At 49.4% G+C, this 57671-nt stretch carries 51 protein-coding genes and 1 tRNA gene (1 of these 52 running past the window's edge); 26 read left to right on the top strand and 26 right to left on the bottom strand.

The features are described from left to right. From ACXAGC_RS16210 to ACXAGC_RS16190, 5 genes are all read left to right on the top strand, one after another. Positions 1 to 546 carry the 3' portion of a restriction endonuclease gene (locus ACXAGC_RS16210; protein ID WP_474845455.1) on the top strand. It extends 360 nt beyond the left edge of the window, so 546 of the gene's 906 nt are visible here — the last part of the coding sequence; its start codon lies beyond the left edge, outside the window; its stop codon occupies positions 544 to 546. A 138-nt stretch (positions 547 to 684) separates the two neighbouring features. Beyond that, entirely contained in the window at positions 685 to 1455 is a 771-nt protein-coding gene (locus ACXAGC_RS16205) for an endonuclease/exonuclease/phosphatase family protein (RefSeq protein ID WP_474845453.1), read from the top strand. Positions 1456 to 1716: 261 nt separating this feature from the next. After that, positions 1717 to 3399 (top strand): DNA repair protein RecN, encoded by a 1683-nt coding sequence (recN, locus tag ACXAGC_RS16200; RefSeq protein WP_474845451.1) that lies wholly within the window; start codon positions 1717 to 1719, stop codon positions 3397 to 3399. A 137-nt stretch (positions 3400 to 3536) separates the two neighbouring features. Continuing rightward, positions 3537 to 3893: an outer membrane protein assembly factor BamE gene (locus ACXAGC_RS16195; protein WP_119500908.1), complete on the top strand. Its 357-nt coding sequence runs from the start codon at positions 3537 to 3539 to the stop codon at positions 3891 to 3893. 259 nt (positions 3894 to 4152) lie between these two features. Continuing rightward, positions 4153 to 4833, top strand: coding sequence for a DUF4097 family beta strand repeat-containing protein (locus ACXAGC_RS16190; protein WP_474845449.1), 681 nt, complete (start codon positions 4153 to 4155; stop codon positions 4831 to 4833). Positions 4834 to 4876: 43 nt separating this feature from the next. Here the strand turns inward: ACXAGC_RS16190 and ACXAGC_RS16185 are convergent, their stop codons facing one another. The 3 genes from ACXAGC_RS16185 to dkgB all read right to left on the bottom strand — a co-directional run bounded on the left by ACXAGC_RS16185 (position 4877) and on the right by dkgB (position 9460). Next, positions 4877 to 7087 (bottom strand): P1 family peptidase, encoded by a 2211-nt coding sequence (locus ACXAGC_RS16185; RefSeq protein WP_474845955.1) that lies wholly within the window; start codon positions 7085 to 7087, stop codon positions 4877 to 4879. 135 nt (positions 7088 to 7222) lie between these two features. Next, positions 7223 to 8518 (bottom strand): DUF445 domain-containing protein, encoded by a 1296-nt coding sequence (locus tag ACXAGC_RS16180; protein ID WP_474845447.1) that lies wholly within the window; start codon positions 8516 to 8518, stop codon positions 7223 to 7225. A gap of 138 nt (positions 8519 to 8656) precedes the next feature. Further along, entirely contained in the window at positions 8657 to 9460 is an 804-nt protein-coding gene (gene dkgB, locus ACXAGC_RS16175; protein WP_474845445.1) for a 2,5-didehydrogluconate reductase DkgB, read from the bottom strand. A 176-nt stretch (positions 9461 to 9636) separates the two neighbouring features. Here dkgB and ACXAGC_RS16170 point away from each other — a divergent pair, with 176 nt between their 5' ends. Beyond that, on the top strand, positions 9637 to 10419 hold the full coding sequence (locus ACXAGC_RS16170) for a type 2 periplasmic-binding domain-containing protein (protein ID WP_474845443.1): 783 nt from the start codon (positions 9637 to 9639) through the stop codon (positions 10417 to 10419). Here the strand turns inward: ACXAGC_RS16170 and rluB are convergent. Genes rluB through ACXAGC_RS16145 form a run of 5 tightly spaced genes read right to left on the bottom strand, consistent with a single transcriptional unit; the run spans position 10398 to position 14238 of the window. Next, positions 10398 to 11279, bottom strand: a complete 882-nt coding sequence (gene rluB, locus ACXAGC_RS16165; protein ID WP_474845441.1) for a 23S rRNA pseudouridine(2605) synthase RluB — start codon at positions 11277 to 11279, stop codon at positions 10398 to 10400. The genes ACXAGC_RS16170 and rluB overlap by 22 nt on opposite strands. Next, complete coding sequence (gene scpB / locus ACXAGC_RS16160; protein ID WP_119500901.1) at positions 11272 to 11907, bottom strand: SMC-Scp complex subunit ScpB; 636 nt, start codon at positions 11905 to 11907, stop codon at positions 11272 to 11274. The genes rluB and scpB overlap by 8 nt, the downstream gene beginning before the upstream one ends. After that, entirely contained in the window at positions 11894 to 12727 is an 834-nt protein-coding gene (locus ACXAGC_RS16155; RefSeq protein ID WP_303574621.1) for a segregation and condensation protein A, read from the bottom strand. The genes scpB and ACXAGC_RS16155 overlap by 14 nt, the downstream gene beginning before the upstream one ends. Before the next feature lie 32 nt (positions 12728 to 12759). Further along, positions 12760 to 13380 carry an L-threonylcarbamoyladenylate synthase gene (locus ACXAGC_RS16150; RefSeq protein ID WP_303574622.1) on the bottom strand — a complete coding sequence of 207 codons (621 nt, stop codon included), beginning with the start codon at positions 13378 to 13380 and terminating at the stop codon, positions 12760 to 12762. 12 nt (positions 13381 to 13392) lie between these two features. Then, positions 13393 to 14238: a PHP domain-containing protein gene (locus ACXAGC_RS16145; protein ID WP_474845953.1), complete on the bottom strand. Its 846-nt coding sequence runs from the start codon at positions 14236 to 14238 to the stop codon at positions 13393 to 13395. A 267-nt stretch (positions 14239 to 14505) separates the two neighbouring features. Between ACXAGC_RS16145 and ACXAGC_RS16140 the strand changes: the two genes are divergently transcribed. From ACXAGC_RS16140 to ACXAGC_RS16090, 11 genes are all read left to right on the top strand, one after another. Next, a complete protein-coding gene (locus tag ACXAGC_RS16140) occupies positions 14506 to 16095 on the top strand; it encodes an anthranilate synthase component 1 (RefSeq protein ID WP_474845438.1) in 1590 nt (529 codons plus the stop codon). Positions 16096 to 16097: 2 nt separating this feature from the next. Next, positions 16098 to 16712: an aminodeoxychorismate/anthranilate synthase component II gene (locus tag ACXAGC_RS16135; protein ID WP_119500897.1), complete on the top strand. Its 615-nt coding sequence runs from the start codon at positions 16098 to 16100 to the stop codon at positions 16710 to 16712. After that, positions 16705 to 17739: an anthranilate phosphoribosyltransferase gene (trpD, locus tag ACXAGC_RS16130; protein ID WP_119500896.1), complete on the top strand. Its 1035-nt coding sequence runs from the start codon at positions 16705 to 16707 to the stop codon at positions 17737 to 17739. Before ACXAGC_RS16135 ends, trpD begins: the two co-directional genes overlap by 8 nt. Further along, the gene (gene trpCF / locus ACXAGC_RS16125; RefSeq protein WP_474845435.1) at positions 17732 to 19129 is read left to right on the top strand and encodes a bifunctional indole-3-glycerol-phosphate synthase TrpC/phosphoribosylanthranilate isomerase TrpF; all 1398 of its coding nucleotides are present in this window, start codon (positions 17732 to 17734) and stop codon (positions 19127 to 19129) included. Before trpD ends, trpCF begins: the two co-directional genes overlap by 8 nt. Positions 19130 to 19151: 22 nt before the next feature. Continuing rightward, the gene (trpB, locus tag ACXAGC_RS16120; protein WP_119500894.1) at positions 19152 to 20345 is read left to right on the top strand and encodes a tryptophan synthase subunit beta; all 1194 of its coding nucleotides are present in this window, start codon (positions 19152 to 19154) and stop codon (positions 20343 to 20345) included. Further along, complete coding sequence (gene trpA, locus ACXAGC_RS16115) at positions 20332 to 21138, top strand: tryptophan synthase subunit alpha (protein ID WP_474845433.1); 807 nt, start codon at positions 20332 to 20334, stop codon at positions 21136 to 21138. Before trpB ends, trpA begins: the two co-directional genes overlap by 14 nt. A 13-nt stretch (positions 21139 to 21151) precedes the next feature. Beyond that, entirely contained in the window at positions 21152 to 21451 is a 300-nt protein-coding gene (locus tag ACXAGC_RS16110) for a YciI family protein (protein ID WP_474845431.1), read from the top strand. Positions 21452 to 21647: 196 nt separating this feature from the next. After that, positions 21648 to 21920 (top strand): PepSY domain-containing protein, encoded by a 273-nt coding sequence (locus ACXAGC_RS16105; protein WP_303574632.1) that lies wholly within the window; start codon positions 21648 to 21650, stop codon positions 21918 to 21920. Between the two features lie 5 nt (positions 21921 to 21925). After that, entirely contained in the window at positions 21926 to 22600 is a 675-nt protein-coding gene (locus tag ACXAGC_RS16100; protein ID WP_303574633.1) for a response regulator transcription factor, read from the top strand. Beyond that, a complete protein-coding gene (locus tag ACXAGC_RS16095; RefSeq protein WP_474845428.1) occupies positions 22597 to 23922 on the top strand; it encodes an ATP-binding protein in 1326 nt (441 codons plus the stop codon). The genes ACXAGC_RS16100 and ACXAGC_RS16095 overlap by 4 nt, the downstream gene beginning before the upstream one ends. A gap of 376 nt (positions 23923 to 24298) precedes the next feature. Next, the gene (locus ACXAGC_RS16090) at positions 24299 to 27109 is read left to right on the top strand and encodes a bifunctional aconitate hydratase 2/2-methylisocitrate dehydratase (RefSeq protein WP_474845426.1); all 2811 of its coding nucleotides are present in this window, start codon (positions 24299 to 24301) and stop codon (positions 27107 to 27109) included. A 119-nt stretch (positions 27110 to 27228) separates the two neighbouring features. Here the strand turns inward: ACXAGC_RS16090 and ACXAGC_RS16085 are convergent, their stop codons facing one another. The 5 genes from ACXAGC_RS16085 to ACXAGC_RS16065 all read right to left on the bottom strand — a co-directional run bounded on the left by ACXAGC_RS16085 (position 27229) and on the right by ACXAGC_RS16065 (position 32116). Then, on the bottom strand, positions 27229 to 28380 hold the full coding sequence (locus ACXAGC_RS16085; protein ID WP_474845424.1) for a HupE/UreJ family protein: 1152 nt from the start codon (positions 28378 to 28380) through the stop codon (positions 27229 to 27231). Between the two features lie 11 nt (positions 28381 to 28391). Beyond that, positions 28392 to 29444 carry a hypothetical protein gene (locus ACXAGC_RS16080; protein WP_474845422.1) on the bottom strand — a complete coding sequence of 351 codons (1053 nt, stop codon included), beginning with the start codon at positions 29442 to 29444 and terminating at the stop codon, positions 28392 to 28394. A gap of 43 nt (positions 29445 to 29487) precedes the next feature. After that, positions 29488 to 29970, bottom strand: coding sequence for an Ig-like domain-containing protein (locus ACXAGC_RS16075; protein ID WP_474845420.1), 483 nt, complete (start codon positions 29968 to 29970; stop codon positions 29488 to 29490). A gap of 7 nt (positions 29971 to 29977) precedes the next feature. Next, positions 29978 to 31570 carry a DUF4331 domain-containing protein gene (locus ACXAGC_RS16070; protein WP_474845418.1) on the bottom strand — a complete coding sequence of 531 codons (1593 nt, stop codon included), beginning with the start codon at positions 31568 to 31570 and terminating at the stop codon, positions 29978 to 29980. Positions 31571 to 31786: 216 nt separating this feature from the next. Beyond that, positions 31787 to 32116 carry an MliC family protein gene (locus ACXAGC_RS16065; protein ID WP_474845416.1) on the bottom strand — a complete coding sequence of 110 codons (330 nt, stop codon included), beginning with the start codon at positions 32114 to 32116 and terminating at the stop codon, positions 31787 to 31789. A 170-nt stretch (positions 32117 to 32286) separates the two neighbouring features. Here ACXAGC_RS16065 and fdhD point away from each other — a divergent pair, with 170 nt between their 5' ends. Both fdhD and ACXAGC_RS16055 read left to right on the top strand, forming a co-directional pair. Further along, on the top strand, positions 32287 to 33066 hold the full coding sequence (fdhD, locus tag ACXAGC_RS16060; RefSeq protein WP_474845414.1) for a formate dehydrogenase accessory sulfurtransferase FdhD: 780 nt from the start codon (positions 32287 to 32289) through the stop codon (positions 33064 to 33066). After that, entirely contained in the window at positions 33056 to 35329 is a 2274-nt protein-coding gene (locus ACXAGC_RS16055; protein WP_474845412.1) for an FdhF/YdeP family oxidoreductase, read from the top strand. The genes fdhD and ACXAGC_RS16055 overlap by 11 nt, the downstream gene beginning before the upstream one ends. A 15-nt stretch (positions 35330 to 35344) precedes the next feature. Here ACXAGC_RS16055 and ACXAGC_RS16050 read toward each other — a convergent pair whose 3' ends face one another. Continuing rightward, complete coding sequence (locus ACXAGC_RS16050; RefSeq protein ID WP_303574643.1) at positions 35345 to 36385, bottom strand: AI-2E family transporter; 1041 nt, start codon at positions 36383 to 36385, stop codon at positions 35345 to 35347. 82 nt (positions 36386 to 36467) lie between these two features. On the opposite strand from ACXAGC_RS16050, the gene folX reads away from it, so the two are divergent. The 3 genes from folX to ACXAGC_RS16035 all read left to right on the top strand — a co-directional run bounded on the left by folX (position 36468) and on the right by ACXAGC_RS16035 (position 39102). Next, entirely contained in the window at positions 36468 to 36833 is a 366-nt protein-coding gene (gene folX, locus ACXAGC_RS16045) for a dihydroneopterin triphosphate 2'-epimerase (protein ID WP_119500882.1), read from the top strand. A 10-nt stretch (positions 36834 to 36843) separates the two neighbouring features. Continuing rightward, on the top strand, positions 36844 to 37740 hold the full coding sequence (locus tag ACXAGC_RS16040; protein ID WP_474845409.1) for a TIGR01777 family oxidoreductase: 897 nt from the start codon (positions 36844 to 36846) through the stop codon (positions 37738 to 37740). Between the two features lie 171 nt (positions 37741 to 37911). After that, entirely contained in the window at positions 37912 to 39102 is a 1191-nt protein-coding gene (locus ACXAGC_RS16035; protein WP_474845407.1) for a DUF547 domain-containing protein, read from the top strand. A 35-nt stretch (positions 39103 to 39137) separates the two neighbouring features. Here ACXAGC_RS16035 and ACXAGC_RS16030 read toward each other — a convergent pair whose 3' ends face one another. Beyond that, positions 39138 to 39698 (bottom strand): helix-turn-helix domain-containing protein, encoded by a 561-nt coding sequence (locus ACXAGC_RS16030; RefSeq protein WP_474845405.1) that lies wholly within the window; start codon positions 39696 to 39698, stop codon positions 39138 to 39140. A 163-nt stretch (positions 39699 to 39861) separates the two neighbouring features. Between ACXAGC_RS16030 and ACXAGC_RS16025 the strand changes: the two genes are divergently transcribed. The 3 genes from ACXAGC_RS16025 to ACXAGC_RS16015 all read left to right on the top strand — a co-directional run bounded on the left by ACXAGC_RS16025 (position 39862) and on the right by ACXAGC_RS16015 (position 42299). Continuing rightward, on the top strand, positions 39862 to 40884 hold the full coding sequence (locus tag ACXAGC_RS16025) for a 1-aminocyclopropane-1-carboxylate deaminase (RefSeq protein ID WP_119500878.1): 1023 nt from the start codon (positions 39862 to 39864) through the stop codon (positions 40882 to 40884). 143 nt (positions 40885 to 41027) lie between these two features. Further along, complete coding sequence (locus ACXAGC_RS16020) at positions 41028 to 41447, top strand: MarR family winged helix-turn-helix transcriptional regulator (protein ID WP_474845403.1); 420 nt, start codon at positions 41028 to 41030, stop codon at positions 41445 to 41447. 102 nt (positions 41448 to 41549) lie between these two features. Continuing rightward, positions 41550 to 42299 (top strand): BUD32 family EKC/KEOPS complex subunit, encoded by a 750-nt coding sequence (locus ACXAGC_RS16015; RefSeq protein WP_474845401.1) that lies wholly within the window; start codon positions 41550 to 41552, stop codon positions 42297 to 42299. 10 nt (positions 42300 to 42309) lie between these two features. On the opposite strand, the gene ACXAGC_RS16010 is transcribed toward ACXAGC_RS16015, so the two are convergent. The 4 genes from ACXAGC_RS16010 to ACXAGC_RS15995 all read right to left on the bottom strand — a co-directional run bounded on the left by ACXAGC_RS16010 (position 42310) and on the right by ACXAGC_RS15995 (position 50067). Then, a complete protein-coding gene (locus ACXAGC_RS16010) occupies positions 42310 to 45438 on the bottom strand; it encodes an efflux RND transporter permease subunit (protein ID WP_474845399.1) in 3129 nt (1042 codons plus the stop codon). Then, positions 45438 to 46496 (bottom strand): efflux RND transporter periplasmic adaptor subunit, encoded by a 1059-nt coding sequence (locus ACXAGC_RS16005; RefSeq protein WP_474845397.1) that lies wholly within the window; start codon positions 46494 to 46496, stop codon positions 45438 to 45440. Before ACXAGC_RS16005 ends, ACXAGC_RS16010 begins: the two co-directional genes overlap by 1 nt. Positions 46497 to 46844: 348 nt before the next feature. Next, positions 46845 to 49370: an ABC transporter permease gene (locus ACXAGC_RS16000; RefSeq protein WP_474845395.1), complete on the bottom strand. Its 2526-nt coding sequence runs from the start codon at positions 49368 to 49370 to the stop codon at positions 46845 to 46847. A gap of 1 nt (position 49371) precedes the next feature. Next, positions 49372 to 50067, bottom strand: coding sequence for an ABC transporter ATP-binding protein (locus ACXAGC_RS15995; RefSeq protein WP_474845393.1), 696 nt, complete (start codon positions 50065 to 50067; stop codon positions 49372 to 49374). 22 nt (positions 50068 to 50089) lie between these two features. On the opposite strand from ACXAGC_RS15995, the gene ACXAGC_RS15990 reads away from it, so the two are divergent. Further along, entirely contained in the window at positions 50090 to 50758 is a 669-nt protein-coding gene (locus tag ACXAGC_RS15990) for an arylesterase (protein ID WP_442858458.1), read from the top strand. Positions 50759 to 50812: 54 nt separating this feature from the next. Here ACXAGC_RS15990 and ACXAGC_RS15985 read toward each other — a convergent pair whose 3' ends face one another. The 7 genes from ACXAGC_RS15985 to ACXAGC_RS15955 all read right to left on the bottom strand — a co-directional run bounded on the left by ACXAGC_RS15985 (position 50813) and on the right by ACXAGC_RS15955 (position 57357). Then, positions 50813 to 52090, bottom strand: coding sequence for an amidohydrolase family protein (locus ACXAGC_RS15985; RefSeq protein ID WP_474845391.1), 1278 nt, complete (start codon positions 52088 to 52090; stop codon positions 50813 to 50815). Then, positions 52087 to 53508 (bottom strand): amidohydrolase, encoded by a 1422-nt coding sequence (locus tag ACXAGC_RS15980; RefSeq protein WP_474845951.1) that lies wholly within the window; start codon positions 53506 to 53508, stop codon positions 52087 to 52089. Before ACXAGC_RS15980 ends, ACXAGC_RS15985 begins: the two co-directional genes overlap by 4 nt. Before the next feature lie 118 nt (positions 53509 to 53626). Next, positions 53627 to 54577 (bottom strand): tRNA dihydrouridine(16) synthase DusC, encoded by a 951-nt coding sequence (dusC, locus tag ACXAGC_RS15975; RefSeq protein WP_474845389.1) that lies wholly within the window; start codon positions 54575 to 54577, stop codon positions 53627 to 53629. A gap of 145 nt (positions 54578 to 54722) precedes the next feature. Next, positions 54723 to 54881, bottom strand: coding sequence for a hypothetical protein (locus ACXAGC_RS15970; protein ID WP_474845387.1), 159 nt, complete (start codon positions 54879 to 54881; stop codon positions 54723 to 54725). 90 nt (positions 54882 to 54971) lie between these two features. Further along, complete coding sequence (locus ACXAGC_RS15965) at positions 54972 to 55880, bottom strand: M14 family metallopeptidase (RefSeq protein ID WP_474845385.1); 909 nt, start codon at positions 55878 to 55880, stop codon at positions 54972 to 54974. 169 nt (positions 55881 to 56049) lie between these two features. Beyond that, entirely contained in the window at positions 56050 to 57105 is a 1056-nt protein-coding gene (locus ACXAGC_RS15960; RefSeq protein WP_474845383.1) for a tetratricopeptide repeat protein, read from the bottom strand. 176 nt (positions 57106 to 57281) lie between these two features. Then, a tRNA-Glu gene (locus ACXAGC_RS15955) sits at positions 57282 to 57357 on the bottom strand. Positions 57358 to 57671 lie beyond the last annotated feature (314 nt).

The raw sequence follows: 57671 nt of genomic DNA, 5'->3' as shown, positions 1-57671 counted from the left end.
ACTCTCATCCAAGACGACGAACAAATGACCCCCGATGAGGTCTTGAGACGCGCTTATGAAAAAATTAACGATTCACTATCAACAGATCTTCTCACTAGAGTACGAGCTGTTTCTCCCATCTTCTTTGAAACGCTGCTTGTCGACTTGCTTGTCGAAATGGGATATGGAGGAAACGAAGAAGGTGCCGCTCATGCACTAGGAAGAACAGGGGACAATGGAGTTGATGGCGTTATCAATCAAGACCCTCTCGGCGTTGACCAAATTTATATTCAGGCGAAAAGATACGCTGAAGGAAATAACGTTGGAGCGGGTGATATTCGAGATTTCTTTGGAGCACTCAACCTAAAAAAGGCAAACAAAGGGCTATTTATAACTACTTCCGATTTCACTCAGTCGGCCGTGCAAACCGCAAGAGACCTTGGAAGCCGTATCGTTTTAATTAATGGACAACAGCTCTCGAAACTCATGCTGAGATTCAATGTGGGGTGCAGAGATGTGGAAACATTACATCTGAAGCGAGTCGATGAGGACTTTTTTGATAATTAGTGTATAAGCAAATAGGAAATGAAACAGGTTTTCGAGTACGTGAGTATGCTCCCAAGTCACGTAAAATATAGAACATTTTTCAGTCGTGACTAGCGTTACTATGAATTGCTGGTAATGAATTATGAATGGCAATCAACAATGAAGATCGTTACATGGAACTGCAATGGTGCTTTAAGGAGAAAGACCAACGAGGTCGACGCTCTTAATGCAGATATAGTGATCGTACAAGAATGCGAAGATCCGGCACAATCAACGAAACAATATCGTGAATGGGCTGGTGAATACCTTTGGGTCGGAACCTATAAGAGTAAGGGTATTGGTATATTTCCAAAAAATGGAAACTTGATTAAAGCATTGAACTGGAATGGACAGTTTAAGATTGAGGGTTTACAGACTAAAAGCTCTTCTCTTACTTGGTCAACATCAGACTTGAACTTATTTCTGCCTTTTATCATCAATGATGAAATGACAGTCCTAGCCGTTTGGACAAAAGGCAATGATTCCCAGATATTTGGTTATATGGGGCAATTCTGGAAGTATCTTCAAATTCACAGGAATGATTTAGAGAATGAGAAAACGATTATTATCGGAGATTTTAATAGTAATGCGGTCTGGGATAAGGGAGATCGTTGGTGGAGTCATAGCGACGTCATAGCTGAGTTAAAAGAAATGGGGATTTCGAGTCTATATCACGAACAATTTAAAGAGGAGCAAGGTAAAGAGAGCTCACCAACATTCTACTTACATCGAAGAGAAGAAAAACCATACCACATCGATTATGCATTTGTTTCTAAAGATATTATTCACAAGTCAAAATTATTTCTTGGCAAGCGCACCGACTGGATTAGAGTCAGCGATCATATGCCTCTTAGTATAGAGGTCGCGGAAAGTCTAAAATCTTCAACCTGAAGGTCTGTTAATTGTCTTTTGCGGACGAAAATCGTATTCGCATCTGATGTCCGCTTTTCGCTCTAAGCGAACATCGACAAAATCAGATACTTCTGTAAAAGGCATCACTTAAAACCTTCTCCAAACCAAACTACCTGCCAAGAACTCCTCAAACACGGCCGTAGATAACAACATTTTCATCCCGCCTTAAAAACTTCACTTTACACAGCCCAAATACTGTATATATTTACACATACTGTATAAACATACTGCGGTGAACACATGCTGGTTAATCTGTCGATCAAAAATTTCGCTGTTGTTAAGCAATTGTCTGTCAATCTTGAGTCGGGTATGACGGCCATCACCGGTGAAACCGGTGCGGGTAAGTCTATTGCCATTGATGCACTCAGCCTTTGTCTGGGTGAGCGGGCCGATGCCGGCGCGGTGCGTAAAGACGCGCCTAAAGCTGAAATCGTTGCCCATTTTAATCTGAAAGGCCATAAAGCTGCACTGGCCTGGCTGGATGAGCAGGAATTGCTGGATGAAGATAACGACAGCTGTTTTGTACGCCGTGTCATTTCCCGCGAAGGCAGATCGAAAGCGTTCATTAACGGCACACCGGTATCGCTGCAACAGCTGAAACAATTCGGCCAGTACCTCATTGCTATCCATGGCCAGAACACGCACCTTCAGCTCTTGAAAGACGATTACCAGCGAAAGCTGGTGGATCAGTATGCCGCGCATCCTGCCTTGCTGAGCGCCGTGTCAGATAACTACCGCTTGTGGAAGCAGAAACAGTCGGAACTGAAAAATCTGGAAACACAGGCACAACAGCGTGCTGACCGTCAGCAACTGCTGGCCTACCAGGTACAGGAACTGGATGAGTTTGCTATTGAAGACGGCGAATTTACCGAACTGGAAATTGAGCACCGCAGGTTGAGTAACGGCCAGACATTGCTGGAACAGGCGCAAACGAGTTTTTATAACCTGTATGAGAATGATGAGGGTAATGCGTTATCCATTATCCAAAATGGTCTTGACCGTCTGTCTGAGCTGGAAGAACACGACAGTGCCCTGACGCCGATTATTGCCTTGCTGAACGATGCCTCTATTCAGGTAGAAGAAGCGGCCAGAGAATTACGCAGCTATTGCGATGATCTTGAAATAGATCCTCTGCGGCTGCAACAGGTGGAATCCCGTTACAGCAAAGCCATGGAACTGGCACGTAAGCATACTGTGATGCCTGAAGAACTGTTCGGGCATCATCAGGCACTGGCGGCAGAATTTGCCGGTCTGGAGCAGGATGAGAATCGTCTGGAAGATTTACAGCATGAGGTCGTTGAAGCAAAAGATGCTTACCGTCAGGCCTGTGAGGCACTTTCGGCATCAAGGCAGGTTGCTTCGGTTAAGCTGGCAGAAGCGATTCAGGGGCAAATCCGTCAGATGAATATGCCTCATGCGGTTATCGATATTGCTGTCGATTATCAGGAAGACAAAACGCCTGTAGCGTCAGGTCTGGATGATGTGACTTTCCTGGTGTCCACAAACCCCGGCCAACCGGCAGATAAACTGGAAAAAGTGGTGTCGGGCGGTGAGCTGTCGCGTATCGGGCTTGCCATTCAGGTACTGACCAGTGACAAACACGCAACACCGACCATGATTTTTGATGAGGTCGATACAGGGATCAGCGGCCCGACCGCCGCCATTGTGGGTGGTTTGTTACGCCGGCTGGGTAAAGTGAGTCAGGTTATGTGTGTTACGCACTTACCTCAGGTTGCTGCACAGGCCCATAACCAGTTGTTTGTGACCAAGTTCAGCGATGGCAGTACAACAGAAACACAGATGTTGCCATTAACGAAGCAGGACCGGATAGACGAACTGGCCCGGTTACTTGCAGGTGATAAGGTAACCGAATCAGCACTGGCAAATGCCAGAGAACTGTTAGAAAGTGCAGAATCGAACTAATAAGCGGTTGATTGGTCATAGGTGATTGGGTAGCATGCTGTCGCGCATTATTTTGCGACAGCCGCATTCTGACACTGGTTTGCCGGCAAAGGTAATGCCTGTCACTATAATCAAAGCATAACTGGACACGCTCACGCATGAAGTTGTATCAAATCGCTATTTTGTTAACCGCTGTATTTTTCACCACTGCCTGTAACAACTGGATCTACCGGATTGATGTGCCACAGGGCAACTTTCTGGACGAACGTGACGTTAAAAAGCTGCGTGTTGGCATGACCAAAGAGCAGGTTGTTTATGTTCTGGGCCACCCTGTTGTTGAAGACTCTTTTGATAAGAGCACATGGTATTACGTGTACGATATGAAGCGCGGTATGTCCAAACGCGGTGAAGATTTCCAGAAGCAACTGGTACTTAATTTCGACGGTAATGTGCTGACCACCGTAGAAGGTGACTTCGAATTGTCAGAAGATTTTAATACCCCGCTCGATCAGTAAGCATTTTTGGTCCGGAACACCAAAATGTGGTGTTCCGGACTACTCCCGGATACGCTCTCCCTTCTCCCTGAACGCCAAAAACCCATAACCCACTGATTTTAAATACATAATCACTTTTGGCTCAGCAATTGCTGAACTTGTCATACTTTTTACACTCATTCGTGTGCGGTTATTGCTCATCATTAAGTGAAAGCTTCCCGACAAAAACGGAAGTATTAACGCCATACCGGTCACACATTACTACAAAACGGAAAATAGAATGCTAAACAGGAATCGCTCAATTATTGCTTTATCACTTTTATGTGCTGTCACGCTATCAGGATGTGTAATCAATGTCGGGGGTAACGGTGATTATCACGATGGCGGCGATGTAAGCAGTGTGCTGGGATCGGTAACCATTTATGAAGGCCGTCATGCAGGCGATGTGTCTTCCGTCAACGGAGACGTGACTTTGCAAACATTTACTGTTGCGGAAGATGTCAGTACGGTGAATGGCAATATCAGTATTGCAGATAACGCTGCAATCAATGAAGCGAGTACCGTTAACGGCGATATCAATGCCGGTAAAAACCTGAATGTATTTGGTGATATGTCTACGGTAAATGGCAATATCGGGCTTTCTGTGAATAGTCTGGTGGAAGGCGACCTGGAAACAGTGAATGGCGACATTACGGTGCCGGATGGCGAGATAAAAGGCTCAGTCACAACGCAAAACGGTGATGTCAGCTTGTCAGGCAATACCCGGATCTACGGCGACATCGTATTTGAAGAAACTGAAAATGGCTGGATGAAGAAAAAATCCGAACAACCGGTGCTTTCAATCACGGAAGATGTGGTTATTAACGGCAATATCATTTTAGAGCGCGCCGTTGTACTTGAGCTTGCTAATCCTGCGCTGGAAAGCAAAGTAATTAGACGTAACAACAGCAACCGCAGCTAATCAGTGAAGGCCGGACAGAAATACAACTGTCCGGCCTGTTTAATCACTTACCGGTTAACCTGACGTCCAGCCAGACCAGGCGGTGATCAGAACTCGCTTCACGATCTTTCACCAGACGGTACAACGGGCTGGCTTTTTCGGGCCAGAAAACACCGCTACCGGTCACTTCAAAACCATATCTTGACGGTAAAACGTAATCTGCCCTTGCCCCCCAGTGCGCAGTGAACCTGCGGCTGTAAGGCTCTGTTGAATGTTCACGGCCACCTTCACTTTCCGGGATAACATTGCCATTCACGTACCGGTTATCAACAAGCTGTTCTATGACGCCGGGCCGGTGTTTATCACCCGCATCGGCAGCGTTGAAATCGCCCGCCAGTACGAAACGGGTGTTTTCCGGCAGGCCGGATTGTTTACCCATATCATCAGTAATATATTCGCCTTTATCCGGAGACAGATAGTCAGCCATCAGCCTGATTTCATCATGGTTCCGCTTACCGTTACGGTCCTCATCACCATCGAAATTAGGCGGTGTGGGATGCATAGCAAGTACATGCACAATGCGGCCATTAACGTTAACGGGTATATCCCAGTGAGACTTGGAGCTTAACCGGAACTCAGCCCATTCCTCTTCGTTATACCAGGGAGTATCTGTGGCCGGGTCAACGGGCTTCTGAGCACCGGGCATATCTTTCCACTTAAATGTCTGCAAGCTGTGCACCTGATCATGTACAACGGGATATTTCGACAATACAACCATGCCGTACTGGCCGGGATACAAGCCAAATCCCCACGCATCACCGCCTGTTCCGGTGGCTTTACCATCGTTATCCAGATCGAAAGGAGACGGCTCACCGGTGTTCACCTGCGCGAGATAAACGTACGGGTAATCGATAGCAGGTTGCCCGTGCTGGCTGACATTCAGATAATTTTGAATAAAAGCCCGTACACCATCGCTCTGCGATTTAATGTAATCAAACTCATTAAGCAAAATAATATCCGGCGCAGTGCGCTGAATGATCTCAGCTATATTTTTGACCTGCGGATTAGTGCCATCTGAAAGCACCTTTTTAAGTACGCCATCACCGGGCGGCAGTCCTGAAGAAGGGTAATTCGTCGACTCCATACTCACGTTAAAAGTAGCCACTCTCAACGTATCAGATGACTCTGTTCTCCCGTGTTCGGCCGGTAACATAGAGCGGATTTTGTCTACCGGCAGGGCTTTTACATTCCCGTGAAAACCTTCCACGTCCTCAGCCATCAGCAGACTGTTATAAATGGCTTCCTGTGTTGCTTCAATCACCGCCTCGAATAAAGGTGACACCTGACTGTTCGCCATCACGGTGGATGAATGCGCCGGCGACTGCTCGTCACGACGTAATGCATCTGCGTTAGAAAAGGCTATAACATAATCGCCGGAGCCGTTTGTCAGGCTGGCACCGGTTCGCGCAACACCGGCCATGGCCCGCTTTGCCAGCCTTTCCAGATTGCGGTCGTCCAGCGGTGCGTCTGTTGCAACCACTATCATAATGGAGCCGTCAGCAGCGGTATCGTTATTCAGTTCGTTATACAGGTAGTGCTGATTGAGCGCTTCCCCGGCTTTCAGGCCGTCAATATTCAGGATGCCGCCAAAGTTACTCTGTACCAGCACACCGACTGTGTATCCGCCCAGTGATGCAGGCAGCAAACGGCTGCTTGTACCAATTCCGCCTTTCCACCCGAAGGCGCGGCTACCGCTGCCGGCACCATTATTTCCCTCTGCAACCGGGCCACTTTGCGCTGTATTGATAGCCTGAATCACATCAGCTTTCGTTACGGTTCTGCTGCGGATGTTGTTAAGAAATCCGTCGTTGGTTTCACCTACGACAGCATTCACCGATGCCACGTCTTCATTCCCCGGTTGTGCCAGCGTCCATTCCACTACGCCGGCAATACCTTCAGCCACATTCAGTGTATTAGTAAGCACAACGGGTGTTTCAATTTCTCCCAATTCCCGGATTTGGCTGATCCCGGCCATTTTGCCGTAACCATTGCCCACGTATACCGCAGCCGGTACCTTACGCTGCCGTAAATTGCCCTCTGCCGGAATAATGGCTGTCACACCGGTGTGAACGTCTTTTCCGTTATGAAGGGTTACCTGCCCCACCCGTACGCCTGCGACATCGGTAATACTGTTCAGTTTTCCGGTCGCAAGTACACCAGGCGCGATGCCTATATCACGGGCTCTGACCTGCTCTGCATCTGCGCTGACATGCATAAGCGGCAACACCAGCAGTAACGCCGGAAGAATTCGTTTTCTCATGTTGTTTTCGTTTTTTATAAATAGAAATGGGGAAGGAAAAGTGTCACACGATAGTGCAAAAAACTCAAAAGGAAGACGGCTACGTACCGGTTATAAAAGACTGATGGCATGTTCGATTAAAAACAGACAGGCACCAATCAGCCCGCCCACCAACGTACCGTTAATACGGACTTTTTGCAGATCTTTACCGATGTTCAGTTCAATTTGTTCCGCCATCTGGTTGTCATCCCATGCCAGAATGGTTTTACGGATATGATCAGTAAGAAAATCTGCGAGCTCCGGCGCCATCGCTCTGGCTGCTTCTGCGATGTGTACATCGACAGCGTTTGCCAGTTGCTCATCGTTTGCCACCGATTTACCTGCTTCCTGCAGTGCATGGGATAAACGGTCTGTGAACTTGCCGTCTGTGGCTGCAACATCATCGATTAACCAGCGTTTCACGTCGCCCCACACCTGAAACAGGTACTGCTGAAGGGTATCGTTGTTCAGCAACTGGTTACGGATATTTTCCAGCTTCTCTGTCATAGCAGGGTCGGTTTCCATCCTCGCGGTGAAGTCCTCCAGCTGGCGGTCGAAACTCTTGCGTACCGGGTGTTCGCTGTCGTTGGCAATATCCGCCAGAATGCTCACAATGGCTTTGGAAGCGATGTCAGCGCCCTGCTCGCTCAACCAGGTTGTCGGCAATATCTTCTCCAGTCGCCGGTACTCTGCTTTCAGCCAGCTATGCAGCTTTTCAGCAATAAACATCTGACTGTCAGGCCGGTGAGCAAGCTCTGCGATTTTATAAAGCAATTGGTCCAGCACCTCCTGATGTCGCTTATCACGGGTCAGAACCCGTAACGTGCCGGCCGCGAGAGGTGAAAGATCCATTTTCAGCAGAGCCCGCTTTACTCCGCTTACCATCATGTCCTGAACGGGTTTATCATCCAGCGTGTTAATGATCCCCACCAACGAGCGCGCAGCGAAGCGACTCAGACGGTCTGCGTTTTGAGGCTCGCGCAACCACCTTGCCATTCCCTGAGCAGGACGGGCATCATTGACCAGTTTTTCGATAGCGACTTCATTGAAGAATTTTTCTTTCACAAAGCGGGACAAATTGCCGGCAACCGCCGCTTTGTTATTCGCTACGATATTCGTGTGAGGGATTGGAAATCTGGCCGGAATAGGCCTGAACAATGCGCTGACGGCAAACCAGTCAGCCAGCCCGCCAACCAGCGCAGCTTCTGATGCCATCTTAATGAGTCCGGCCCAGGCGGGCCATGGCGTTATCCACTGCCGGTACTCTGCCAGCGTCGCAAGAATAAAGACAAACGCAGCTCCTACCAGCCAGAAAAGCGCGATGCGTTTTGCACGCCGGAGCTGCTGCTGTTTATTATCCGGTAGCACGTTTGTCCTTGTATTAATATTGCCTGACTTACCTGACTGCACGTCATCAGGCGTATACATCCTATCCACTATATGGTGATGAAAGTGCAGCCGGCAAACCCTTTATGACAATTACGGGTGGTTAAATGTAAAAGGATATTAATCCCACTGCGGCGCGAAATCCGGATCCACGATACGTTCGCCGTTATCCAGCTCATCAATGCGCGCCACATCATCTTCTGAAAGCGTGACAGCGGTATAATCGAAGTTCGCCTGCAAATGGTCCTTATTCGTTGATGAAGGGATGGCATGGATACCTTTTACTTCCATCCACGCCAGTACAATCTGTGCAGGATTGGCTCCGTGCGCGTCAGCAATGGCTTTGAGTTCATCATTTTTTATGACTTCGCCCACCGCGAAGGGCATATAGGCGGTAGTGGAAATACCAGCCTGCATACAATGTTCAACCACCTGACGGTTTTGCATAAACGGGTGAAGCTCTATCTGGTTAGTGAGTATCTCGCCCTCTCCCAGAATCTCAACCGCTTTGTCGATTTGTGCCATGGTGAAATTCGACACACCGATATGGCGCGTTAAACCTTCTTCCTTAGCCTGCTTCAGTGACGCCAAATATGACTCCATGGGAATATGATCATTGGGTGACGGCCAGTGGATGAGCAGCAGGTCAACATAGGCCATTTTCAGTTTGTTCAGACTTTCATGCACAGACGGAATGAAGTGACCCTTATCAAGATGGTCGTGCCATACCTTGGTGGTCACGAACAGTTCTTCACGGGGAAGACCGGCAGTTTGAATTGCATTGCCGATTTCTTCTTCGTTGCCATAAAACTGGGCGGTATCGATATGGCGGAAGCCGGTGGAAAGCGCATCTGAAACCGTTTTTCTTGCTACCTCTCCTTCTAAACGAAACGTACCTACACCTAATTGAGGCATCGATTGCATTATCTTCTCCTGTATTATGAATTCACCTTGTCTACGCTAAGACATTGAATACAGATTACTTCACTTTCTTCAGGTATTGGTTTTAATACTTGCATGCCAACGGTCTTATCGTGCAAAGGCAATTGCATTGATAGGCTTGTGTTACGACTAAAGTTTAAGTGAACAGGACGAATACGATGCGACGCGCTATCACTCTTCTCGCTGCCGTATTGCTTTCAGGTCATGCTTTTGCGGCGAAAGATACTTTCTTTGTAGGTGTCGAAGACAGTTCAGGCAGACAGGTCCACCCGGTAAACGGTGGCAAATATCACCCGGTGCTCGATGCGGTGATGACAGCATTTGCTCTTGAAGAGGGCTTTGAACTGGAATATGTGCCCCTTCAGGGCGACGCTTACGATCAGTGGTTTAAAGAAAACATGATTGATTTCCGCTTTCCGGATCACCCCCGCTGGTCTGCCACAGACGGCACGCTGTTTTACAGCCAGCCTGTGGTCGGTATTTGTGAAATCACCCGTGTGTTGCCTGAGAATCAATGGATGCGAATCCCCGACGTGACTGCACTGGGTATTATTGAAGATCAGCCGGTTTCCAGTGACTGGTTAGAACAGGAACGAAAAGGCTACACAAAAATAGTGTCATTCTCTGAGCCGACACACCTGTTAAAGGCGCTGGTTGACGGTGAGGTTGATGCCATTATCACAGACAGCGAACAGCTGAATGATGCAACTGCAGCACTGAAGCTGTCAGGTAAACGCATTGTGGCATCAGAACATATTCAGGATAAGAAAGAGAGCCTGCGGATTTCCAGTGAGCAGTATCCGGCGATGCTGGAAAAATTAGATGAATTTCTCAAAACGCACCGCGGGCTGATTGCTCAGGTTGCCCGCCGGCACGGTATTGATAACGGGCGTACCTGTTTAAAGAAACGCCCTTCCAGTCAGTCAGAGCTGGCTGACTGATTACGTTGATGAGACTGCCGTGTACGGTGTTTTTTCACCGAGCGGCGCATACGGGTAAGGCGGGCATGATCAAGTTTACCCTGTCTTACATCCACCAGCGTTTGTGTTTCATCGTCCAGTTGCACCAGTTTACGAAGGGCATTTAACTGCTCCAGCGGCAACTCTACCCAGGCCCCCTGCGGTAAACGCTTTTGCAGCTCCACCGGTCCGTAGCGCACGCGAACGAGACGGCTGACCTGCATTTCCTGAGACTCCCACAAGCGACGTACCTCGCGGTTACGGCCTTCAGACAACGTCACGTTGTACCAGCGGTTCATACTCTCTTCTTCACCGGCAGGCTTAGAACGGGCTTTGATTTCAGTAAACCGCGCCAGACCATCTTCCAGTTCAACCCCTTTGGTCAGCGTGTTCAGCGTTTTACCGGACACTTCACCGAATACGCGTACAGCATACTCACGTTCAACTTCACATTTAGGGTGCATTAAGCGGTTTGCCAGTTCACCGTCATTGGTGAATAACAACAGGCCACTGGTATTGATATCCAGCCGTCCTACGGCAATCCAGCGTCCCACGCGGATAGCTGGCAGACGGTCAAATACTGTGGGGCGGCCTTCAGGATCGTGACGGCTGCATAATTCACCTTCCGGCTTGTTATACATCAATACACGGCATACCGGTTTTTCTGCCTGACGGGATAACAGATGACCGTCTACACGGATTTGCTGGCCGGGTTCAACACGGTCGCCCAGTGTCGCAATTTTGCCATCTACCGATACCCTTCCGGCTTCTATCCACCGTTCCATTTCACGGCGGGAGCCCAGTCCCTGGTTTGCCAGGACTTTTTGCAACTTTTCACTCATTTTCTTCTCGCTTTTGTTCAGCGGTTTCAATCGCACGGTCGTCGTCAGACGGTGCCTCCAGTGTAGCCGTCGCAGGCGGCTGTTCGTTGTCTTCAAGCCCTTCAAAAACCTCAGATCCGGGTAAATCGGCCAACGACTTTAACGAAAAATAATCCAGAAACTGTCTGGTAGTGGCATATAACGACGGTCTGCCCGGCACTTCTTTGTGCCCTACCACTTTTATCCAGTCTCTTTCTGTCAGGGTACGGATAATATTACTGCTGACTGCCACCCCGCGTACCGCTTCAATTTCGCCGCGGGTTATGGGTTGACGGTAAGCAATTAACGCCAGTGTTTCCAACATTGCACGTGAATAACGGGGCGCGTTTTCCTGCCACATGCGGCTCAGCCAGGGGCTTAAGCTGTCCAGTGACTGAAAACGATATCCGCTGGCCACTTCAACCAGTTGAATCCCTCTGGGCTGATAGTCCAGCACCAGCTCTTTGAGCACCTCGTTCAGCGCCCTTTCACTGACTGTAAATTCAGCCAGCACAGACTCACGCAGTGCCAGTTTAGTCATAGGCGCATCGGCAACAAACAGCGCGGCCTCGACCAGTTGCTTAAGCTGGACTTTATTAATCTTCTTCATGACGGCCCAATTTTACATGAATTCTGGCAAATGGTCCTGTCTGAACGCACAATAAAAGCTGTTCTTTTACTAATTCCAGAATCGCCAGAAAAGACACCACCACACCTGCTCTGCCTTCTTCCGGCGTGAATAACGCATCCAGCGGTGTGTAGGTCTCACTGTTTACCATAGCCAGAATCTGGCTCATGCGCTCACGGGTACTCAGCGCCTCCCGCTCAATTGTATGATGCTCAAATGCAGCAGCCCGCTTCATGGCATGGCTGAATGCCAGCACAAGCTCCTGCAGTGACACATCCGGCTCTATCCGCACCGGTTGCACACTCAGAGCCACATCAGCCTTCACTGCAAACACATCACGCTCCATACGGGGCTGTTCATCCAATGATTGTGCAGCTTCTTTAACGGCTTCGTATTCTCTTAACCGGCGGATAAGCTCCGCTCTGGGGTCTTCTTCATCTTCAGGTTCATCGCTTCGCCTTGGTAGCAGTAACCGGGATTTAATTTCAGCCAGAATCGCTGCCATCAGCAAATATTCGGCAGCTAATTCCAGCTTCAATGTTTTCATAACCTCCACATACTCCATGTACTGCGCCGTGATATCTGCCACGGGTAAGGTTACGATTTCGAATTTTTGTTTGCGGATAAGGTACAAAAGAAGGTCCAGCGGGCCTTCAAAGGTTTCCAGAATGACTTCCAATGCGTCGGGGGGAATGTACAGATCTGACGGCTTTTCAATGACCGCTTCGCCGTTGATAAACGCCAGTGGCAAAGGTTGCTGAACGGGGTCGCTTACTGCCGCCGGCGTTTGTTCGTCTGTCATCTTACGTGCTGTTCGTCCGTGCTATGATTGTTTTACAGGAACGGTGACGGGTCGCCACTGCCTTCCCTGATCACTTCCGCATTGCCTTCAGAGAAATCGACAATGGTGGTGGGATCTTCACCAAGATACCCGCCATGAATAATCAATCCTACCTGTTTTTCCAGCCTGTCACGGATTTCATCAGGATCTGACTCTGCCATTTCTTTACCCGGCAGGATCAGTGATGTGGACATCAGCGGTTCATTAAGGGTTTCCAGCAACTTAAGTGCAATCACGTTATCCGGCACACGGATCCCGATGGTCTTCCGCTTCGGGTTTTGTAACCGGCGGGGTACCTCACGGGTGGCTTTGAAAATGAAGGTATACGGGCCCGGTGTGTTGTTTTTAATTTGCCGGAAGGCGGTGTTATCCACTTTGGCATAAAACGATAATTCGGACATATCACGGCACATCAAAGTGAAGTTGTGGTCGTGCTCGATTTGCCTTATCTGGCAAAGGCGTTCCAGCGCTTTTTTGTCTTCCATCTGGCAGCCAATGGCGTAGCCGGAATCAGTGGGATACACCACTACCTCGCCCTGCCGGATTAACTCCACAGCCTGATTTAACAATCGCTGCTGTGGATTTTCAGGATGAATATAGAAAAATTGACTCATTACAATGTCCTGTTACTGATGGGCGGGCAGTGCCCAGTCATGCCAGACTGGCTTGAGGTGAGAAGCGATACCTAAATTACGCCCCAATTCTGTCCACCTGGACGGGAAGTGAAAATCAGAACCCGCCGAAGCCAAAAGATTGTGCTCGCTGGCAAGCTCGTTGATAAGCTTTTGCTTGTCAGGATTAATACCGGGAAAAGCCGTTTCGATGGCCTGTCCACCGTGATGTGCAAAATCATTGACCAGACGGCGCAACCATTTTGCCGTTATGTCATAGTGGGCGGGATGAGCAAGTACAGCCTGACCACCGGCAGCACGAATATGAGATATGGCTTGCTCCATGCCGGGCCACACAGCCTTAACGGCGGCCCGTTTCCCTTTTCCAAGATACTTTTTAAAGGCCGCATCCATGGTCGCAACACCATATTCATTAACTAATACGCGTGCGAAGTGTGCACGGGTCACCTGCCCCACACCGGCAAGATTCAGCGCCTTTTCAAGCACACCGTCAAAACCGCATTTTTGCAGCTTTTCACCAATTTTAACCGCACGTTCCTTGCGTATTGTACTTTGCTCAGCCAGAAAGCTGTTGAGTGATGCATCTTCCACATCCACATTTAAGCCGACGATATGAATATCGAACCCATGCCAGGCGGTGGAGATTTCAACGCCGTTAATGATCGTCATCACACGCTTTTGCTTTGCCTGAGTTTGGTGGGCAAGCGGTAAACCGGCGAGGGTATCATGGTCGGTAATGGCCAGCACATCCACCTGCATGGTGTGCGCGCGGAGCACCAGCTCTTCCGGCGTTAAATGGCCGTCGGAAAATTTTGTATGACTATGTAGATCGATTTTCAATGTCTTATGCAAATTTACGGTTGACACAACTTCGTTTTTGTTTTCTTCTATAGGGCATATTATACGTACTAACGCCTTCGATGCCTATCGAAGTTTATGACAGAGAAATCATGCGTAATCAATTATCAATCAGCACTTTAGTAAAAGCAGTTTGGTGGTGGCACTCCCTGAAGTAACGGGCGGTGTACGCGTGAGTGCGTAAAAGAACACAATAAAGGCCCGTTTAACGGGCCTTTTTTTTTAATCGCAGTTGGAGAAAATGCGACAATGAGTTTAGCTGAACTGGGCACCCAGCCCGGCAAAGTGGAAACAATCGAACAGTCAGGTACCTACCTGAACGATCCGTTAGCCGCCTTTGCCCACCTTTGTGCCGGAAAATCAAATGCACTGTTGTTAGAATCAGCAGAAATTGACAGCAAGGACGACTTGCAAAGCCTGCTGATGGTAGATGCCGCGATGCGCCTTGTGTGCAAAGGTAATCAGGTTATCTGCACTGCACTGACCCCCAACGGCGAATCTGTATTACCGCTGATTGAAGCACAGCGCCCGGACAATACCAGTGTTGTCAGAGACGGAGTAACGGTAACGCTCACCTGCCACGCTGCGGATAATGCCCTGGATGAAGACAGCCGGCTGAAAGCGGCCAGCGTATTCGACGCACTGCGGTTACTGGTTCAGAAAATCACGCCAATCCGGCAGCATCCCCACGCCGTCTTTCTGGGTGGTGTATTTGCTTATGATCTGCTGGCCACATTCGAAAACTTACCTGATGTACCCGATGGCGAAAATGACTGTCCGGACTATGTATTCTATCTGGCAGAGACCTTACTCACTGTCGATCATCAAACCCGCCAGACCCGTTTAATCGGCAGCGTATTCAGCGGCCCTAACGTGGCGCAAAGTTATTTTGATGTGGCACAGCGACTGGAGCGGCTGCAGGCCAGACTCACAGATATACCTGCGAGTACTGCCACTATCCCGCCCGGGGCTCAGGATGCTATGGATGTGGATGTCGACAAAGACGATGAAACCTATAAGCAGGACGTTGTCGACTTAAAAGCCAATATCCTTTCCGGTGACATTTTCCAGGTTGTACCTTCCCGCACTTTCTCCTTACCTTGTCCTGACCCGTTAACCGCATACGCTCAATTAAAAATCAGTAATCCAAGTCCTTATATGTTTTATATGCAGGATGCAGACTTTACTATATTCGGCGCGTCACCTGAGTCGGCAATCAAATACGAGAAATCATCGAATCAGGTGGAAATTTACCCCATCGCCGGTACCCGCCCCAGAGGCAAACGGGCGAATGGTGAAATCGATCCGGATTTGGACAGCCGCATTGAACTGAATTTGCGTGAAGATGACAAAGAGAAAGCCGAACACATTATGTTAGTCGACCTGGCCCGTAACGATGTGGCGAAAGTAAGCCGTCCGGGCACGCGTTTTGTGAAAGACCTGCTGAAAGTAGACCGCTACTCTCACGTGATGCACCTGGTTTCCCGGGTCGTGGGTCAGTTACGAACCGATCTGGATGCGCTGCATGCTTATCAGGCCTGCATGAACATGGGCACCCTGGTCGGCGCACCAAAGGTCAGTGCGGCCACATTAATCCGCCAGGTTGAGAAGAAACGCCGGGGAAGCTATGGCGGCGCTGTGGGCTACTTAAACGGGAACGGCGATATGGATACCTGTATTGTTATCCGCTCAGCGTTTGTGAAAAACGACCGTGCCTATATTCAGGCAGGCGCCGGTGTGGTTTACGACTCAGATCCCCAGTCTGAAGCCAATGAAACCCGCACCAAAGCGCAGGCTGTCATCAACGCGGTTCGCCGCTCTTTGAAACAGGGAGCCTGATCATGAAAGATAAAATCACCGTTTTTCTGCTCGATAATGTAGACTCCTTCACCTATAACCTGGTTGACGAGCTACGGGCACTGGATTTACACATCATTGTGTACCGTAACACGGTAGATGCAGACATGTTGTTCTCCCGCATGCAGCAGGAAGCAGAAAAAGCGCCGGTATTGCTGTTATTGTCGCCGGGTCCGGGTGCGCCCCATGAAGCCGGTTGCATGCCCGCACTGATTAAAAAGGTACAGGGTGTTTTTCCGGTATTGGGTATATGCTTAGGTCACCAGGCTATCGTGAGTCATTACGGCGGCGTGGTCGACCGGGCCAGAGAGGTAATGCACGGCAAATCATCGCCCATCAGTCACTCCGGCGAGGCCATGTTTTCAGGTCTGGCTAACCCGCTGCATGTGGCCCGTTATCATTCTCTTGTGGCTACATCATTACCGGCAGGGTTAGAAACCATTGCCAGTTTTGGTGACACCACCATGGCGGTTTATCACCCCGAAGACAAAATGCTTGGTTTCCAGTTTCACCCGGAGTCAATTCTCACCGCAGACGGAAGCCGTTTACTACTGCAAAGTATTCACTATTTAACCGACAAGGAGTTGGAACATGTATGATGCCTCTCCCCTGCTGGACCTGTTATTTGCTAAAGAGCATCTGAGTCAGGCGCAGTCTTTTGCTTTATTTAACAGCATTATGCATGGCGAACAACCTGATCTGATTTTGGCAACCGTGCTTACTGCATTAAAGCTGAATGGCGAATCACCCAATGAAATCGCCGGTGCTGCCAGTGCCATGGTGTCAAACGCGCTGCCTTTCCCCACGCCGGACTATCCGTTTGCGGATATTGTCGGCACCGGCGGTGACGGACATAACACCATTAATATTTCCAGTGCGGCGGGTGTGGTAGCCGCCAGTTGCGGCGTAAAAGTCGCCAAACACGGTAACCGCAGCGTCTCCAGTAAATCCGGCTCTGCGGATATATTCAGACAGTTCGGTATTAATCTGGAAATCAGCCCAGAGACAGCAAGACAATGTCTGGACGATGCGAACTTCTGCTTCCTGTTCGCACCGGTTTATCATTCAGGTATGCGTCACGCTGCGCCCATCCGCGCGGCACTGAAAACCCGCACCATTTTCAACATTCTGGGTCCACTGGCAAACCCTGCCGGCCCTACCCATGGTTTATTTGGTGTATATTCTCCGGAGCTTCTTGAGCCGTATGCCCGCACGTTGATGCTGCTCGGCCAGCACCGGGCCATGATTGTTCATGGCGACGGACTGGACGAACTGGCTCTGCACGGCGAATCTCACATCATCGACTTAGAGCATGGTGATTTACGCACACTGACCGTGACGCCTTCAGACTTCGGTTTACCTTCATACCCTCTTGAGGCCATAGCCGGCGGTGAACCGGATGAAAACCGCAAAATGGTGGAAGCCGCTCTGGCCGGCGAAGGTCAGGAAGCACACAGGGCCGCCATTGCAATGAATTGCGGCGCGCTGTTGAAACTTACCGACACCGTGACCACATTCAAAGACGGTGCGGAAATGGCCATGGAAGCCATGAAACAGGGCAAACCGTTAACCACGCTTAACGCCGTGGCAAAAATCAGTCATCAGGAGAGCAGTAACGATGAGTAATGTGTTAGAACGCATCGTCGCCGATAAACGTGTGGAGTTAGAAGCACGTATGGCAGCCATGCCGTTAGCCACGTTTAAAGATTCACTGACACCATCAAATAAAAGCTTGTTCGATGCATTAAGTCAGCCGGATGCCGGTTTTATTTTTGAATGTAAAAAAGCATCGCCGTCTAAAGGGCTCATTCGCCCTGTATTCGACCTCGACGAAATTCTTGCCGCTTATAAACCTTACGCAGCAGGCATTTCCGTGCTCACTGATGAAAAGTATTTTCAGGGCAGCTATGACTATCTGGCTTATGTGACTGAGCGGGTGTCACAACCGGTTCTGAACAAAGATTTCTTTGTAAACGAGTATCAGGTTTATCTGGCCCGTCATTATAACGCTGATGCTATTTTGCTGATGCTGAGCGTGCTGGACGACGACACTTACCGCACTCTCGCCAGCCTGGCTGACAGCCTGGCGCTGGATATTCTTACCGAAGTCAGTAACGAAAAAGAAATGCACCGCGCCATCGCGCTGGAAGCGAAAATCATCGGCATTAATAACCGTGATCTGCGGGATTTGTCCACCGACCTCGCCACCAGCGAAAAACTGATCCCTATGCTGGAGAAGGCAAGTCATGATTTCGTTGTGATTTCTGAGTCCGGCATTTACACCCACCAGGATGTACGCCGCTTAGCGCCGCTATGCCAGGGCTTTCTGGTCGGCAGTGCGCTGATGGCTCAAAAAGATTTACCCGAAGCGGTGCGTGCCCTCATTTACGGCGACATCAAAATATGCGGCCTGTCCCGTGCAGCAGACGCTAAAGCTGCGTTTGACGGCGGCGCCAACTATGGCGGACTCATCTTCGCAGAAAAGTCTAAACGTTGTGTAACGCAGGAGCAGGCGCGCACGATTACTGAGACAGTGCCGGGCCGTTATGTGGGTGTATTTGTCGACCAGCCTGTGGATGACATTGTCAGTGCCGCGCGTACACTTAGCCTGTTTGCCGTTCAGTTACACGGCAGCGAAGATGCGGCTTTCCGCCAGACATTGCGGGCAGCATTGCCTGCTGAGTGCCAGATTTGGCAGGCGGTTGGCATATCCGGCGACTTACCGCCGCACCTCAGCGATTTGCCGGGCGAAACAGTAACAGATCGCGTACTGCTGGATTGTCAGGTAGGTACGGAAAAAGGCGGAACGGGACAGTCATTCGACTGGTCACTGCTGGATGATGTGACAGACAAGAAAAAACTTATCGTTGCCGGCGGCATTCATGCCGGTAACCTGGTCGCTGCGCTCGAAACCGGCGCGGGCACCATAGACGTAAATTCCGGAGTAGAAGATGCTCCGGCACAAAAATCTGCTGAAAAGCTGGCGGCGCTGTTCGCAACAGCACGACGCTATTAATTGATGATCAACAGGATTATTCATGAACCAACTTGATTCAAAATTCGGGGATTTCGGGGGCATGTACGTGCCCGAGTTGCTTATTCCCGCGCTAGACCAACTCGAGAAAGAATTTATTGATGCCAAAGAAGATCCGGCATTTCAGGAAGAGTTTTCAGCACTGTTAAAAGATTATGCAGGTCGTCCTACGGCGATGACGCTGACGCGCAATCTGGTTACAAACCCCAAGGTTAAGCTGTATCTGAAGCGTGAAGATTTACTGCATGGCGGTGCGCACAAAACCAACCAGGTACTGGGTCAGGCATTGCTGACTAAGCGTATGGGCAAAACCGAAGTCATTGCCGAAACCGGTGCAGGTCAGCACGGTACGGCGACAGCACTTGCCTGTGCACTGCTGGGTCTGAAATGCCGCATTTACATGGGTGCGAAAGATGTTGAGCGTCAGGCACCGAACGTATTCCGTATGCGTTTAATGGGTGCAGAAGTCATTCCTGTGAATGCTGGTTCAGGCACCCTGAAAGATGCGGTTAACGAAGCACTCCGTGACTGGTCTGCCAATTACGATAAAGCGCACTATCTGCTGGGTACCGCGGCCGGCCCTCACCCGTTCCCGCATATCGTACGTGAATTCCACCGCATGATTGGTGAAGAAACCCGTGCGCAGATCATGGAAAAAGAAGGCAGATTACCGGACGCCGTGGTTGCCTGTGTTGGCGGCGGCTCGAATGCTATCGGCATGTTTGCTGACTTCATCGACGAACCTTCTGTGAAGCTAATCGGTGTCGAGCCTGCAGGTAAAGGCCTGCACACCAAAGAACACGGTGCCACCATTTGTACCGGTTCGAAAGGCATTCTGCACGGTGCATACACGTATATTATGCAGGACAAGCAAGGTCAGATTGAAGAAAGCTACTCTGTGTCTGCCGGTCTGGACTACCCTGCTGTTGGTCCTCAGCATGCCTATCTTGCGGATACCGGCCGCGCTGAATATGTTGCAGTTACTGATGAAGAAGCGCTGAATGCCTTCCAGTTGCTAGCCCGCAAAGAAGGTATCATACCGGCGCTTGAGTCTTCCCACGCGCTGGCCCATGCGCTCAACATGGCGGACGAGGCAGAAGAAGAAACCATTATCGTGGTGAATTTATCGGGTCGCGGCGACAAAGACCTTGGACACGTGATCAAGATTCTGGGAGAAGATTTTAATGGATCGCTATAGTGATATGTTTGGCCGGCTGAACGCCGGTAATCGCGGTGCGTTTGTTCCTTTCGTCATGATTGGCGATCCGGATATCGACACGTCTGAAAAAATTATCTGTCAGTTGATTGAAAGCGGCGCAGACGCTCTTGAACTGGGTATTCCCTACTCAGATCCCATTGCTGATGGCCCGACAATTCAGGCTGCAAGTATTCGTGCTCTAGGCAACGGCGTCACACCGGATGCCTGCTTTGAGATGCTGTCCCGCGTCAGAGCAAGATACCCCGATGTGCCTATGGGCTTATTGTTATATAGCAACCTGGTGATGGCCAAAGGGATCAAAGCCTTTTATCAGCAGGCACACGATGCCGGTGTTGATTCAATTCTGGTGGCGGATGTACCGCTTCGTGAAGCAAAACCCTTTATATCTGTAGCCAATGAAACCGGCGTTGCCCAAATTCTCATCGCGCCGCCTAATGCAACAGAAGAAACCTTATCGCAGATTGGTGAACACTCGCGCGGCTACACTTATTTACTGGGCCGGGCTGGTGTGACCGGCGTGGAAACCGCTGCAGATATCCCGGCAGAGTCATTAATTGCCAAATTATCGGATTATGCATGTGCACCGCCAATTCTTGGCTTTGGTATTTCAACACCGGAGCAGGTGTCGACAGCCATCAAAGCCGGCGCTGCGGGCGCAATCAGTGGTTCAGCCACCGTTAACATCATCGCCAAACATTTGGATGATGTGCCGGCCATGCTCAGCGCACTTGATGCCTTTGTTACCGGCATGAAAGCCGCTACGGAAAAATAAGGGAAGAAATACGATGTTCTATATGATTTGTGCAACCGACGTGGAAAACAGTCTGGAAAAGCGTCTGGCCGCCCGCCCTGCTCACCTGGCACGTCTGAATGCGTTAAAAGACGAAGGCCGCTTGCTGATTGCCGGCCCCTTCCCTGCTATTGACAGTGAAGATCCCGGCCCGGCCGGATTCACCGGTTCCCTGGTTGTCGCTGAATTTGACTCTCTGGAAACCGCGAAAGCCTGGGCTGAAGCCGACCCGTATGTGGAAGCCGGCGTCTATGACAATGTCGTAGTTAAACCCTACAAGAAAGTATTGCCGTAACCGGTTACGGAAACAAAACGGGAGCCGGCGGCTCCCGTTTTTTTATTGCGGGATTTAGAAATTTTAAAGTAATGAATTTGCAGCAATTAACAAAAGTCAGATTCGATTCAGCCAATGTTCATTTATAACGGTTATGCTAGGATACGAAAATTAGAGAATGCCGGACACCGTGTCCTGAGCACCATCCTGAGGCTGTATGAATATCGTTAAAACCCTGTTTCTGACTGTGTTACTGCTCATAGCTTCGCTATCGCAGCAGGCCGCTGCCGTTCAGGAGCAGGCGCAACAGATAGATCGCAGTCAGGCCGCGACAAAAGCACAACAACATGAAAAAGGTCGGGTGTTGCGGGTCGACCAGACCCGTACAAAATACCGTGTAAAAGTGCTGAAAAAAAATGGTCGTGTGGTGTCGGTGGATGTAGATAAGAAAACCGGCAAAGTTCAGCCGGCAACGGACAAGGATAATTAAGACAAATGCGCTTATTAATTGCCGAAGACGACAGTCGTCTGCTAACCCAGTTAGATGCTTTGCTACAGCAAAACGGCTACAGCGTGGACCTCGCAGACAATGGTAACAACGCCTTATATCAGCTTCAGGAATACAATTACGATTTAGCTGTCATTGATATTGGTCTGCCGGGTATTGACGGATTCGACGTGATCCGTAAAGCCCGTCAGAATGATGTTCGTACACCGGTGCTGATCCTGACCGCCAGAGACCGCTGGCAGGAAAAGGTAGAAGGTCTGGATGCCGGTGCTGATGACTACCTAACCAAGCCATTTCACAATGAAGAGTTACTGGCCAGAGTAAAAGCTTTGATCCGCCGTGCTTCCGGTCAGGCAAATCCGTCTATTCAGTTTGGTCCGGTATGTCTGGACACAGTTGCCGAAGAAATTACTCTGAACGACGTCCGCCTGGATCTCACGGCTTACGAGTACAAGGTCATGGAATACCTGATGCTGAATCCGCAGAAGATTGTGTCGAAAACAGAACTGACAGAGCATATTTACGATCAGGACTTCGATTTAGACAGTAACGTGATTGAGGTATTTGTAGGACGCCTGCGGAAAAAACTCGATCCTGACGGCACGCTGAAACCTATTGAAACACTTCGTGGCCGCGGCTACCGCCTGAACAGAGATCTATGACCCGTCTGTCTCTTCGTCTTCGCAGTGCCCTTCTGGCACTGCTGGCGCTGGCTATTTTTATTCCGGTGACCGTGCTGACTCTGGACAAAGCCTATACGGAAAGTCTCACTCAGGCGAAACATAACGAATTAAAGCTGATGAACCTGGCACTGGTCTCTGCATTTGAACTGGACGGTGATGTGCCTTACATGCCGGAACTGTTGTACGAAGAGCAGCTTAATTTGCCGGATTCAGGCTACATAGGCATTATCGTTTTCCGCAATAAAGTGGTCTGGAAATCGGCTTCAGCGTTGCACAATGAGGTGATCGCTACCCTGCCCGCACCCGCAACCGGCGATGAAGAATTTATCACGGAAGACTGGGGTGCACTCAGTAACACCGGCAGCTATTTCAGCTATGCGTTTACGGCCGAATTTGCAGCCGCTGACAGCTTCGAACCGGTTCATTTTTACATTATGAACAGCCGTCAGGAATTCAACCTTGAGCGTGACGCATTCACCGGTACATTGTGGAAATGGTTGCTCCTGCTCGCTGCCGGACTTCTTGTATTGATCATCGCGGGCATTACTTTCGTGCTGAATCCTGTGCGGGAACTGATTAATGAAATACGGCTGACAGCCAGCGGACGCCAGGGTGCACTCACCCGCCGTTATCCGAAAGAGTTTACCCCGCTAAAAAACAGCATTAACCGGCTGCTTGAAGCAGAAGCCCAGCAACGCAGTCGCTATAAGAATAGTCTCGGTGATTTGGCTCACAGCCTGAAAACGCCGCTGGCTGTTGCTATGGGCACCAATAATCTTCCCGATGATGCCCATGACTCACTTACGCAAATCAACAATATCATCCAACGCCAGCTCAAACGGGCTGCAGCAGCCAAAGCCGGCTGGCAAGCCAGTGTCACGGTAGCGCCGCTGGCGCGAAAACTACTTAATGCAATGGAAAAAGTGCATCGTGACCGTTCACTTAACATAAACATGGCAGGTGATACCGGCTGTCAGTTCAAGGGCGATGAAACTGATTTGATGGAAATGATGGGCAACCTTTTGGACAACGCCTGTAAAGCAGCCAGCGCATCGGTACTTCTCACCCTTGAACAGGAAGAGGGCTGGAGTCATATCCGAATAGAAGATGACGGGCCGGGCATCCCCCCGGATCAGAAAGACGCGCTGCTTGAACGGGGCGAGCGTCTGGACACCTATGCAGAAGGCCAGGGGATCGGCATGGCTGTCGTTGCCGATCTCGTTGCTATTTATGAAGGGAGGCTGGATATTGCAGACAGTACGCTGGGCGGCGCAGCAATAACATTGTCATTTCCTGTGTAATTACAGTTTGTGTGCGTTATGTTTACTTTTCAATCTGGTACAACCATAACCACTATGAATGCTTACCATAAATACAACACTATAATTTATCCCAATTGGTAAAACCAATCTGACGCGTCACCGTAAATCACATTTACCTGAATCCCATAAACTAATGATTTTTATGATCAATTTATAAATCGCAAATCATAAACAAAGAAACCAAAAATCGACATGCAACATCTGTTTTACATAAGTATGTTGCATGACACCCCCTAATCACTTTCTGTCATTACGTAATCACTAAAAATCAGTTAATATGTCCCTCATTTTTATACGCGTATAGCTAAGACCGTCTTAATTCTACGCCCGAGTGAACCAAGACCGAGAGAAAATTATGAGTTTGTATTCAGAATATCTGGCAGAGATCGAAACCCGTAAAACGGAACTAGGTCTTAACCCGAAGCCAATAGACAGTGCTGATCTGCTGTCAGAAATCATTGCTCAAATTAAAGACACAGCAAATGAGCACCGTGAAGACTCTTTAAAATTCTTTATCTATAACACCCTGCCCGGCACCACGAGCGCGGCTGGTGTTAAAGCACAATTCCTGAAAGAAATTGTTCTTGGCGAAGAAAAAGTAGAAGAAATCACACCTGAGTTTGCGCTTGAACTGCTTTCTCACATGAAAGGTGGCCCTTCTGTAGAAGTATTACTGGACCTGGCATTATCTGATAACGAAGCAGTTGCCAAACCTGCTGCAGAAGTGCTGAAAACACAGGTTTATCTGTACGATGCAGACACCGGGCGTCTGGAAGCGGCTTATAAAGCAGGCAACCCAATCGTCAAAGATATTCTGGAAAGCTACGCGAAAGCAGAATTCTTTACCAAGCTTCCTGATGTACCAGAAAAAATTGAAGTTGTTACTTATATCGCTGCTGAAGGTGATATCTCTACTGACCTGCTTTCTCCGGGCAACCAGGCACACTCCCGTGCCGACCGTGAACTGCACGGCCAATGTATGATTACGCCTGAAGCACAACAGGAAATCGTTGAGCTGGGTAAAAAGCACCCTAACGCTAAAGTCATGCTGATTGCAGAAAAAGGCACCATGGGTGTAGGTTCTTCTCGTATGTCTGGTGTGAACAACGTGGCACTGTGGGCCGGTGAGCCTACCAGCCCTTACATTCCTTTCGTAAACAAAGCCCCTGTTGTTGCCGGTACTAACGGTATCGCTCCTATCTTCCTGACAACCGTTGGTGTAACCGGCGGTATTGGTCTGGACCTGAAAAACTGGGTTAAGAAAACTGACGAAAATGGTGAAGTGATTCGCGATGCAAATGGCGACCCGGTACTGGAAGAAGCGTACTCTGTTGCTACCGGTACAGTTCTGACCATCGATACCAAAGCGAAGAAACTGTACAACGGTTCTGAAGAACTGGCTGACGTTGCTGACGCGTTTACGCCACAAAAAGTTGAATTCATGAAAGCCGGCGGTTCATACGCTGTTGTTTTCGGTAAGCAACTGCAAACTTTCGCAGCTGAAACGCTGGGTGTAACTGCACCAGACGTTTACGCGCCATCTAAAGAAGTATCACACGAAGGTCAGGGCCTGACTGCTGTTGAGAAAATTTTCAACCGTAACGCAGTCGGTGTGAATTCAGATTCTCCATTACATGCTGGTTCAGACGTACGTGTGAAGGTAAACATTGTAGGTTCTCAGGACACCACAGGCCCGATGACCTGTCAGGAACTGGAATCCATGGCGGCTTCAACCATCTCTCCAATTGTTGATGGTGCATACCAGTCTGGCTGTCACACTGCGTCAGTTTGGGATAAGAAAGCGCAGGCTAACATTCCTAAGCTGATGTCTTTCATGAACAATTTTGGAGTTATCACTGCCCGTGATCCTAAAGGCGTTTACCACTCAATGACTGACGTTATTCACAAAGTGCTTAACGACATCACTGTAGACGACCGCGCAATTATCATTGGTGGTGACTCGCACACCCGTATGTCAAAAGGTGTGGCATTCGGTGCTGACTCCGGTACGGTAGCACTGGCACTGGCAACAGGTGAAGCGGCAATGCCTATTCCTGAGTCTGTGAAAGTGACCTTTAAAGGTAGCATGAAAGAGCACATGGACTTCCGTGATGTTGTTCACGCTACACAGGCACAAATGCTGAAGCAATTCGCTGGTGAAAACGTGTTCCAGGGCCGTGTTATCGAAGTTCAAATCGGTACGCTGCTGGCTGACCAGGCATTTACGTTCACCGACTGGACTGCTGAGATGAAAGCGAAAGCTTCAATCTGTATCTCTGACAACGAGACCATGATTGCATCACTGGAACTGGCGAAGAGCCGTATCCAGATCATGATCAACAAGGGCATGGATAACGAAGCGAATATGCTGCAAGGTCTTATCGACCTGGCAGACAAGCGTATCGCTGAAATCAAGTCTGGTGAAGAGCCAGCGCTTGCACCGGATGACAACGCAAAATACTTCGCAGAAGTCGTTGTTGACCTGGACCAAATCGATGAGCCGATGATCGCTGACCCGGACGTAAACAACGAAGACGTGTCTAAGCGTTACACCCATGACGTTATCCGTCCGGTTTCTTACTACGACGGCAAGCCAGTTGACCTGGGCTTCGTAGGTTCTTGTATGGTTCACAAAGGCGATATGCAAATCATTGCCCAAATGCTGCGTAACCTGGAAAAACTGAACGGTTCGGTTAGCTTTAAAGCGCCACTGGTTGTTGCTCCACCTACGTACAACATTGTTGATGAGCTGAAAGCTGAAGGCGACTGGGAAATTCTGGCGAAATACGCTGGCTTCCAGTTTGACGATGCTAAGCCAAAAGAAGCTGCACGTACTAAGTACGACAACATTCTGTACCTGGAGCGCCCTGGATGTAACCTGTGTATGGGTAACCAGGAAAAAGCGGAACCAGGTGACACGGTAATTGCTACTTCTACCCGTTTGTTCCAGGGCCGTGTTGTTGCTGATACGAGCGAAAAGAAAGGCGAATCACTGCTGGGCTCAACGCCGCTGGTAGTACTGTCTACAGTACTGGGTCGCTTCCCGACTACTGAAGAGTACAAGCAGGCTGTTGCAGGCATCGACCTGACCAAGTTTGCTCCGCCTTCAGAAGACCTGGCTGTTAAGCCTAAGTTCGAAGCAGATGTAGCGGTGAAGAACGTTTAATTAACGATTCTTAATACTGTTGAAAAAGCCCCGACTTTGTCGGGGCTTTTTTTTCAGGATGCACTGTTGCAGGTTTTAGCAGAGCTTCAGCCTGCGGGAGTGACAGGTATTAACAAAACTCAAAACCGCTGAACTGCCCAGTTGAGCGCAATCAGAGCAATAGCTGATGAAGCTAAAGGCATGACAGCAGAAGCATAAAATCGCATATGTCTTAATGCCAGAAGCAATGGCAGCAATAATAATACGACGACGAGTTGACCGAGCTCTACACCAATATTAAATGAAGCAATAGCTAGCAAAGGACTCTGTGCATCAGCTTGCAGTTCCCCGAACACACTTGCGAAGCCCATCCCGTGAATTAATCCGAAAGCGAATGTAACAATAGCCAGCCGGTGTATAACAGGCCAGATGTTATTGATTGCCGTCAGCATCACTGATATTGCAATACCAAATTCCACCCAGCGACCGGGAGGGTGATACCAGCCAAGGGCAGTCGTTGTCAACGTAACAGAATGGGCAACGGTAAATGCAGTTACAAGCCAGAACGTAGATTTAAGTACTTTACCTTTACTCAATTCGCCCTGCCATTGATTGTTTTTTCTTACCAGATTAACAGTCAGCAAAGTAGCTAACAGAAACAAAATATGGTCAATACCAATCCAGATATGAATAATACCCTGATACACAAAAGTAGTGATGGTTTGCCACACGGAAGCGCCGGACGCAGCTGACAGTGTCACTTGCCTGTGTTCATTCGTAAACACAGCAGTATGACTCTCTCCACCTATAGCCGCACTGAACAATGTTTGATGAGTGTCATCCTGCTCAAATATCCCCTGATAATCCACTGAAACATCGGTGTCGTAGGGGCAGTCGATTGTGAATGGAATAGCTATCAGGGCTTCGCCAGATATTAATTCCATTGCTACTTCATGAAATACCGGCGAACAGGCTGCACTACCCTGAGTAAATTGCAAAACAGCAGCTGCGTAGGCATGCAGATCAGGTTGAGCTTCTTTTACTTCATGCCAGACGAGTTTGCCATCAAAATTCTCATCCAGTTTCATCTCAATCTCGAGATCATATGGCATAAGAGAAAGTCGCCCGCTAAACTTCTGCGTATTGTCTCCGTTCAAAGTAATATATCCGTTGCTGAGTTCATGGGCTTTCACCCCCTCCGGAACGGTTATCATCAGGAATGACAAAATCATCAACCCGAATGCACGGTTGGTAACATAATCACTAGCGCGATAAAACGACAACAAAAACATGCCTGCTCCGGTTATTTTTCTTCTGATTCATTCTGGCTGTCAACGGCGCGTTCCAATAGTATCTTTTCGGCCCGGGTTTTCCCGTGCTCCCAATTCAGACGCGCATACTTCAGAGCTTTCAGGGGATCAGGTTGAATATCAAGATAATATCGTGCAAGTTGCGCCGCATGAACGCCATCGTCACGCCAGGCGCGCATAGCCACACGCTGTGCCATAGCTTGCGTCCACAGCGTTCCGTTTTTACTTAGTTTTTCTGCCTGCGCAAGTCTGAGCATAATGGCATCATCTACATTATCCGGATCATTAATAATGGGTGATAGCGTGTTGAGAACTCTATCCGGTTGACCCAGGGCAAGCTGAATATCAGCCCAAAGCGCAACACGACTCAACGGAACCTGATTAAAATCGACGTTATCAAGCCATGCACTGGCCTCTTCCGGGCGGTTAAGTTCAAGCGCCAAAGAAGCCAGAATTTCTCTGAGCCATCCATCAAGTGGTGCGGATGTGGCCACACCGGAATATTGATGTAACTGTTCAAGCTTTTTGTAATCATCTAAATCGGGAGATTGCTGCGAGCGTATATCCAGTAAACAAATTGCAGACAAGGCAGGTTCTCCGGTTCCGGCAAGAGACCGGCAGGCAGCTTCAGCCTCATCAGATTTTCCGAGATTGATTGCAATGGTCGCTTGCAATAACTGCGCAGAAGGTGTTTTTCCGTATTTCTCAGTGTACTGCCTGATTGTTGAAGCAGCATCAATAAAAGCATGTTGGTGTTGCTGTAATCTTGCCTTAAACAACAACATTTCCGGCTCAAAGTTTCCTGAGCTTATTACTGCATTTGTTAAACGAATTATGCGTCGAAGCGCTAACCCTGAACCGTTAAGTGATCTCGCTTCATCCAGTGATTTTTTTAACGAAGATAGCTCTGGCTTTTCTTCCGGCCCGGCTTCCCAACTTGCTACCACAGTTCTGTCGTCCGGATAGAAAATATCTGCGCGAACTGCAGAAGTTTGTCCCGCCCAAACGACAAAGGTAGCAACTAGTGTGCAAAAGAAGATTTTCAATATTTTTCCCCGTGACAACAGGCCGTCCCTGGCCTCCCGGTTATCAGTAATCCGTCAATAGATCATCGAACGCTGCGGGATCATCTGAATCGTTTTCAAACACCCTGCCATTTACAGGAAGCGGGGTTCCGGTTGCCGGCTGACTGAATGCGGAACGGACATAGGTAGAGACCATCACGTTCTCCGCTTCAACAATAATACCAATTGTACCGCTCACGGGGTCATTGACACCGTCACTGACAGTAAACGTAAAACTGTCTTCACCGGTAAATTCAGCATCTGGTGTGAATGTAAAACTACCATTGTCAGCGATTTCCACACTACCGTTGGCCGGCGATCCTTCCAACGAATAAACGAGCGTATCGCCGTTAGCGTCAGATGCTGTGAGCGTATCAGAAAATGATGTATCCACCGTGGTGGTAAAGTCTTCTGATATTACCTCAGGAGCATAATTGGTATCATCGTCATCGCTGCAGCCGCCGAGAATGATGCCTGTGACTGCGACTAAATATAGATGTTTCATCATGATTCCTTTATTCCGCTGAGCCAGAGATTGGGGTTGCAAGATAAGGAAAACCAGACATGGTCATGGAAGCGTCTACCGGAGCACCATCGGTAAACGGTACGTTTCCAACACTTGCATCTTCTGAAGTACAAAGACCTAAGTCAGTCGACTCACCATTTACCGGAATGGGATAACATAATGCTCCCATTACCACGCGAAGTGCGATATCAACTACGTCATCACCCGGACGCCGGCCGTTTGGAAAACCGGCAAGATCATCACCGGCAACGCCAAAGGCTGACTGTTCACCGGCTGGTGTTGCCGGAATACCCGTATTCAGACGCAGCATTTCCGACGCTGTTACCGTAGCTTGCTGATTTACTCCCGGAAAGCCGGTGAGAAACGCAGTGACTAAATCATTACGCGGAAAATTAGTTGGCGCGAGAGTTTCCAGATCTGTGCCCAGGGTAGTATTCACTGCATCGCGGAACAGGATATTAAGCAATTCAGGCAATACCGGATTGGTCACATAATCAGCAAATTGTCCGTCTGCAGACGGATGTGAACTGTTAAATTTGTCTTTATCGCCAAGCCCTATTACCAGTTCATTGACTAACGGGCTACCAAGCCGTGATACCTGTGTCATCGCTCCACCAGCAGCTGATGGCTTTTCGAACGTTGCATTTGGATTCAGGATTCTGGCCTGTGGCAAGCTGGCTGTAGTCCATGCGCCCACTGTTCCATTGCCGTCTCCGGTAATACAAGCGGCCGGAATTTCAACAGCGATAGAGGTCACGTTCTTGTCAGCGAGATCATCATTATCTTCGCTTTGAGTGATCCCTCCCGGAAAACCATCTCCGTCACCTGCACCGGGCGCACTGTCTCCTTCAACAGGAACATAATTGACCAGGTCAAAAGTGTCTCCCAGGTTAACAACAAACGGGTCTTTTCTCTGTCCAACAAAGACCTTGCCGGGGTTATCGCAGCCCGGTACAGCGAAATCATAAACATACTGACCGGCGTAACGCTCATATTCACTTGAACTGGTGAAAGTTTTATCACCAATATAATCCAGTGGTTTAGAAAACATTGCTGCTGAAGATGGTGTCAGTGGTGTTCTTTCACCGGTGCGGGCGTTACCACTAACCCATGTCATTGTGTAATGCTCAGAAAAGTTAGCATTACTTTGATCGTCAGCACTGACCGGCCCGATATTTTTTAGAGGCACTTTGATCATCTTCTGATCGCCTTCAGGACCAACCGGCAGAGCAACACCTTCATTATCCGCAGCTAGCATGGCACTGAACTGAAATGCGAGAGTAATGTCCTCCATCGCGTCGCCATCGTTATCAATGTGAATTGCATATACTGCATCCGGATCCATTGAAAAATAGTTTGGCCCGCCGTACGCATCCTGTAACGGAATGTAATTGGCTATCAACGTGACATACCCATCTCTGCCAGATTCGTAACTGTTAAACATGTAAAAATCTGTAGCATCGACGGTAGGAGCGCGTGTTATAGCCGGCGCCTCCCGGTGACTCGAAGCCATTGCAGTAGCAGAAATACCGGCAACCAGCGCAGCTGAAACAGCAAGAGTGAGAGGTTTGAATGTGGACATAATTTAACCTTTTTTCGTGAGTGAACATATAGCCATACGGGAGTGCAGGCTAATCAGATGCAAATAAATTAGTTTTTTTGAAAAAAATTGAAAAAACTTTGTAAATATTATGAGCCACTAATTGAGTTCCTGCCTGGAAAAGCAGGTTTATTTATTACAGCACTGAAAAAACAAAATGCTTATTGCGTACTTTTTCTTGTCATCACAGCGTCTGATTCACTCTCCGTCAACCAGGGCACATTGATATTCCTCATCACTGAGGGTGAGCGTCGCTTTTTTACCTTTGCTCCAGAACACCACACTGTTACCCGTATATTTCGCACCCGAGGCACTGATACCGGGCGTCAGCACCATGGCATTTGCTCCAATCTGCAGAATGGCTGTATTGTTGCCGTCCACCTGAAATATCACCGCACCGGCATCGCCACAGTCATATTGATAAGGGCGTCCGGCGATGGTTTCCTCTTTCCCGCCATTGTCACATGCGGTAAGAATAAGAATACTGGCTGACATCGCTATGCTATGAATTAGCGCTTTTTGCTTCACGAATTTCTCCTGACGTTAGTTTCCCTGTTTTGACCGCAACCGACCTGAGCCCTTACAGAACACTTGCTATCTATGCATACAGGGTGACGAATTGAGTATACGACTGTGCCCGTCCTGCATTTTCATCTAGTATGGCTCATCTTAGCCGATTAAACATTTTGTATGCATTAATGACAAAACCGGATTTACTTTCTGCTGACAACCATCGACTGCCTGACGATGAATCACTGCTGGTTGAAGAAGTGCCGCTGGCGGTTTCAGTCAATGACATCAGTCTGGTGGTGATGATGATCTCCCCTGACGATATCGAAGATTTCATTACCGGCTACTTTCTTACCGAACAAATCATTACTGCGCCGGTTGAAATTAAAGATATTCATATCGTACGCAACGAAGCCGGCATCGAAGCCAATGTCAGCCTTACCGGCCGCCGGGAACACCTGCTAAAATCACGGCGTTTTACACGGGTCAATGCAGGCTGCGGAATTTGTAATCACACCGCCCTTGAACAGGTATTTCCGCAACTTGACGCTGCGGTAAGCTGGGCTCCTGTGCCGGCCTGTGACTTCGGTTCACTCAGAGATGCTATGGACAAGCTGCAGGAAAAAGCCCGCAAGACCGGCGCCCTGCACGCCGCCCTTTACGGTTCAGGCAATGACATCGTACTCGGACGGGAGGATATTGGCCGTCACAACGCATTAGATAAAGTGATCGGTGCTGTGCGAAAACGCATAAAAAACCATGAAGAAGGTTATCTTGTTGTGACCAGCCGATGTGGTGTTGAACTGGTCCAGAAGGCAGTGATTGCAGGCTTTACCACACTGATAAGCTTTTCTTCTCCCACGTCACTGGCAGTGTCTTTCGCCAGGCAACACAAATTGAATCTGGTGTTTTTGCCACGAAACAACCAGCCTGTATTTTTCTCCCGCGAGGTTCAACATGGCAGTTAAATCCACTAAGGCAGGCGGTTTACCGTCAATTAAATCCACCGTGAACGAACTGATTAAAAGTAAGCAGGTTCGTCAGAACATGCTGAACCTGTATAAGGTGAATAAGCATAAGGGATTTGACTGCCCGGGATGCGCCTGGGGAGACGAAAAAGACGGTACATTCAGATTTTGCGAAAACGGTGCAAAAGCGGTGGCATGGGAATCGACAGAGATGACCATTGGTGCTGAGTTTTTCAGACAACATAGTGTGACGTATCTTAATAAACAATCCGATCACTGGCTGGAAAGTCAGGGTCGGCTGGCAGAACCGCTGCGTTACAATGCAGCAACAGACCATTATGAACAGGTAAGCTGGGATGATGCTTTTCACATCATTGCAGCTAAACTCAACGGGTTAAGCAGCCCTGATGAACTTGAGTTGTATACATCCGGCCGGGCGAGTAATGAAGCCTCTTTTGTCTATCAATTATTCGGACGTGCATTCGGCACGAATAATTTTCCCGATTGTTCCAATATGTGCCACGAAGCCAGCGGCATTGCGCTGAACCAGTCGGTAGGTGTAGGCAAAGGCACGGTGGTCCTGAAAGATTTTGAAAAAGCTGACACCTTGTTTGTGTTCGGACAAAACCCCGGTACCAATCATCCGCGCATGCTTAACGCCTTACGTGCGGCGTCAAAAAGGGGTGCGACCATTGTTTCGGTGAACAACTTAAAAGAAGTCGGCTTACAGAAATTTGCCAGCCCGCAAAAGCCTGCAGAGTTACTCGGTCTTGAAACTGTGCAAATAAGCAGTAAGTACGTTTCACCTAAACTGGGGGGCGATTATGCCGTTGCCAGAGGTATGGCGAAGGCCATTCTGATGCACCACAAAGACAGGCTCGACCATGAGTTTATGACTTCCCACACTTCAGGTTACGACGCGTATGCAACTGCTGTTGAAGCAACAAGCTGGCAGAGCATAGAAAAACAAAGTGGCCTGTCGCAAAGTACAATCGAAGAACTGGCAGCGCTGTTTTCTGCTTCACGCAAAACCATTTCTACCTGGGCGATGGGTATCACCCAGCATCTTTACTCAGTAGATACCATCAAAGAAATTGTTTCCCTGCATCTGCTCACCGGTGCCCTCGGGTTACCCGGTGCAGGACTGAGTCCGGTGCGTGGTCACAGCAATGTGCAGGGCAACCGCACGATGGGGATCCTGGAAGCACCGAAACCCGATTTTAATCAGCGCATGAATGAGACTTTTGGCTTCAATCCGCCGGAAAAACCCGGACACCGTGTGTTTGATATGCTGAGCGCCCTGCATGAAAAGCGCAGCAAAGTACTTATTTGCCTTGGCGGGAACCTGGTGGCTGCCGCAGCAGATACCCCCTTTACCGCCGCTGCTGCGGGCAATGCTGAACTGCTGGTAAACATCGCAACTAAACTCAACCGCACTCACGTTACCGCTAAACAGGACGCCCTGCTGCTGCCCTGTTTAGGCAGAACAGAAATCGACATGCAGGCCACGGGCAATCAGGTGATTACCGTAGAAGACACATTCAGTATGGTGCACGGTTCCAGCGGCAGCACATCACCGCAAAGTAACAACCTTAAATCGGAAACAGAGATCATCTGCCGTATCGCCGCTGCAACTCTGGGTGAGAATACGCCGGCAGACTGGCTGTCACTGAAAGACGATTACAGCCTGATCCGCGACCTTATCGCGAAGGTTATCCCCGGGTTTGAGAATATGAATGATAAGATAGCCGAACCAGGCGGCTTTCATTTGTACAACGCTGCAGCAAACCGGGAATGGCGGAATAAAGAGGGTAAAGCCCTGTTTAACCACAATGCCTTACCTGAAAATTTGTTCAGCGAAGGCGTGATGGCAAAAATCGCAGCCAGTGATACGCCGGTTTTCACCATGCAGACATTGCGCAGCCACGACCAGTACAACACCACGATTTACGGCATGAACGACCGTTACAGAGGCATTTTCGGTGAACGTAATATTGTGTTCATTAACCCGCAGGATTTAGCCAGACTGAATATACGTGAAGGCAGTCTGATAGATGTTGAGACCGTGTGGGATGACGATGTCACCCGTAAAATTTCACGCTTTAAAGCGGTCAGCTACGACATTCCTCAGGGGAACGTTGCGGCCTACTATCCGGAAGCGAACCCGCTGGTGCCCTTCAACAGTGTGGGGCAGCAAAGTGCCACCCCGACCTCAAAAGCGGTACCGGTCATCATTACACCGGTCAATGTAATCGCCTTATAAAGGTAATTTCACTGATTAAAGCTGTCTGGCATCCCTCTCTGCGTTGCTGGACAGCAGTAATGCCAGCCACTGGCTTTCCTCACGGGATTCCAGCGCAATTTTCACAACCATGGTCAGCGGAACGGATAACAACATTCCGACACTGCCCAGCAGCCACCCCCAGAATACCAGAGAAAGGAAAACGACCAGGGTAGACAGTCCCATCCCCCGCCCCATTAATCTGGGCTCCACGATATTTCCCATCACGGTATTTACCGCCACGAATGCCAGTGCAACCAGTCCTGCAGTGCCCGCCCCGTATTGCACCAGTGCAATCAGCACCGCCGGAATGGCAGCGATAATTGAGCCGATATTCGGAATATAATTGAGCAGAAACGCAAGCACACCCCAGAGAAGAAAGTGGTCGATATCCAGAATATATAACCAGATACCGATGATCAGCCCGGTTGCCAGACTTACCACGGTTTTAATCGCGAGATAGCTGTTCACCGATTTTATAAACCGGTCCACATGTTTCATCTTCATTTCCGGATCTGCCAGCGCCGTATGTAAACGTGAAGGCATACTGTCAGCTTCGAAAAGCATAAAAATAACCGTCAGCAGGATAAGGAACATATTAGACAATGCGCCTCCCATTCCGCTGAGAAAATTCGTTGCCACAGACATCGCCGTACCGGGATCAAAGTGCTGAGTGAACAGCTCACGGTTAATATGAATGTTCATTGTCGCCAGCCGGTCAATGATCCAGGCAAACTCGCTGTCCAGCTGTTTACGGTAACCGGGCAGGTTTTCCTTAAAATCTGTTAATGATTGGCCAACCAGCCCTGCCAGCAGGAATCCGAAAACCAGAATAATCAGTATTACTAAACTAATGGATGCCCAGCGCGGAATGCGGTGAGCACTGGCCCAATTTATAAGCGGGCTGCATGCAATAGCGATAAATACCGACAGGAAGAAAGGTACCATGATGGCGCTGGCGGCCTTAATACCGGCCAGTACAACGACCAGACAAGCGAGTACTATCATCGCTTTGGCTGTGGGAGATTTGAGTTCCATAGTGGTCTTTTAAAGATAATTCCTGTTATCAAATTAACAAATTATACTGCTGATAGATATAACCAGAATAACGAGAGAGATCATGACGCTGAATCAGGCAACCATCCGGATCAAAAACCTGCGCCTGCGCACCTATATTGGTATTAACGACGACGAGATAAAAAATAAACAGGATGTCGTGGTCAACGCGAAGATTCATTACGATGCAATAAACGCCACCAATACTGACAACATGGATGATGCTCTGAATTATAAAACGGTGACGAAAGCGATTATAAAACTGGTGGAAGACAACCGTTTCTCTCTGCTTGAGAAACTTACTTCAGATGTGCTTGCCGTTGCAGCAGAGCATCCGTGGGTAACATTTGCAGAAGTGGAAGTGGACAAGCCTCACGCGCTGCGTTTCGCCGATTCAGTGTCCCTGACGTTGTCGTGCACCAAACCTTAAAGAGGTATTAGTGAAAATACTTGTCACAGGCGGTACCGGACTGGTTGGTAGCCGGTTTATTCATAAAACAGCAGGTAAATATCAATTCACCGTGTTAAGCCGGTCGCCGGAGCAGGCCCGCAAACAGTTGCCGGACAATGTTGAGGTAATTGCAGGTTTGCATGACATTGCAGATTTTTGTTTGTTTGACGGCGTCATTAATCTGGCCGGCGAGCCCATTGCAGATAAACGCTGGACGCCGTTACAAAAACAACGTATCTGCCATAGCCGCTGGGATCTGACACAGCAGCTGGTTACCCGCATGAAAGCCTGTGAACATCCGCCGTCTGTTTTTATTTCCGGCTCAGCCATCGGCTATTATGGCCGTCAGGGAAATAAACCGGTTTCCGAGAATAACCATACCGTACATGATGAATTTACCCATCAGGTTTGTCAGCGCTGGGAACAAATCGCCATGCAGGCTGCCTCTGACGCAACCCGTGTGTGTTTGTTACGCACCGGTGTCGTGCTCGATAAGGACCGGGGAGCATTACCCAAAATGGCAATGCCGGTTAAGTTAGGTGTGGGAGGAAAAATTGCGGGCGGCAAACAAATCCTGTCATGGATCCACATTGATGACATGGTAACAGCCATTGAACACCTCCTCGAAAATCACCGCTGCTCAGGGCCTTATAATCTTACTGCTCCGGAACCGGAGACCAATGCGGTCTTCACACGGATTCTGGCGGAAACGCTTCACCGGCCGGATTTCTTCATTGTCCCGGCATTCGTACTAAAAATACTGATGGGAGAAGCTGCAGATATGGTCATCACCGGCCAGCATGTGATCCCTGAGCGTTTGCAGGAAAGTGGTTTCCATTTTCGCTATCCGGCTCTGCCGGCAGCTTTGCAACAAATATACGCCTGAAACTTAACCATGGAGTCCGGCGCCCGTCACTGGCAATTATGCTGACTGGTGCCATTCACATTTTGTCACATCTTCGTGACACACATCCGGTTATTAATCGCACAACTGCATTGACAGTCCGGCCTCAGAGGTAAATAGTTATCACTCCAAATTAGTAAAAAGGATGTAACTATGAAAAAAACAATCAACACCTTGCTGATTTTGCTGCTCGCAGGCACTTCTACCCTGTCTGTCGCCGGTGAAGAGAATATTCCTGAGCCATTTCGCGGCGACGATCCCAATTCTACTCTGGAAGTGGCCTATGATGATTTGAATGCGCTGCTCTCATCTTATGTAACAGTAAGTGGCTGGTCCACAAGGGAAAAAGCGCCACGTCCGGATGCAGGCGTCGGTACCAGGTTAAAAACCCGCATCAACAGACTGACGGCGCTGGAAGGCAACAGGTTCTACTTCAAAGGCGCAAGTGAAAAAGATCTGATAGCTGAATTTATCTCTGACATTCGCGCAAGCCTTGAAATGCTGCCCGCTGAAGTGCCATTACGTCTGCTGAACAAAAATGAACAGCTGGCTTACTGGCTGAACCTTTACAATTTCACCCTGCTCGATGAAATGATGAAAGTGTATCCGAAGCACAATTTACTGCGGGTGCTCGACTACGGTGATGACGACTCAATCATGGCGCAAAAACTACTCAACGTCGCCGGTGTTCCGTTAAGCCTGGACGACATTCAGTTTACGATCCTCAAAGAAAAATACTTTGGGAATCCGCTGATTATTTATGGTCTCTGGCAGGGTAATATTGGTGGCCCGAGCCTGAGAAGTACTGCTTACACCGGCAAAACAGTGTGGCGGAAACTGGAAGACAATGCCGGTGAATTTATTAATTCAAACCGTGGTACGTATTTTGACGGCGAAGTGTCGGCATTATACGAGCGCAATATGTCTTTCTTTGACAACGATCAGGCCAAACTGATCAGCCATTTAATGGACTATCTGCAAGGTGACATGTTCGATGAATACGCAAACCGCGACGACGTCGAATTCGAAATGGAAGACTGGACTCTGGCAGCGCTGATTGGCGAAGGCAGAAAATACGGCCGGTCGGCTGCAACCAACGGGGCGGCCATGCTGGATGCCGTAGTAGCGACTCAACCCGGCGAGGCCTTTGGCGACACGGTAGCAATTCAAAACTACCTCGCTGAAGACAACATAATGAAAACGCCGGTTAACTTCCGTTTTTCAGAAGCACAACTGGAAATTCTGCAGAAACTGCGTACCAAACATGAAGTCAGCATGGGTCGTGTTGAAGTGACGGATCTGGATGAAGCAGAGGCATCTGAAGATAAAGAGCAAAATAACTGATCCAGCACTCCCGCCCGGCAAAGACGTTACTCAGCTTAGTCTTTGCCGGACGATTTACCTGCCTGATAGCAGATAATATTTTGAAAACGGGTTGTTTGCGCCGTGGACTTATAAACGTGCGGCTGATCGGCATGAAAACGCAAGCTGCCACCACATTTTAAATCATGCCATGCCCCGTCCACATGCAACGATAACGCCCCTTCTGTTACATAAACGTGTTCAATTACCCCGGGCGCATGGGGATCAGACTGTTGTTCATGAAAATTCAGCAAACATACTTCCATGACTTCTATCCGCGTATCTGCTGAATAAGGAAAAATGGCTTTCACTTTCATGTCCGGATCACGGGGAAAGTTATCACTATTTTCTCTGTCATCCGGTCCGGAAGCAAAAAAGGCGGAAAACGATGCATCCAGGCCGCTGGCAATCTTCCAGAGAGTTGAAATGGTGGGACTGGATTCCTGACGTTCAATTTGTCCCAGCATCGCCTTAGAGACTCCGGACAACTTTGCCAGAGCATCCAGACTGAGTCCTCTGTCTTTTCGCAGGGTTTTAAGGTGTAACGCGATATGTTGCTTAAATTCTTGTTCGGCCATAGCAAAAAACTATTTGTGCGCTATAGCGCACGGTGTTATGTTTGTTTTATGTTGTGCAGTATAACGCACAAAAAGGACAAAGTCTGTTGCTTGTCCTGACAAACCACCTGCCGGACTGCCCGTAAAATAAATACGGGTACCGGTAAGAACAGGAAACCGGATTATGAAATCATTGATCAGTAATTTTGAGCGCTATCCGCTGACATTCGGCGTGACGCCAATCGAATATTTGCCCAGGCTGACTGAAGCCCTGGGAGGAAAAGTAGATATCTATGCTAAACGGGAAGACTGTAATTCAGGTCTGGCAATGGGTGGTAATAAGCTAAGAAAACTGGAATATATTGTACCGGACGCCATTGCGAGCGGTGCCGATACACTGGTTTCAATTGGTGGTGTGCAATCTAACCATACCCGTATGGTTGCTGCGACGGCTGCCAAAATCGGCATGAAATGCGTGGTTGTGCAGGAGAAATGGGTGCCCCACTACGATGCCGTTTATGACCGCGTGGGTAATATTCAGATGACCCGCCTGATGGGGGCTGACAGCCGCCTTGTGGACGACGGCTTTGATATCGGCATTCGTGACAGCTGGAATAAAGCGATTCAGTCAGTAAAAGATGCAGGCGGCAAACCCTATGCAATTCCGGCCGGTGCATCAGTACATAAATACGGTGCTTTAGGCTACATCGGCTTTGCCGAAGAGGTGATTGCTCAGGAAAAAGAGCTGGGCTTTAAGTTCGATTATATTGTGGTGTGTGTGGTGACCGGTTCTACCCAGGGCGGCATGATTGTAGGCTTTGCCAATCATGACCGTGCAGATACCGTAATTGGCATCGATGCTTCAGGCACTCTGCAGCAGACACGGGATCAGGTAACCAGCATTGTTGATAAAACGGCTGATCTGGTGGGCCTTGGCCGCAAAGTACGTGAAGACGAAATTGTTATCAACCCTGACTATGCCTATCCCGCTTACGGTGTTCCGTCAGAAGAAACCAATGAAGCAATACGTCTGGCAGCTAAAACCGAAGCCATGATCACCGACCCGGTATATGAAGGAAAATCGATGCAGGGACTAATCGACCTGACTAAAAAAGGTTTCTTCCCTGAAGGCTCAAAGGTACTTTATGCTCACCTTGGCGGTGCCCCTGCCCTGAACGGCTACAGCTATCACTACAAAGATGGCTGAAGCTGAGAGCAGCATCTGAGCCGCCGGAATATTGCCACCGGCCAGCGAAAGGCTTTTGTATAAAAATCAAAAGCCTTGCACCCCGATGTGAACCTGTTTAGTCTGCCGGTGTCTTTAGTATTTTACATAACGGAGTAACGGCTGTGGCTGCGGGTGAATTCGGCAAACAAATCGCACTGGTCAGAAATCAGATGATGAGCAGACTGGACGAGGCTCTGAAAGAATTTGACCTTACCGGTTCACAATTTGCTGTTATCAAGCTGATCGCTGAAGGCAGAGCCGATACGCTGGCAAAACTCTGTGAAGCGATGCATCATGATAAAGGTGCGATGAGCCGGATTTTAAGCCGTATGGAAGAAAAGGCGCTTATCCGCCGTAAACCCTGCCCTCACGACGGCCGCGCATTTAAACTGGCCCTCACCGCAAAAGGCGAACAGCTGTTCCCGCTTACTACGCCTAAAATTAATGCCATTTACGATGTCGCACTGAAAGATTTTTCAGAATCTGAAAGGGAGCAATTTTTCAGCATGCTCACCCGTTGTCAGCATAATTTGTGTCACTAACTGACAGTTATCGCACTTATCCGCTTACAATCTCTATTTAGTTGCCCGGGCAACCACAAGCGATAAAATACTTGCCTGGTCAACCAAAAACACACACTCAACATGATTCAGGCAATTCTTCGTGCTCTGTCAGCACACATACCCGGCCACACATTTTCTGCCGGCAGCCTGTCCGTTTTGCATGAAGGACGCTTTGCTAACGCTATCGTTTATTTATATCAGGACGAACATTATCAACTCATCATCAAAGACTTTTCTTCGCGGCACTGGCTTATCAGAAAAACCATAGGCCGTTTATCAGTTCGCCAGGAGTTCAATGCCATTACAGCATTACAACACATACCGGGCATTACACCGCTCTGCTTCCGGCCGGGAGAATGTACCATTGCTTACAGCCATATTGCCGGGCAAACACTGAAAGATTACGGTGCTGAGGGAAACCGTTTGTCACCGGCATTTTGCCTGGAACTGGAAAAAATTATTCACCGGATGCATGAGGCCGGACGGGTTCATCTGGACTTACGGAACATGGGGAACATTCTTATTGATGAGCAGGGAAAGCCCGCCATTATTGATTTTCAGTCGAGCTTGCGCTGGCAACGTTTCCCATTATGGTTGCAGAAATTTATGCGTTATGCAGATATCACCGGGGCATATAAAGCCTGGGAGCGTTACGGAACCACACCGCTACCGGCGCATAAAAAGCAATTTCTGACCCGCTATAATGCGACCCGCAAGTGGTGGGTGTTTCGCGGCTATCCTGTTCACAGAATGCAGGTACGTGTGCAGGCCTTTGCTGCACACGTTATGAGCCTTAACATTGTTCAGAACATCCTTGAAAAGTTCTGGTAACGGCGTTGCTCTAATCCCTGGCTGAGGTCAGGGATTTTATTTTCTCTCCCAACATTAACAGTGCCGGTGTCAGCAGCAGTGTGAGCAGGGTCGCAAATGTCAGACCACCGGCGATGGTACTCGACAACACTGTCCACCACTGCGCTGATGGTGCTCCCACAGAAATGTTCCGGCCGACAATATCAATGGTCAGCGCAAACACCATGGGCAATAAGCCCAGAATGGTGGTAACAGACGTCAGCAGTACCGGTCTGGCACGCTGCGCTGCCGTGCGTAAAATGGCTTCCTTGGCGTCCATGCCCTCACTCTTGAGCGCATTATAGGTGTCGATTAAAACGATGTTGTTGTTTACCACTATGCCTGCAAGGGCAATGGTGCCGATACCACTCATAACCACCACGAAGGGTTGCGACGTGACCATCAGGCCAATTAACACGCCTGCTGTTGAAAAGATAATTGCGCTCAAGACCACAAAGGCCTGATAGAAGCTGTTGAACTGGGTCACCAGAATGATCAGCATCAGGAAAATCGATCCGATAAAAGCATTACTCAGGAATGTCATTGACTCCTGGGTGTCTTCATCCTCGCCCTTAAACGACAACATAACGTCAGCAGGTAACGGCGATTCGATAAGCTTTTCACGCATCTGCTTCAGCTTCTGATCCAGCAACTCACCTTCCGCAATTTCAGCTTTAATTGTATATGTTCGTGCACCATCAAGACGGTTTATCCGCCCGGTTTTGGGTGCAGGCTCAATAGTCACGAAGTTACCAATGGGTACAGAGCCGTTGGCAGAAGGAATACGAAGTTGATAGAGCTGTTCAATATTGCGGAAGGTTTCCGGGAAGCGCAGACGAATTTCGACTTCTTCCTCGGCATCATCCGGGCGGTACTCCGCCAGCATGGCGCCATTGGTGATTAACTTCACCACATTCCCCAGCAGGGTGACATCCACGTTGTACTGCGCCGCCAGCTCTCTGTCCACGTTTAAACGCCACTCCACACTGGGCAGAGGCCGGGAGTCTTCAACATCAACAAAACCACCCGTTTTTTCCATTAGGGCAAGAATATGTTCCGTGCCTTCAATCAGACTGTCATTACTGATCCCGCTGAGGACAATTTCCACCGGTTTACCGGAGGACGGCCCCATGTCGGGCAACCGTACCTGTACTTTGATGCCGGGGATGGTTTCAACATATTCACGGATATCAGCCATGATTTCTGACGCCGGCGGACGGGTTTCCCAGTCGCTTAATTCAAGCTGGATAACGCCGATAACATCTTCCGGCATTTCCGACTCGTTGCCACCACCGCCGCCAATTGTGCGGGCGTACACCGAGTCGAGATTGTCCTGCTGCAACAAAAACTTCTCGACTTTCTTAACCAGTTTGTCACGTTCATAAATAGATAAATCACCCCGTGCCTGCACCTGAATTTGCAGATATTCAGGTTCAATGTCCGGGAAGAACAACACGCCACGGCCAAAGAAACCGTAAAGCACAAAGGTCATGAACATAATACCCAGTGCCGCCAGGGTGGACTTGCCGGGATGATTTACAATGTTCTTTAAAAATCGCAGATAGCGGCCCAGCCATCCCTGAATGTCATCCAGGTTACCCTTCTCCGCCATGCGGATAAATTTCACCGTATCAGACTGGGTATCAACGCTGACTTTACGGGTAATCACACCGCCAAGTACGGGGATAAATATCAGCGCCATAAATAACGAGGCGGTTAAGGTAATGATGACGGTCAGCGGCAGGAAACTCATAAACTCCCCCACCAGGCCAGGCCACACCAGTAGCGGGAAGAATACGGTCAGCGTGGTGATGGTTGAAGCAATGATAGGCCACGCCATGCGTTTGGAAGCGGTGGCGAAAGCGGTTTTAGGCGGCTCACCTTCAGCAATTTTCCGGTCTGCCAGCTCGATGGTAACAATGGCGCCGTCAACCAGCATACCCACTACCAGAATCAGGCTGAACAGCACAATCATATTCATGGTCATGCCGAAGAAGAATATCACCGTCATGGCCGCCAGAAATGAACCAGGAATAGCCATGCCAACCAGGATGCTCGGCCGTATACCCAGGGCAAAAACAATCACTATCATCACCAGAATAATGGCGGTCAGCACGTTATTTTCGAGATCACCCAGCATGCTCTTAATTTCACCGGATTTGTCCTGCAGATAGTCTACTTTGATGGTATCCGGCCACTGAGTTCTCGCCAGTTCCACAAGATTGCGTACGTCCGCAATGGTTTCGATAATATTTGCGCCGCTTCGCTTTGATACTTCAAGAGCAATGGCTTTTTCACCCCGCAAGCGGGCGAAGCTGGTGGGATCTTTGAAGGTACGGCGAATTGTGGCCACATCATCGAAGGTGACGATGGTGTTCCCTACTTTTTTCACCGGCAAGGTAGCCAAATCCTGCATGGTTTCAATTACGCCCGGCACTTTAAACACCATGCGGCCGGCACTGGCATCAATAGCCCCGGCAGCAACCAGCTGATTATTCTGACTGACAAAATTCAGCACATCAGGAAAAGACAGGTTATACGTTTCCAGCGCAACCGGGTCGATAATGACTTCAAGTAATTCTTCCCTATCACCGGCAATATCCACTTCCAGTACACCGGATAAAGCTTCAATTTCATCCTGCAGACGGCGGGCAATATTCACCAGAGTGCGTTCAGGAATGTCGCCCGACAGCATGACAGTCAGCACCGGGAAGAGTGACAGGTTCACTTCGGTAACTCTGGGCTCTTCGCTGCCGGGAGGCAACTCGGCTTTGGCCAGATCGACTTTTTCCCTGACATCAAGTAATGCCTGATCGGCGTCAAAGCCGGCTTCAAACTCCATCACCACCGAGGCGAAGCCCTGAATGGCCGTACCTTTCATTTCTTTCAGGCCTTCAATGGATTGAAGCTCTTTCTCCAACGGCCGTACCAGCAAGCGTTCGCTGTCTTCCGGCGCAATACCGTCGTACACCACTGAAACATAGATAAACGGAATCGTAATGTCCGGTTCAGACTCTTTCGGAATAGCAAAGTAAGCGCTGGCGCCAGCAATGGTTAAAACAAAAAAGACCAGCGCTACAGTACGGGTGCGGGCAAATGCCGCATCGATAATTCCATTCATTATCGGGCCGCCTTCTCAACAGGCGTCACCACATTACCGGCATCCACAAAGCCCTGCCCTGTGGTGATAAGACGTACGGTATCAGGCAAGCCGGTTACCCAGGCCCCTTCATTGTCAGATTGCAGTAACGAGACCTGATGAAACGCCACTTTGTTGTCATTACCAACCGACTTCACGCCAATCCGTCCGTCGGCATCCAGCGTGAAGGTAGCCGGCGATACATAATGGGCCTTCACTTCATTGACATGCAGGGTAACTGTGGCGCTGGACCCGGATTTCAGTTTTCCGTCAGGATTGGGTATACCGATTTCAGCAAGATAGGTACGGGATTCACTGCTGGCATAAGGCGCAATGAAGCGGACTTTGCCTGATACCTGCTCGCCGGTGGCAAGCTTAATATCTGCCTGCAGCCCTTTTTTAACTTCATTCACCCGTTGTTGTGCGATTTGGATCTCAACCACCAGTACCGAGTTATCCACCAGCTCCAGCATCGGATCGCCGATACTTACCACATCGCCGCTTTCTGCAGACAAGCTCTGGACTTCGCCGTCAAAAGGCGCCACAGGACGCACAAAATTAATATCTGAACGGATGTTCGCAATGGCGGCTTCAGACGCTTTTACATTTGCCAGAGCGGTGTCGAGCTCTGATTCACTTTGATACTGCTTATCAGCCAGTTGCGATAAACGCTTATAGGTTTTCTTACGGGCTTCGTACAAGGCTTCCTGCTGCTCAAGCTGAATAAGTCTGTCTTCCATATCAATGGTCAGTAAGGTATCACCCTTTCGCACAGAGTCGCCTTCGGTTACCGAAATCTGCTCAATTCGCCCTGCAGTCTGGGCTTTAATTTCCAGCAGGCGTTCCGGCACGGTTTGCCCCTGAACCACCAGCGAAACTGGTGTAACCTGCGCTTCAGAAACCGTCACTTCCACAGAAAATGGCTGGCTCTCACTTTGAGTCTGATCTTGCTCTTCGGGCTCTGATGAAAAAAGTCCGGAGACCATCCATGCACATATAAGAAGAATAAACAGGAGTGCGAAAACAGATGATTTATTCATTGTCAGATGAAATCCTTTGTCAGGCTGGGTGTCATTTTTATTTTGTTGAACGTAATGATTGTGGTCACTGCGAAGCAATTATTTTCAGGCCGGAGAACGGATTGTCAGAACGACCGGCAGCGATATTGCGTAAGTTATCACAGGCAACGTAAAGAGTTGTTGTAAATTTTGTAACGAAATAAAAAAGCGCTGTGCAGAAAAGATGAATACCTGAAACCTGCCAGCTGGCGGGAAAGTCACTGGAAAATATCAGGAAATGAGCCGGTTCAGAGAGTGACACACTCTTCTCTGAACCGGTTTATACCGCCGGTACAGCTATTTTGTACCGCAATAAATTCAATAGCCTCGTTACACCATTTTACGAAGCAACGCTGTGGTATTTAATGACAGCAAACGCCAGCAGCCCAGTGCCCCCAATACGCCCACAACAATCGCTCCGGTCACCGGAGCAATCACCCAAAACTCCGGATGCAACGATGCTTCCATCTGAAAAATTTGTGTTTGCAGTAAATAGAGACTGAGCTCATTGGCAAGTGCGGCCATAAACCCGGCCACGACGCCGATGATGACAAATTCATATACCACGCTCAGGCGGATCAGCGAGCCTTTCGCTCCCAGAGTACGAAGTATAGCCAGTTCCTGCTGACGCTCGTCCATGGATGCCTGGACCTGTGCTATCAGCACCAGTGCGCCGGCAGCCAGCACCAGAATCAGGATAAACTCAACGGCCAGTGAGACCTGGTCAACAATATCCCGCAACTGATTGATACGGGCATCCACGTCGAACAACGTGGCGGACGGGAATGGCTTCAGCAACTCTGTCAGTTCCGGCTTTCTTTCCGGTGGCAGGAAGAAACTGGTGATATAGGTTGGTGAAAACGCCGCCATCGCTTCGGGTGACAAGACAAAGAAGAAATTGGGTTGCATAGTTTGCCAGTCGACTTTTCGTAAACTGGTTACCCGCGCCTGCACCTCTTCACTGCCGATATTAAATGTCAGCACATCATTGAGCCGGATATCCAGCCTGCCAGCCACTTCCTCTTCTACAGATACAGGATAAATCCCGTCCTCCGGCGCAGACGTCGCATTACCCTGCCACTCACCGGCAACGATTTCATTGCCAAATTGCAGGGTGTTACTCCATGTCAGATTCGCTTCACGGCCCAAACCGTCCCTGCCCTCACGGGGACCTTCCCTGTCTTCTTTCGAGACTTCCGTATTCACACGGTCATCATTCACCGCAACGAACCGCCCGCGTACAACGGGATAAAAGTCAGAAGCTTCCACATCCGCCTGCTCAAAATGCGATTGCAACTGAGGTTTCTGACTTTGGGTAATATTGATCAGAAAATAATTAGGCGTGCCCTCTGGCAACTGTGCCCGCCATTGCGCGACCATATCATTGCGCATGACCAGCACCACCAGCAACAACAATAAGGTCACGGAGAAACTGATAAGTTGCACACTGTTATCCATGGAGCGCCTGCGGATACGGGCCCACGCCAGCTGCCACGGCCCCATGCTGCCGCTGCCCAGTTTGCGCCCCACACGGATAAGACCCAGCGTAACAAGCAGCAAACCGGCGACCAGCGCAATGCCGGATACAAACAGAATGGCACTGATTTTCAAGTCCTGGCTGTACGTCCACATCAGTAAAAAAATTGCACCACCCGCAGCCAAAAACTGCAGGGATTTTGAGCTCATTCCGGCGCCAACATCGCGGCGCAGTACCCGCAGCGGAGGCACTGAAAATAAGCGCAGTAAGGGATACAGTGAAAACAGGAGCGCACAAACCACACCGGTAAATACAGCAATCAGCACCGGTCGCCAGTGCCACACATCCAGAGATACATCTACCTGATCAGCCAGCGCCGTCACCACTATCTGCTGAATAATAACGCCTGCAGTAATACCAATCACGATGCCTACCAGGGTGATAAAACAAATTTGCATAGTGTAAATGCGGCGTATTGTGGTTTTGCTGGCGCCCAGTGTTTTCATAATGGCTACAGGGTCAAAATGACGCTGACTGTATCGCTGGGCGGCAACGGCAATCGACACCGCAGCCAGAATGATGGCAAGCAGACTGGCGAGCAGGAAATAACGTTCGGCACGCTTCACCGAGCGGCCGACCGGGGATTCATCATCTTCGACAGACTGCCAGCGATGAATTTCATCATCAAGCTGCGGACGCAGCCACTCATAGAACGTGTCTAGTTGTGACGTATCACCGGTAAAATAGGCTTTGTACGTCACCCGGCTGCCGGGGCCGGTGATATTTGCAGCCGGTAAATCGGCTTCACGGATTAATACGATGGGGTCGGTTGAGAAAATGCTGAAACCGGCATCAGGAATTTCAGACAGCACATTTGTTACTGTAAATGCGGCGTCGCCCACATAAACGGTTCCTCCGGGCTCAACATCCAGCAGTTGAAATAACCGCGAATCTATCCACGCTTCGCCGGGTTGGGGCAAACCTGTAGCCGGCTTCGCTTCTCCGAAAGGCGAGTCCGTCACCAGAATTTCACCCTTTAACGGATAGTGTCCGTCTACGGCACGCAAGTCCACCAGTGACATCTGCTCTTCACCGAATGCCATAGAGCGCGTGGCGACCTGTGTCGCAGTGCCCAGTCCGTCTGTTTGCGCCTGTGCAATCCAGGCCGGATCCACCGGTTGAGAGGCGCGTAACTGACTGTCTGCAGCCATAAAGCTGGCGGAGCGCTCGGTAAGTGCGCCCTGAAGGCGCTCACTGAACAACGACAGAGACAACACCGACGCCACTGATAACACAATAGCGAGCAGGATAATGGTAAGTTCACCCCGCCGGGCCTCATGCTTAAATAAACGCCACGCTAAATTAAATGCCATCCCCATATCAGGCTTCCTCAGCGACAGGACCGGATGATACCGTGGTTTCAGTCAGTTCCCCCGCCTGCATCGTCAGCTGTCGTGAGCAACGTAGTGCCAGCTCGTTATCATGGGTAACCAGCACCAGTGTCGTGCCCAGTTCACGGTTCATCTGAAATAAAAGCTGCTCAATTTTTTCACTGTTGGCAGCATCGAGATTACCTGTAGGCTCATCGGCAAAGAGGATTTTTGGCTGACCGATAAACGCTCTTGCGATAGCAACCCGTTGTTGCTCGCCGCCGGACAGCTGATTAGGGTAATGATGGGCTCTGTGGGACAAGCCCACCTGTTCCAGAATTTTCTTCGCGCGGCCTTTCGCATCACTTAGCCCTGAAATCTCCGCAGGCAGCATGACGTTCTCGATGGCTGTCAGACTTTGCACCAGCATAAAGCTCTGGAAAATAAACCCGACTTTCTCTCCCCTCAGCTGTGCCCGCGCCTCTTCGTTCATGGTATGAAGGGGAGCGCCGTCGAGATGGATTTCTCCGCTGCTCACTTCATCCAGCCCGGCCAGCAGACTCAGTAAAGTGGATTTGCCGGAACCAGACGCGCCGACAATGGCAACAGACTCACCTGCCTTGACTTCGAATGAAATTGATTGAAGGATCTGAAGCTCACCTTCACTCGTAGATACTGTTTTCGTAATATTTCGGGTGCTAATCATAGGAGTTGTCACTGCCGTGTTTTTGTTACAACGATACCGCCGCTTTGCTTTTGCATGGGCTCTTTTATTTTTACAGCTGTTGGTGGTTTCAGATCATCTGCACGCTGCGTCAGAAAATCAGCAAACATCACCGCATTTCAAACTGTTAGTCCTGGGTGATAGCCTAAGTGCAGGCTATGGTTTAAAGCAACAGGAAGGCTGGGTTAGTTTGTTACAAAATATCTGGAATGACGAACAGCATCAGATCGATGTAATAAACGCCGCGATAAGCGGAGAAACCACAGACGGCGGCCTGGCCAGACTTCCCAGATTGCTGGAACAACATCAGCCAACACATGTACTTATAGAATTGGGTGGTAATGACGGATTACAAGGTCATCCGGTCACAAAGACGAAATCCAATCTGAACGAAATGGTTAAGCTGGCAAAAGCGTCCGGGGCTACTGTATTCATACAGGATATGGAAATTCCTACCAATTACGGGCGTCGTTACACACAAATGTTCGCCAATGCATTTGATGCGGTGGCAGAAGAAAATGACATAAATTTAATCCCGTTTTTCCTGCAACAGGTAGCGCTGGATAAATCACTAATGCAAAACGACGGCATTCATCCTAATGCAGAAGCCCAGCCAATGATTGCACAGTTTATGGCTCAGCAACTCGCTCCGCTCATTCTGAACAGGAGCTGAGCCCGCCAGTTCAAAAAAGAGGATGCCCGGCATCCTCTTTTTTGTTTTACATCTTTACGGCTTCACATAATGTGAAGTCACGCCTTCAGGTTGTTCTGTCAGTTTCATGTAGCGGTCACGAAGTTTGGTTTGACGGGAAGACATTTCAATGGCTTCGCCTTCAATATAGACCTGCTCTGCCACTTCTGTTACTTCAAGGGGATCACCACTCCAGATCACCACATCGGCACGTTTGCCAGGAGCAAGTGAACCAACCTGACCGTCCACACCCAGAATCGCGGCAGGGACTGAAGTAAGACTGGCGATACCACCTTCATAACTGAGGCCGTTGGCAACAGCATTCCCGGCATGCTGGGCAGCCAGACGGATATTGTGAGTTTCCATACCTATAGCGACTTTCACACCGGCTTCTTCCAGTCTTGCCGCGTTATGTAACGTTGCACCTAACTGTTCAAAGTTACCCGGTAAGTTCAGCTGCGGGTCAAGAATAACCGGCACGCCGGCTTCAGCCAGTTCATCAGCAACACGCCAGGCTTCCACTCCATGCAGTAACACAAGATGCATGGCCGGGTGACGCTTTTTAAACGCCAGCACCTGGCGGATATCTGCTGCACGGTCGGCTTCGATGAATAACGGTACATCACCGCTGACAACACCTTTGAGCGCTTTGATATCTGCACGGGCGTTAATACCGTCCCAGCTTGAGGTCAGTGAAGGCACGGACTTCGTGCTGCTGACTTCATCAAACAGCGCTTCCAGTGTCACCCACAATGCAGCCCTTGAGCCGCCGTGGCTGTCGGCTGAATTACCGTCCACGTTCACCACCATAAAGGCTTTGTTTTTTAATATCTCTGCGTTGTCGTCAAGACTGATCACCGCACCCTGGCCATGGAATAACATGTCAGTGTACTGTACCGTCGTTGCCGCTGAGGTTACCCCTTCAATACGGCTTACGTCGATAAGCGTGGAGTCAGGATTAATCGCGTATGTGACATCCAGAGCCGCACCGGTTGTGCTGACAGGCGTTGCTCCGGCAGAAGAATCCACCTCGCCCGCCCAGGACGACACTTCAACAAGGCCAAGAGATGTCAACGCACCGACAAAACCCGGCGTAACAACTTTTCCGCTGGCATCCACACGGGTATAGCCTGCCGGCACGTTGCCGCCGGCTGTCACTTTTTCAATTTTACCGTCTTTAATCAATACAGTGCCGTTTTCAACCGTGCCCTGTGCTGTCTGGGTAAGTACTTTCCCCCCTGTAATGGCGATATTCTCAGCCATTACACCGGTACTGAGTGCTGCGGCAACAGCAAGTGATAATAAGCGCTTCATTTTACATCTCCTTCACCGACCTGACCCACTTCAAAATCGCTTAACGGCCAGCTGTCCGGGCTCTTCAGATCGTAAGCCTTACCACCGTCGATATAGACCTGTTCAGCTTTGGTGTAAGTCGAGAAAGGATTCCCTGTCCATAAAACAAGGTCGGCATTTTTTCCTGCTTCCAGAGAGCCGGTTTTATCAAAAATTCCCAGTGATTTTGCCGGGTTGGCGCTCAGCCATTGCCACGCATCGGCCATAGAGATATCCATGCCGGCACGTTTACCGTCAGACCAGGCTTTGGCCGCTTCCTGATTTAAGCGCTGAATGCCGAGTTCGTCGTCACTGTGTACAATGGCACAGGCTTTCGCAGCGTGTACCACCGGAATGTTTTCACGGATCCCGTCATAAGCTTCCAGCTTGAAGCCCCACCAGTCGGCCCACATGGAGGCACACACATTGTTTTCTGCCAGCTTGTCGGCAATTTTGTAGCCTTCAACAGCATGGTGGAATGAGGAAATCTGATAGTTAAATTCCTTCATCATGTCCATCATGACCGTCATTTCATCAGCGCGATAGCAATGCATATGCACAAGAATGTCACCATTAAGCACGCCGGCCATGGTTTCTAAATCCAGATCCCGTTTCGGGGCCTTGGGATCTTTCCCTGCATCGTAATCCGCTTCATATTTGTCCCATTCACGCATATAAGCCTGGGCGTCAGACCACGCCTGACGATAGCCTTTAACATTGCCCATACGGGTCATCGGGCCGCCTTTCTGACCATACACACGTTTCGGATTTTCACCGCAGGCCATTTTCATCCCGTAGGGGGCATCCGGAAATTTCATATCCTGCATAGTCCGGCTTGGTACGTTCTTCAGTACCACTGAACGGCCGCCAAATAAATTCGCTGAGCCGGGCAGTATTTGCAGCGAGGTGACACCACCCGCCAGAGCGCGGCCGAAACCGGGATCCTGTGGCCATACGGAATGCTCAGCCCATACGCCGGGAGTTACCGGCTTCGTCATTTCGTTTCCGTCAGACGTAGAACCCACCGACGGAGACGGATAAACACCAAGGTGGCTGTGGTTGTCGATAATGCCGGGAGTAACCCACTTTCCGTCACCGTCGATAACAACCGCATCAGCGGGGTATTCAACAGTTTCACCTGTCGCTACAATTTTCCCGTCAGCAAAATAAATCATGCCGTTTTCAATGCGGTTACCCACACCATCGAGGATGGTGACGTTGGTAATGACTGTGGGCTTTCCGGCTATGGGTGTGTAAGTGCCGGGATAAGGATCGGTATTGATTGACACATGAGGCGCCTGCTCTCCCTTTTCAGCCGGCTTATCGGAACAAGCGACTAAAACAGTGGAACACAGACAAGCCAGCGCTAAGGCCAGCTTTGTTGGTGTGTGTTTCATGATGTTTTCCGTTTTTTTATTGTTTACGTTTTTAGTATGAGTATTGCGGCTGTTTCTGTCGAAAAGCCCTCCCCACTAATAACCTAGACAATTGCGGGAAAACAAACAATATACGGTGAGATTAAGCGACGCTGCTATGCGAGGACTGACGACGCAGTACAGCGACAATTTCATCCGCTTTTTGCAATTTACGGATATCATTAAACAGGATTTCCGCTTGCGGATACTGACGCTTAAGATAACCACACCATTGCTTAATACGGTTGGGATAGTACCGTCCCTTATCGCCGTAAATCTCATAACCGGAATAATGAATCAATAAATCCGCCACTTCTTCCCAGCGCATAACCGCCTGCTCGCCGCGGATAGTCCGCGCCAGATTCGGCATGGCCAGTGCGCCGCGCCCCAGCATCAAATCAGTACAGCCGGATTGCTCCTGACAGCGCAGTGCATCACCGGCATGCCAGATTTCACCGTTAGCAACCAGTGGAATATTGGTGTGAGCGCGAATTTTAGCAATCCAGTCCCAGTAAGCAGGAGGCTTGTAACCCTCGGTTTTAGTGCGGGCATGCACGACAAGCTGGTCCGCGCCTGCCTCTGTTATAGCAATGGCATTTTCAATGGCCAGAGATTTATCTTCAAAACCCAGCCGGATTTTCGCCGTGACAGGCTGATTTGCCGGCACGGCGTCCCGTACCGCTTTGACAATGTTGTAAAGGGTTTCCGTTTCTTTCAGCAACACTGCCCCGCCCTTGCTTTTGTTCACGGTTTTTGCCGGACATCCGAAGTTCAGATCCACACCGGGGGAACCCAGCTCTACTGCTGTTTGCGCATTTTCTGCCAGCCACTCAGGGTGTTGGCCCAGTAACTGAACCCTTACCGGTACACCAGACGGTGTCACGCTGCCGTTATGCAACTCAGGACAAAGCTTATAAAAGGTTTTATGCGGTAACTTTTGATCGACCACCCGCACGAATTCGGTCACACACAAATCAAAGCCACCCACGCGGGTAAGCATGTCTCTCATCAGATGGTCAACGACCCCTTCCATGGGAGCAAGTAAGATTCTCATGTGTTTACACTGTGCCGGTATGGTTTAGAAACGGGCGCGAAGTTTAGCAGAGAAAAGGCAGCGAATCATCCTGCCACAGATGAAATGAAAGCCGTTGAGTAAGGGGTAATACAATATGAAGTGATGATACTGCGAGGTTCGCCGGTTAACTGGCGATGTTTTTCACGTCCTGAGCAATCCACAAACACACGTAGCATCCGAACTCACGGGTCAGGTACTGTTCGAACTCAGCTTTGGTATCGCAATCGCGAGAAACGATGCGCTGGCGGTTGCCGTCGTAAATCAGTGCTTTGAAAGTATACATAATGTGCCTCGCTGAGTCAGGAAGCACACTATACATTTAGACGTCTATACTTTCAAACGTCCGGAAGTGTAAACAAAGAATGTTTTGTTCTTAACCGGCCAAAATATATTCCAGACCGCCTATGATGGCTGCAACCTGAGCATCATTGCATATTTCATCAGAGGCTGATGGACTGTCGGGATAAACCTCGGTTGTCGTAACGTATGGCGCATCAGTCAGGCCTCCGCACAGAAACAGGGATTTCTTGTCATAGCTGATCACACCATCGTAAAGCACCTCAGCGCCGATGATTTTGTCATTTTCATCTGCAGGTGCGATGTGTGTAACGCCCCGCACTTTTTCGATGACCGCTTTCTGAAAATCCAGCTCAACCTTCCCGCTGTCAGCAACCAGATAAAAACCATCCGGGATCTCCCAGACGTCCTGAGTGATACCATCCCGCGCACCCAGGGCCGGCCGGAACTCGGAGTTATCAGTATCAGTGGTTTCGTGTAAATCGATGTGCATATGAACCGGCTCTTCAATGGCATCAACCATCGCTTTCAGCATGGCTGCTTCAGGTGCCGGAGAATCCGCGCGGAAACTGCGGTTAGGATCAACGGCAAGGGGATCCCAGCGGTTAATCGTTTCGTAACCCCATGGGCTGACACAAGGTGCAATTACGAAGTTACATTTGTCCTGCCACTCAGCCAGATGGTCTGTGGCAAACTTCAGTGCTCCCTGTACGCCGCTGGTTTCATAACCATGAACACCACCAGTAATAAGTACGGTTGGCAGGGATTTAACGAATAACTTTGGTTTGATGACGTAAAGCGGATAGCGGGACTCGTCGTAAGGTAATGCACCAAACTGTGTGATTTCATAATTCTCAGGTACCGCGGGCAACCGGTCAATCACTTCTTCTTTATAGCTACGTTTAACAGACTGGGCATCCAGCCACTGTTTTTTCTCTGTGTCTGACCAGGGCGTTCCGGGGGTACCAATAGGGTAATCTTGCATATCCAACCTTTGTTTCTGTTAACAACAATGTTCTGACTGACACGATACCACGGCATTTAAAGTTGCTGTTATCGCGAGTCAGATGAATATGCACTTTATCACGTTATCCGGCCCGGCAGAGAATTCCCGGGCACGCATCCTGTGGCGGGCTGGCAGCCTGAAATAACAGTCAGACTTTTTTCTGCAGTTTCTTAAGCAGTTTACTGAAGCGTTCATCTTCTTTGCCGCTGATACGCTGAAGGGTAAGTTTTGCCTGCTCCTTATTATTATCATGCAGATACAATTCAGCCAGCCGGAGATTCGCCCAGTTCAGAGAAGGCAAGCCATCTGTATCGATACCGGCTTCGGGCAATTCGCTCAGGTAAGTCTCCAGCGCCTGAATGCCGGTACCGGTATATTCACCAGACTGCACCGCTGTTTGCCCCAGGCGATAAAGACCGTATAACTGATTAAACCGATCCTCGCTGTATGCCTCCCATGCAGACTCATCTTCTACAGAAGCGGCCTCCAGGCGTAGCGTCAGCAAAGGCTGCAAGGTATCAAAAGCCTGCGGGTAAGCTTCATCACTCATATATTGATCGCCCAGCACGTATCTGGCATAAACCCGGGTTTCAGGTTTTTCCATTAGCTTATTAAGAAGCGAAATGCCTTCTTCTTTTTTATCACCGGCCAGCAAATATTTTGCTTCAGCAATCTGTCCTTCATCAGGGTCGAGTGCTGCTATATCAGCCACCAGTGATTTTGCCGTGTCCATATCGCCACCGGCTATGGATGGAACAAAAAGGTGATACTGGAAAAGAGCCTGATAAGTGCGGATTTCGTCAGGTGCCACTTCAATAGCTTTCTCCAGACTCTTACGGGCTTTTTTGGCATAGCCTAATGCTGAAAAAATACTCTCTCCTGCCTGTGCGCCCATCACACTCGCATGGAGCATGTACACACGGTAATTTTCCGGATAGGCACTGATAAAATCTTCCGCTGCCTTTTCTGCGTCATCCAGATCGGTTTTCATCAGTGCAGAGATGTAAGTAGAAAAACGCTCTGCCGACTTATTCTTTTCATCTTTCAGCGTCGCGATGACCTGGCCGTACTTACCTTCCTTAAACCAGGCGTCCAGTGCATCATCGGAAATCAGGGTGTCTGCACTGGCAATAACCGGAAAAGTAAGCGCACTCACACAAAGCGCGACCGTCGACAAACGTTTTATGAAAAGCGTTCCTTGCATAGCGATAATTCCTTTTATTAATCAACTATCAGACTAGCAATATTAAAGGATGGAAAGTATGTGAAAAAGTAACAATTTGTGATGATGGCAGGATCACCGGTGCAGTTTCCGCAGAAGAATTCAGGCAGGTAAATTTAAGGAAAAAAAAAGACCAGCAATTGCTGGTCTTTCTTATATGGCGTCCCCTAGGGGATTCGAACCCCTGTTACCGCCGTGAAAGGGCGGTGTCCTAGGCCTCTAGACGAAGGGGACAGAAATTTTGTCTTGCGAAGCATGCTTCGCTAAATTTCTGTAAGGCGATTCACGATTTATCGTGAGAGCAGCCTTATCCTAGGTTCGGAAGCAAGCTTCCGAGATTTTCAGTAAGGCGAATCGAGCCCGCGAGATGAGCGACCTTATTCCTCTTACTGAACTTTCAAGTCCTGAATATGTTTAAGTGTAACTCACTGATGCAAGCTACAAACAACAACTCCGGCCTATCTCACAGTTTCAATCGACTGTGACGCGATATAAATGGCGTCCCCTAGGGGATTCGAACCCCTGTTACCGCCGTGAAAGGGCGGTGT

The organism is Alteromonas sp. AWJ4_197 (genome assembly GCF_056160285.1).
Note: the sequence above shows the minus strand (reverse complement) of the source record. Positions and strands in the feature narration are given on the sequence as shown.

Excerpts from the sequence above, each read along its gene's own strand:
- ACXAGC_RS16085 (WP_474845424.1), bottom strand. The coding sequence starts at position 28,380 with ATGTTTTTGTTGTCGTTTTATCGCGCTAGTGATTATGTTACCAACCGT.
- ACXAGC_RS16110 (WP_474845431.1), top strand. The coding sequence starts at position 21,152 with ATGTTCTATATGATTTGTGCAACCGACGTGGAAAACAGTCTGGAAAAG.
- ACXAGC_RS16105 (WP_303574632.1), top strand. The coding sequence starts at position 21,648 with ATGAATATCGTTAAAACCCTGTTTCTGACTGTGTTACTGCTCATAGCT.
- ACXAGC_RS16030 (WP_474845405.1), bottom strand. The coding sequence starts at position 39,698 with ATGGCCGAACAAGAATTTAAGCAACATATCGCGTTACACCTTAAAACC.
- dkgB (WP_474845445.1), bottom strand. The coding sequence starts at position 9,460 with ATGCAATCGATGCCTCAATTAGGTGTAGGTACGTTTCGTTTAGAAGGA.
- trpA (WP_474845433.1), top strand. The coding sequence starts at position 20,332 with ATGGATCGCTATAGTGATATGTTTGGCCGGCTGAACGCCGGTAATCGC.
- ACXAGC_RS15970 (WP_474845387.1), bottom strand. The coding sequence starts at position 54,881 with ATGTATACTTTCAAAGCACTGATTTACGACGGCAACCGCCAGCGCATC.
- ACXAGC_RS16055 (WP_474845412.1), top strand. The coding sequence starts at position 33,056 with ATGGCAGTTAAATCCACTAAGGCAGGCGGTTTACCGTCAATTAAATCC.
- ACXAGC_RS15985 (WP_474845391.1), bottom strand. The coding sequence starts at position 52,090 with ATGAAGCGCTTATTATCACTTGCTGTTGCCGCAGCACTCAGTACCGGT.
- ACXAGC_RS16000 (WP_474845395.1), bottom strand. The coding sequence starts at position 49,370 with ATGGGGATGGCATTTAATTTAGCGTGGCGTTTATTTAAGCATGAGGCC.
- ACXAGC_RS16025 (WP_119500878.1), top strand. The coding sequence starts at position 39,862 with ATGAAATCATTGATCAGTAATTTTGAGCGCTATCCGCTGACATTCGGC.
- scpB (WP_119500901.1), bottom strand. The coding sequence starts at position 11,907 with ATGAAGAAGATTAATAAAGTCCAGCTTAAGCAACTGGTCGAGGCCGCG.
- ACXAGC_RS16015 (WP_474845401.1), top strand. The coding sequence starts at position 41,550 with ATGATTCAGGCAATTCTTCGTGCTCTGTCAGCACACATACCCGGCCAC.
- ACXAGC_RS16170 (WP_474845443.1), top strand. The coding sequence starts at position 9,637 with ATGCGACGCGCTATCACTCTTCTCGCTGCCGTATTGCTTTCAGGTCAT.
- ACXAGC_RS16090 (WP_474845426.1), top strand. The coding sequence starts at position 24,299 with ATGAGTTTGTATTCAGAATATCTGGCAGAGATCGAAACCCGTAAAACG.
- ACXAGC_RS16195 (WP_119500908.1), top strand. The coding sequence starts at position 3,537 with ATGAAGTTGTATCAAATCGCTATTTTGTTAACCGCTGTATTTTTCACC.
- trpCF (WP_474845435.1), top strand. The coding sequence starts at position 17,732 with ATGAGTAATGTGTTAGAACGCATCGTCGCCGATAAACGTGTGGAGTTA.
- ACXAGC_RS16095 (WP_474845428.1), top strand. The coding sequence starts at position 22,597 with ATGACCCGTCTGTCTCTTCGTCTTCGCAGTGCCCTTCTGGCACTGCTG.
- ACXAGC_RS16190 (WP_474845449.1), top strand. The coding sequence starts at position 4,153 with ATGCTAAACAGGAATCGCTCAATTATTGCTTTATCACTTTTATGTGCT.
- rluB (WP_474845441.1), bottom strand. The coding sequence starts at position 11,279 with ATGAGTGAAAAGTTGCAAAAAGTCCTGGCAAACCAGGGACTGGGCTCC.
- ACXAGC_RS16185 (WP_474845955.1), bottom strand. The coding sequence starts at position 7,087 with ATGCATGTCAGCGCAGATGCAGAGCAGGTCAGAGCCCGTGATATAGGC.
- recN (WP_474845451.1), top strand. The coding sequence starts at position 1,717 with ATGCTGGTTAATCTGTCGATCAAAAATTTCGCTGTTGTTAAGCAATTG.
- ACXAGC_RS16135 (WP_119500897.1), top strand. The coding sequence starts at position 16,098 with ATGAAAGATAAAATCACCGTTTTTCTGCTCGATAATGTAGACTCCTTC.
- ACXAGC_RS16150 (WP_303574622.1), bottom strand. The coding sequence starts at position 13,380 with ATGAGTCAATTTTTCTATATTCATCCTGAAAATCCACAGCAGCGATTG.
- trpB (WP_119500894.1), top strand. The coding sequence starts at position 19,152 with ATGAACCAACTTGATTCAAAATTCGGGGATTTCGGGGGCATGTACGTG.
- ACXAGC_RS15995 (WP_474845393.1), bottom strand. The coding sequence starts at position 50,067 with ATGATTAGCACCCGAAATATTACGAAAACAGTATCTACGAGTGAAGGT.
- ACXAGC_RS16155 (WP_303574621.1), bottom strand. The coding sequence starts at position 12,727 with ATGACAGACGAACAAACGCCGGCGGCAGTAAGCGACCCCGTTCAGCAA.
- ACXAGC_RS16050 (WP_303574643.1), bottom strand. The coding sequence starts at position 36,385 with ATGGAACTCAAATCTCCCACAGCCAAAGCGATGATAGTACTCGCTTGT.
- fdhD (WP_474845414.1), top strand. The coding sequence starts at position 32,287 with ATGACAAAACCGGATTTACTTTCTGCTGACAACCATCGACTGCCTGAC.
- trpD (WP_119500896.1), top strand. The coding sequence starts at position 16,705 with ATGTATGATGCCTCTCCCCTGCTGGACCTGTTATTTGCTAAAGAGCAT.
- ACXAGC_RS16140 (WP_474845438.1), top strand. The coding sequence starts at position 14,506 with ATGAGTTTAGCTGAACTGGGCACCCAGCCCGGCAAAGTGGAAACAATC.
- folX (WP_119500882.1), top strand. The coding sequence starts at position 36,468 with ATGACGCTGAATCAGGCAACCATCCGGATCAAAAACCTGCGCCTGCGC.
- ACXAGC_RS16005 (WP_474845397.1), bottom strand. The coding sequence starts at position 46,496 with ATGAATAAATCATCTGTTTTCGCACTCCTGTTTATTCTTCTTATATGT.
- ACXAGC_RS16100 (WP_303574633.1), top strand. The coding sequence starts at position 21,926 with ATGCGCTTATTAATTGCCGAAGACGACAGTCGTCTGCTAACCCAGTTA.
- ACXAGC_RS16075 (WP_474845420.1), bottom strand. The coding sequence starts at position 29,970 with ATGATGAAACATCTATATTTAGTCGCAGTCACAGGCATCATTCTCGGC.
- ACXAGC_RS16035 (WP_474845407.1), top strand. The coding sequence starts at position 37,912 with ATGAAAAAAACAATCAACACCTTGCTGATTTTGCTGCTCGCAGGCACT.
- ACXAGC_RS16070 (WP_474845418.1), bottom strand. The coding sequence starts at position 31,570 with ATGTCCACATTCAAACCTCTCACTCTTGCTGTTTCAGCTGCGCTGGTT.
- dusC (WP_474845389.1), bottom strand. The coding sequence starts at position 54,577 with ATGAGAATCTTACTTGCTCCCATGGAAGGGGTCGTTGACCATCTGATG.
- ACXAGC_RS16010 (WP_474845399.1), bottom strand. The coding sequence starts at position 45,438 with ATGAATGGAATTATCGATGCGGCATTTGCCCGCACCCGTACTGTAGCG.
- ACXAGC_RS15965 (WP_474845385.1), bottom strand. The coding sequence starts at position 55,880 with ATGCAAGATTACCCTATTGGTACCCCCGGAACGCCCTGGTCAGACACA.
- ACXAGC_RS16205 (WP_474845453.1), top strand. The coding sequence starts at position 685 with ATGAAGATCGTTACATGGAACTGCAATGGTGCTTTAAGGAGAAAGACC.
- ACXAGC_RS15960 (WP_474845383.1), bottom strand. The coding sequence starts at position 57,105 with ATGCAAGGAACGCTTTTCATAAAACGTTTGTCGACGGTCGCGCTTTGT.